This window comes from Devosia sp. Micro-HW1, assembly GCF_056341075.1.
The window spans coordinates 2,435,316-2,492,986 of record NZ_CP094375.1 but is presented as its reverse complement, the minus strand read 5'-3'; the positions used below and the strand labels follow the sequence as shown (position 1 = coordinate 2,492,986).

Here is a 57,671-nt window from a genome sequence, read left to right as displayed (position 1 = left end):
GCGGCATAGCCGATGCCGCGTCGGGCGACCATGACCCCATAGCCTGCCACCAGCAGAAAGGGCAGGAGTGCCGTGATGCTGGTCAGGTCAAGCATGAAACCGATCGCGTCATCGGACCAATAGGTCGAGACGACAAGGACCGAGACCACGATATTGGTCAACCAGAGGGCGTTGGCTGGCACGCCATTGCCATTCTGGGTGGCAAACAGCTTTGGCATATTCTTCGCTCTCGCCGCCGCATACAGAACCTCGGCGCAGATCAGTGACCAGGCGAGATAGGCGCCCAGGATGGACACCAGCACGGCGATGGAGACGAAGGCCGCGCCCCAGGGACCGACCGCCAGTTCCAGCGTTCCGGCCAGGGAAGGGGCGGACATCGAGGCGATGGTGGCGCGCGGGGCAATGGCATAGGGCAGGAGGGTCACTGCAACCATCAGGCCCGTCACGGCGACAAAGCCTAGGATCGTGGCCCGGCCGATGTCCTTGCGCCGCCTGGCAAAGCGCGAATAGACGCTTGCGCCTTCCACCCCGAGGAAGACGAAAACCGTGACGAGCATGGCGTCGCGTACCTGTTCGAACAGGGGTTTTTCGGGCATGCCGACACCCCCGAAAAAGTTTCGGGTGAACTGGTCGTAGTTGAAGAAAGCCGCCAGCAGCAGAACGGCCGCGATGATGAGGACGACCTTGGCGGCGGTGATCACCAGATTGACAAAGGTGGCCCGCCGGATGCCGCCAAGGATCATGGCGTGGAAGGCCCAGATACCGCAGAGCGACAGGGCAATGGCCGCCCATGTGCTGCCCTCGCCAAAAAGCTGCGGAAAAAAGTCGCCCAGGGTCGAGCCGATCAGCAACCAGTAGAAGACATTGCCCAGGCAAGCGCCCAGCCAGTATCCGAAGGCCGACAGGAAGCCCATATAGTCGCCAAAACCCGCCTTGGCATAGGCGAAGACGCCGGTGTCGAGGTCAGGCCGGGATCTGGCGAGGAACTGGAAAACCCGGGCCAGCATGTACATGCCGCTGCCGGCGATGGACCAGGCAATGATGGCCCCGAACGGGCCCGTAGCGGAAGCAAAGCGGGCGGGCAGATTGAAAATGCCGGCGCCGAGCATCGTCCCGACAACCATCGCTGTCATGGGCAACAGCGACAAACTAGCCTTGTCTGTTCCCGCCATGACGCCGGCCCTTCCGCAATCGGCGCCGGGGCGAAAACGCGTCCCCGGCCTGGGAGGATGCTAACGCTGCGGGCGACTGGCAGAGAATGGCGGAGCGTCCCCGGATTGGGCCCGGCGTCCCAAGTTGCGAGTGCACGCCGCAAGCCGTTCCGAAAGGGGAGCCTTTCGGGCGCGGCGGGAGCCGGCAGGGCGCTCAATGTCGGACCGCGATGTGGATCGGCCGACGCGCGACGCAACCGGATTGACCCATAGCTTTGGCGTTTTTGAGGCATCTGGAGCGGGCGTTGTGCCGCACGCAACCTTTTCCGCATCGCTGCGTTTGAGGTCCTTGAATCCACGCGGTCCGCCCCCGCGTCGCTTGCTGTCGAAAGCTTTCCAATAGCTCCACACTGAAGCCATCCCACGCGTCATGGGAGGAGGATAGTAAAGTGTATCATGCGTCCAAGATCCGGCCCCAGGAGTCGACCGGCGTACCCCTCGTCGCGCCAGAGGTCGTGGAGCCCAAGGGGCTTCAGCCCCTGACTTTTTCAACGCTTGACTATGCCCCTGCCGATCGTTTCGATGTGTGGCGTCAGACTTTTTCGCCGGCCTTCGACCTGACGCCAGAGGGGGCGAGTTCCTCGTTTGATGGTCGCTACCGGGCCTATGATCTGGGTGGGATGGCCTTCCAGATCATCGAGACGGATGGGTTGCGATTTGCCAGCCAGGCGCGCCAGGCGGGGCGCGATCCGTTGGATCACTGGGTCGTGTCGCTTTTCGTGACCTGTTCGGGCACGACGGTATCCGAACGGGCAATCCTGGAGAATGTGACAGGCATTCCGCAATTGGCGGCGCTCGTGGATCCGTTCCAGGGGCAATTGACCAAGGGACGGCTTCTCCTGCTCTACATACCGCGCGACATGTGCCGGGAATCGGCGCATTTGCTCGATGCTGCCTCGATCACCCTCATGCGCGATGGCATGGGGCGCATCTTTGCCGATTTCATGCTGAGCCTTGAAAATCGGGTGGCACAGCTGGAGCCGCATGATCTGCCCGAACTGGTGGTGGCGACGCGCGCGCTGCTTCTGGCGGCCATTGCGCCATCGCCGGAACGGATCGAACAGGCCCATAGCTTGATCAATGCCGCGCTCCTCGAGCGGGCCCGGCAATGTGTGCAGGACAACCTGCACAATCCCGAGCTCGACGTCCCGTTCCTGCTGAGCAGTCTGGGGGTTTCACGGTCGCGACTCTATCGGGCCTTCGAGGCGTCCGACGGGATTATGCATTACATTCAGAAGCGCCGGCTGATGGCGGCTCATGCCGCCCTGGCCGACCCCCATAGCAGCCAGCGCATTTTCGAAGTCGCCGAGGAATTCTGCTTCAATGATGCGGCTGAGTTCAGCCGGGCCTTCCGCCGGGAATTTGCCTATAGCCCGTCGGATGCCCGCGCTCTGGGTCGGCAATCGATGGCCGAGCGGGGCGTAGTCATGTCGCATGCGCAGGATCTGGGCGACCTCCTGCGTCACCTCTAGATTTTGCCGCACTTCATTGACAAAGGCCGCTGCTGCAGCCATGCCCGGGGCAAGACGTGTCCTTGTGCTTGTGGATGGGTGTATGGCCCGCCTGATCCTTTTCAATAAGCCCTTCGGGGTTCTGTCGCAGTTTACCGGCGGGGGGCCGGGCGAAACGCTGGCCGACTTCGTCAAGGTCGCGGGGGTCTATCCGGCGGGCCGTCTCGACAAGGACAGCGAGGGCCTGTTGCTGCTCACAGATGACGGGGCTCTGCAGGCGCGGATTTCCTCGCCGCGCTTCAACAAGGAAAAGACCTATCTGGTGCAGGTTGAGGGCGTGCCCTCCGACGACGCCCTGTCCCGGCTCGAAAAGGGGGTCACCCTCAGGGATGGACCGACACGGCCAGCCCGGGTCCGCCGCATCGATCCGCCAGACCTCTGGCCACGCAATCCGCCGGTGCGGTTCCGCAAGAGCGTGCCCGACAGCTGGATCGAGCTTTCCATCACCGAGGGCCGCAACCGGCAGGTGCGCCGCATGACGGCGGAAGTGGGCCTTCCCACTTTGCGCCTCGTGCGCTGGCGCATCGCCGACTGGGCGCTGGATGGCGTGGCGCCGGGCGAGTGGCGCGAGGTGCGCGCCGTCCTCGATCCCTCCCGCCGCTAGGCGCTGCCTGCATAGCACCAATGAAGGGCTGGCGCCGGGCGGGGCTTTGCCCTATCTCCCGCAGACAAGAGCCGGACCATGTCGGATCCGGCCGGGTTGGAGGACTTGTGATGTCGGCCCATACCCCGCGCAAGCGCATTACGACCCGCGATATCGCCGCCATGCGGCAGCGTGGCGAAGCCATTGCCATGCTGACCGCCTATGACGCCACCATGGCGGCATTGGTGGACATGGCAGGCGTCGACATGATCCTGGTCGGCGACAGTCTGGGCAATGTCGTGCTTGGCCACGAGACGACCCTGCCGGTGACGCTCGACGACATGATCCGCCATGCGGCAGCGGTCAAGCGCGGTTCGAGCCGGGCGCTGCTGGTCTGCGACATGCCCTTCGGGTCGGTGACCGATCCCGCCACCGCGCTGGCCAGCGCCGTGCGCGCCATGAAGGAAACCGGGGTCGAGGCGGTCAAGGTCGAAGGTGGCCTGGCCATGGTGCCCACGGTCCGGGCGCTCGTCGCGCATGGCATTGCCGTGGTGGCCCATATTGGCCTCACGCCGCAGCATGTGCACCAGATGGGCGGCTATTACATGCATGGCAAGGACGACGCCTCGGCCACGCGCCTCCGCGAGGAAGCCAGGGCGCTCGAGGCCGCCGGCGCCTTTGCCATTGTGCTCGAATGCGTCACCCCGGCGCTGGCCGCCGAGATAACCCATATGCTGGCCATTCCCACCATCGGCATCGGTTCGGGCAAGGATTGCGCGGGCCAGGTGCTTGTCATCAACGACCTCATCGGGCTCAACACCAGCCCGCCCCCAAGTTTTGCCAAGCCGCGGGCCGATGTCGCGTCGGTCATCCGCGCGGCCGTCGGTGAATATGTCGATGATACAAAGGCGTCGCGCGGGCCAATTCCCCTGCCGCGGCGCGCCGAGTAGTCCCATGGCCAATATTCTCATCGCCATTTCCGGCTCGATTTCGGCCTACAAGATCGCCGATGTTGTCTCCGAGCTGGGCAAGTCGGGACATCAGGTGCAGTGCATTCTGACGAGGAGCGCGACCGAGTTCGTGAGCCCGCTGGTGCTCGAGACCTTGAGTGGCCGCAAGGCGCCCTCGGAGCAGTTCGGACCAGGCGTGTCGGGGACCGAACATATTGATTTTGCACGCTTTGCTGATCTCATGGTGTTCGCGCCGGCCAGTGCTAACATGCTGGCACGCCTCGCTTTGGGGCTGGCGGATGATTTGCCCTCGACCGTGGCGCTGGCGACCGAGGCGCCGATCCTGATTGCGCCGGCGATGAATACGGTCATGTGGGAAAAACCCATTGTGCAGCAGCATGTTGCGACGCTGGTCGAGCGTGGTGCGACGGTGATTTCGCCGGCTTCGGGGCTGCTGGCCTGTGGCGAAGTGGGCATGGGCAAGCTCGCGCCGGTCGCCACCATCGTTGCCGCCATCGAGGCCGCGCTGCTCCCGGCCCAGGTCCAGGACCTCGCGGATGAACGGGTTCTGATCACCGCCGGGCCGACCACCACCGCGATCGATGCGGTGCGCTATATCACCAATCACTCGACCGGCCGCATGGGCGCCGCCATGGCCGAGGAAGCGCTCAAACGCGGTGCCGTGGTCGACTATGTGCTGGGCGTCGACAAGGGTGTCGTTCGCCCCGTTCCCCCGCGCGGCTCGGAAGCGCGCTTCAACCTTGTGGAAGTGCGCACGGCCGAGGAAATGGCCGCGGCGGCGCTTCAACTCTTGCCCAGGGCGACGGGCGTCGTCGCGACGGCGGCGGTGATGGATTATGCAGTGGCTGCGCCATCGGCCAGCAAATTGAAGCGCGCCTCGGATGCCATTGCGCTCGATCTCGTGCCCTCGACCGACGTGCTGGGCACGCTCAGGCAGGCGGCCAGCACCCAGTGGTTCCTCGGCTTTGCCGCTGAAACCGACAATGTCGAAGCGCATGGCGCGGGCAAGCTCAAGTCCAAGGGCCTCGATTTCCTCTTTGCCAATCAAGTCAGCAAGCTGGGCGCCAATGGTGCGACCGGCTTTGCCGTGGGCACCAATGCCGGCGTGCTGCTGTCGGCCAGGGGTGAACGCCATGAACTGGCGCTGGGCGAAAAGGCGCAGATTGCCCGGCAGATCTGGGACCTGATTGCATGACACTCATCCTTCGTGACAAGGCGAGCCTGCGCGCCTGGCGCAAGAGCCTGCCACGGGGCCAGCGTCTTGGCTTCGTGCCGACCATGGGGGCGCTGCATGAGGGCCATATCAGCCTGATGCACCAGGCGCGGGAAGCGGCCGATGTGGTCGTGGCCTCGATTTTCGTCAATCCGCTGCAATTCGGGCCCAACGAGGACCTCAGCCGCTATCCTCGTCCCATCGAGGCCGATATTGCCAAGCTCGAAGCGGCCGGGGTCGATGCGCTGTTCCTGCCCACAGTCGAAGACATGTATCCCCAGGGCGCCTCGACACTGGTCGAGGAGAGCATGGTCTCCGGGCCGCTTTGCGGCGCCATGCGGCCGGGGCATTTTACCGGCGTCACCACGGTAGTGCTGAAACTCTTCAACATGGTGCAGCCCGATGTGGCCATTTTCGGCCAGAAGGACGCGCAGCAATGCGCCGTCATCGAGCGCATGGTGCGCGACCTCGATGTGCCGGTGGAGATCCGGCGCGGGCCCATCGTGCGCGAGGCCGATGGCCTGGCGCTGAGCTCGCGCAACATCTACCTGTCCCCCGAAGACCGGGCGGCGGCGCCGCTGATCCACAAGAGCCTGCAAACGGTCGCGGCGGCCCATGCGGCGGGCGAGCATGATGCGGCCAGGCTGGCTGCGATCGGCACAGCCGTACTGGCGCAATCGGAACGCATCAAGACCCAGTATTGGGAAGTGCGTGACCCGGAAAGTCTCGGGGCGATTGCCACTGTGGGCGCGCGCGGTGCGCTGCTGGCGGTGGCGGCGCATCTGGGCACGACCCGGCTCATCGACAATCTGATGATCGGGGCCAAGGATTAGACCCCCACCCTAGCTGCGCCAGCGCCATTCGGCGCCGCTTCGCTACCCTCCCCACAAGGGGGAGGGAGTGATGAACCCTGACGCAGCGGTCTATTGCATCCCTCCCCCTGAGGGGGAGGGAATGAGGGTGGGGTGACGCTGGCTTTGAAGCCCGCCCATCCAATACCGACTCGTCCTCGGGCTTGACCCGAGGACCGCTCAATACGTGCACGATCTTTGTGGTGTGGCAGGTGGCCCTCGGGTCAAGCCCGAGGGCGGAACGGTGTTTGAGAATGCCCCTTGGGCAGGCTACTCCGCCGCCATGATCTGCGGGGCGCCGGCGAGCTTGTTGTCGCCGAAGAAGCGCAGGGGGCGGATCTCGTAGGAGCCGAGGCCGGGATTGGCCTTGGCGAGGTCCCGGGCGAAATCGAGGGCCTCGTCCATGTCGGCGCAGTCGGCGACATAAAAGCCCAGAAACTGTTCCTTGGTCTCGGCAAACGGACCATCGAAGACAACCGGGTCGCCGCTGGACTTTTTCAGCGTCTTGGCCTCGTCGGTATTCCACAGGCGCACGACCGGGCCGAGCTTGCCACGTTCGGCCATGCTTGATTGCACCTTCATCAGGCGTTCCATGCAGGCGGCGTCTTCCTCCTTGGTCCAGGAGGCGACGGCGTTTTCTTCGTTATAGCAGAGGATAGCGTAGAGCATCGAAACCCCTCGTTCCGCATTGAATAGCGCGTTTCCGAACCGCAAAACCGTTGCCACTTTTGCTGGAAACGCTTCGGCGAGGGCGGACTATGCTCCTGCTCGACGCCAATTCCAAGACGCTAGGTGGCCGAAGCTGCCTGCCCCTGCCGGGCAATGGTGAGGGTGGCGCCAACGGAGGCCAGCATGATGGCGGCCATGCCGACGAGCTGCACGGCGCCGATGGTTTCGTGGAGGATGATGAGGCCGGACAGGGCCGCCAAAGCCGGCTGACCACTCATCAGGATGCCGAAGAGGCGCGAGGGCATGTGCGGCAGCGCCACCATGTCGAGCGCATAGGGTATGGCGCTGGAGAGGAGCGCGACGGCGAGGCCCAGCGGCAGCAATGCGGGGGCGAGCAGTGCCGTCCCGGCCGTGGCGACGCCGAAGGGCAGGGCGATCAGGGCTGCCGTGCCGACGCCAAGGGCGGCAATGTGAGCGCCCCCACCGGTCCCGGCGCGCTGGCCGAAGACGATGTAGCCGGCCCAGCACGCGCCGGCGCACAGGGCGAGCACAATGCCAATCGGCGCGATCTCGCCCTCGGTCTGCGCCCAGGGCAGCAGCAGGGCAAAGCCGCCGACGGCGAGTACGATCCAGAAAAAGTCGAGCGGTTTTCGGGCGCCGAAGAGAGCGACCGCCAGGGGTCCGGTGAACTCGAGCGCCACGGCAATGCCGAGGGGAATGTGCTCGAGCGCGGCATAGAAGAAGAGGTTCATCGCCCCCATGGCGCCGCCATAGAGCAGCACGGAACGCCATTGCTGACGGTTCAGCCGATAGCGCCAGGGCCGGAAGACCGCGATCAGCACCAGCGCGGCAAGGGTGAGGCGAAGCGTTGTGGCGCCGGCCGCACCGACCATGGGGAACAGCATTTTGGCAAAGCTCGCCCCGGTCTGGGTGAAGACCATGCCGAGGGTCACGAGGAGGACCGGGATGAGAAGGGAGCTGGGCCGCAAGGAAGGGGCTTTCAAATGGCTTCAATGGCTCTAGCAGGGATTTTGAGCTCGGCCCACCCCCACCCTTGATCCCTCCCCACAAGGGCAGCACAACCTTCGCCTCCCTCCCCTTGATGGGGAGGGATTGAGGGTGGGGTGGCAGCTTCTGTGAGTGGGACGTCACTGAGCAATTGACCCCAAACCCGGCCCCCTTTAGTCCTGTTCATACCGGAACAAAGGAGGAATCCATGGAGTACCGCTATCTCGGACGATCGGGGCTGAAAGTGTCGGTCCTGACCATGGGGACGATGACCTTTGGCGGCAGCCAGAAGATCGGGCATACGGACCTGCACGCGGCAGCACGCCAGGTGGACCTCTGCCTCGATGCCGGGATCAATCTCTATGACACGGCCAATGTCTACAATGCCGGGGTTTCCGAGGAAATCCTTGGGCAGGTGCTGGCCGAGAACGGGCGGAGGCAAAGGGCGCTGGTGGCGACCAAGGTGCGCTTCAAGATGGGCGAAGGCCCCAATCAGGCCGGCCTTTCGCGCCACCATATCATCGAGCAGTGCAAGGCCAGCCTGAAACGCCTCAAGACCGATGTCATCGATCTTTATCAGGTGCATGAATGGGATGGCATGACGCCGGTCGAGGAGACGATGGAGGCGCTCGACACGCTCGTGCGTCACGGCCATGTCCGCTATATCGGCTGCTCGAACTATTCGGGCTGGCATATCATGAAGGCGCTGATGGCGGCCGACCGCCGGCAGAGCGAGCGCTTCATCTCACAGCAGATCCACTATTCGCTGCATAGCCGCGACGCCGAATATGAGCTGGTGCCGATTTCGCAGGACCAGGGCCTGGGCATGCTGATCTGGTCGCCACTGGCCGGGGGATTGCTGTCGGGAAAATATCGCCGCGACGGCGGGCCGGAAAGCGGGCGCCATGTCGGCGGTTTCCGCGAGCCGCCGGTTTATGACTGGGAAAAGCTCTACACTGTGATCGATGTCATCGTCGCTATTGCCGCCGAGCGCGGCGTATCGGGCGCGCAGGTGGCGCTGAGCTGGCTGCTCGGGCGGCCGGGCGTGACCTCGGTCATCATTGGCGGTCGCAACGAGGCGCAGTTTGCCGACAATATTGCGGCCGCGCACCTCACCCTCAGCAATGAGGAGCGGGCGCGGCTCGACAAGGCGAGCCAGCCGCCTTTGCTCTATCCCTATTGGCACCAATCCTTTACGGCACAGGATCGGCTGGGTCCTGTCGACCTTGACCTGATTGCCCCCTATGCCGAGGAGTTCAAGCGTGGCTGATCTGGTGTTTCCCGCCCCCGCGCCGGTGGTCGTTCCCGTGGAAGGTGGCGGCTATTTCCCGGTGCGGCGCATCTATTGCGTCGGGCGCAATTATGCCGAGCATATCAGGGAAATGGGCAATGACCTGCGGGATCCGCCCTTCTTCTTTGCCAAGCCCGCCGATGCCGTGGTGATCGATGGGGCGCCCATCGCCTATCCATCGCAGACCGAGGATTTCCATCACGAGATCGAGCTCGTCGTCGCCATCGGCAAGGATGGCGCCGGCATTGGCGAGCACGAGGCGCTCGACCACGTTTTCGGCTATGCCGCCGGGCTGGACATGACCCGCCGCGACCTGCAGGCTTTGGCCAAGAAAGCCGGGCGGCCGTGGGAAATGGCCAAGTCCTTCGACCAGTCGGCCCCGATCGGCACGATTGCGCCCGCCCGCAGCATCGGCCATCCGGCGCGCGGCGCGATCACCCTTTCGGTCAATGGCGCGGAGCGGCAGCGCGGGGACCTCAGCGAACAGATCTGGAGCGTGCCCGAAACCATCGCCTTTCTCAGCCGCCTCGTCAGTCTCAGGGCGGGGGACCTCATCATGACCGGCACACCTTCAGGGGTCGGCGCGGTGCGGCGGCGCGACGTGATCGAAGGACAGATCGAGGGCGTGGGCACGGTTTCGACGGTGATCAGCTGATGCCACCGGTCTGGTCGTCCCAGCAGGATGCGGCTCTGGTCGCCGTGTCCGCCTGGCTCAAGGACAGGAACGGGCCGCAGGTCTTCCGTCTGTTCGGCTGGGCCGGCACCGGCAAGTCGACGCTGGCCGTGCATCTGGCGCAGGACATCCGTTCGGTCAAATACGCCGCCTTTACCGGCAAGGCGGCCCTGGTGATGCGCAAGCGCGGCTGCAAGGGCGCGCAGACCATCCACAGCCTAATTTATACCCTGGTCAGTGAGGGCGACGGGGAGCCGCGCTTCGTGCTCGACCCCGAAAGCCCGGCCGCCGATGCCGATCTCATCGTCATCGACGAAGTCTCGATGGTGGACGAACAACTGGGCGCGGACCTGCTTTCGTTTGGCGTGAAAGTGCTGGTGCTGGGCGATCCGTTCCAGCTGCCGCCGGTGCAGGGGGCGGGTTTCTTCATCGCCAAGGAACCCGACATCATGCTGACCGAAATCCACCGGCAGGCGGCGGACAATCCGATCATCCAGCTGTCCATGGCGGTGCGCGAGGGCGGTTATCTCGAACATGGGCGCTATGGCGAAAGCGTGGTGGTGGGGCGCGACCAGGTCGACCGCGATGCGGTGCTCGAGGCCGATCAGGTGCTGGTGGGGCGCAACAAGACGCGCCTCACCTACAATGATCGCTTGCGCGAATTGAAGGGCCTGCCCTTTCACGAGCCGGTCGTGGGCGATCGCATGGTGTGTTTGAGGAACAATCCGCGAAAACGCCTGCTCAACGGACAGATCTGGATCGTCACCGAAGCTCTCCGGCGCTCCAATGGCAAGTGGAGCCTGATGCTGGCCGATGACGAGGGCAAGGGCGAGGCGAAGGTGCTGACCCACAAGGCGTTCTTTTCGGGCGAGGAAGACGCGATGGCCTGGCAGGAGCGGCGGCAGTTCGACGAGTTCACCTTCGGCTATTGCCTGACCGTGCACAAGGCGCAGGGCAGCCAGTGGGACAATGTCTATCTGTTCGACGAGAGTTTTGTGTTCCGCGAGGAGCGGGCACGCTGGCTCTATACCGGGATCACCCGGGCGGCCGAGAAGATCACCATTGTCAGCTGAGGCCGGGGCGTCAGGAAGCTGAAAGGGCTCCTGTTTCGTCACGGCCCAGCCATTCGAGCACAGCTCTCATGGCCTTCTCGGTTCGAAAGGCGCCACCGCAGTCTCTCCTCCTGCGGCGCACCTTCGAAGAGCCTCACTGCAGACATGATTACCGCTTCTATGGGCGGGCGCGCGCTCATCCGCCTTTCGTATGATCGCATTCTGCCGATGATCGCTTGCGCCTTGGGGATCGATACCCCATTGTGACTATAGAGTTTTATTCCAACGAAGCCGGAGGCGCCGATGCACCATGAAACCCCCCTGATCACAACGATCGTCGCGGGTCTGGTGCTGGCCTATATCTTCGGGATGATCGCCAACCGGTTCAGGATGCCCCCGCTGGTGGGGTATCTGTTCGCCGGCATTCTGGCAGGACCCTATACGCCGGGCTTCGTCGCCGACCAGGCGCTGGGGGCGGAACTGGCCGAACTTGGCGTCATCCTGCTGATGTTCGGCGTGGGCCTGCACTTCTCGCTCAAGGACCTGATGAGCGTGCGCGCCATCGCCATTCCGGGGGCCGTGGTGCAGATGGGCGTGGCGACGGCCCTGGGCGCGGGCCTCGGGCTGCTGCTGGGCTGGGACCTGTTCGGCGCGATCCTTTTCGGCCTTGCCCTGTCGGTGGCCTCCACCGTGGTGCTGCTCAAGGCGCTGCAGGACCGGCGCCTGATCGAAAGCGAGCGCGGCCGCATCGCCGTCGGCTGGCTGATCGTGGAAGATCTGGCCATGGTGCTGGCGCTGGTGCTGGTGCCGGCCATTGCCAGCCTCAATGGCACGAGCGAAGTGCACGATCCCTTCGTCTCCTTCGTCACCCGCATGCTGGGCATGGATATCGGCATCTGGGGCATTCTGGGCCTCACCGTGCTCAAGGTCGCGGCCTTTGTCGGCTTCATGCTGGTGGTGGGACGGCGGGTCATACCCTGGGCGCTGCATGCCACGGCCCATACCGGCAGCCGGGAACTCTTCCGGCTCGCCGTGCTGGCCATTGCGCTGGGCGTGGCGCTCGGCTCGGCCGTGCTGTTCGGCGTGTCGCTGGCGCTGGGTGCGTTCTTTGCCGGCATGATCCTTTCGGAAAGCGAGCTCAGCCATCGCGCCGCCAATGAGACGCTGCCACTGCGCGACGCCTTTGCCGTGTTGTTCTTCGTGTCGGTGGGCATGCTGTTCGACCCCTCGATCCTGGTCCAGCAGCCGCTCCTGGTGCTGGCCACGGTGTTCATCATCGTCATCGGCAAGTCGCTGGCTGCCTTCTGGATCGTCATCCTGTTCCGCCGGCCGGTGGGCACGGCGCTGACGATTTCCGCCTCGCTGGCGCAGATCGGCGAATTCTCCTTCATCCTCGCCAGCATGGGCGTGGCGCTGGCCATCATGCCGCCCGAGGGGCAGGACCTGATCCTGGCCGGTGCGCTGATTTCCATCGTGCTCAACCCGGTGGTGTTCTTCGTGCTCGATCTGGTGAAGCCGCATATCGAGGCGCGCTCGTCGCGGGGCAGGGCGGGAGAAGCGGCGGCTGCACCGGCACCGGTCAGCGAGCCGATCGAACCGAGCATGGCGGCCAAGGGCCCGGCTGTCACCGATGCGCCCAGCCAGGGCGCGGTGGATCGCGGTGCGCCTGGCGCGGATGATGATACGGGGGAACCGTCCCACGAAACCGGGCATACCGTGCTGGTCGGCTATGGCCAGGTCGGTCGGATCGTGGCCGCAGGCATCATGGCCGATGGCGGCAGGATCGTGGTCATCGAGGACTCCGACCATGACGTGGCGGCCGCCCGTGCGGAAGGGCTCGAAGTGGTGTTCGGCAATGCCGCCAGCGAGGACGTCCTGCGGCTGGCCAACCTGCCGGCGGCGCGCAGCCTGCTGGTCGCCATTTCCAACGGCTTTGAAGCAGGCTCGGTCTGCGAGAGCGGCCGCAAGCTCAATCCCGGTATTTCGATCGTTGCCCGGGCCTATTCGGAAGAGGAAGAGAGTTTCCTGCGCGGCTGTGGCGCCACCACGGTTATCCGCGGCGAGCGCGAAATCGGGCGTGGCATTCTCACTTATCTGCGCAGCCAGGAAGCGCTGGGCGCCGGCCAGCCGGAAGAGGCCAGGCTGCCGGTTGCTGAAAACATCCTGGCCAGGGCCGCCACTGGCGCCGCCATGGCCGAGGTCGCGCCGGGCGAGACCGGGCCGGAACCCCAAGTGAAGGCGGAGACGGAAACCGCGCCGGCAACGGCAATGGAAGCGTCTGAAGCGATCGAACCCGAAACGGTATCCACGCCGGCTGACGAGGCCGTGGTCGCAGAGGATGTCGCGGCCGTCGCCGATGAGGCCGACGACGCCGAGCCGGTTGTCCGTGCGGACGATGTGCCGGTAGAGGACGCAGCCGCCCCTCCGCCGGCGGTGGTGGAAGACGCTCCTGTGGACGCCGCAGCGGAAGTCGAAGTCACGGAACCCGCTGCGGTCGAGGCCGAAGTCCTGCCGCAGGCGGAGGTCGTGGTGATCGAAGCCACGTCCGCTCCTGACGCCGCCGCGGCAGAGGACATGGGGACCCCGGACAAAGACGACCCTGCCGCGCCGCTCGCCGTGGTGGAAGCCGTCCCTGTGAATACCGCTACAGAAGTGAAAAGCACCGAGCCCGCCATCGTCGAGGTCGAAGCCCTGCCGCATGCAGAGGTCGTGGTGATCGCGCCCAAGCCAGTTGCTGAAGAGGCGGCGGCAGAGGACGAGGTTGCGGTCGCCACCCCGCCTGACGATGATAAGGTGGAGACGGAAGACAAGATCGAATCGCCCGGATTGGTGCCGCCTGTGGTGCCCGAGCCGAAGGGCTGACAAGGGCAGGGGGAAGCGATGATCTCGCAAAAGGCCAAATATGCGCTGAGGGCCCTCGTGGCCCTGGCGCGCGCCGGGCGCGGTCAGAGCCGCATGATCGGCGAAATTTCGCAGGATCAGGCCATCCCGAAGAAATTCCTCGAGCAGATCCTCCTGGAACTCAAGCGCGCGGGCATCGTCAACTCCCGCCGCGGCCGCATGGGCGGCTATGAATTGCTGCGGGCGCCCGAAGAGATCACCTATGGCGAAGTGCTGCGGCTGATCGACGGGCCGCTGGCGCCGCTGCCCTGCCTTTCCAAGATCGCCTATCGCAAATGCAATGACTGCCAGGACGAGGCGAGCTGCGAAATCCGCCACGTCTTCGAGCGGGTAACGCTGGCTACCCGCGCGGTGTTGGACAAGACGACGCTGGCGGATTCGCTCAATCTGGAAGAGCTGGCGGTTTAGGGCTCTGGAAGTAGCGACCCCCACCTAGCTGTCGAAGCTATGAAGGTTGTTCATTCGGAGAAGGACTGAGAAGCTGGGGTTGCGAAACCAATCCATCTGTCTCGGAGCTCCCCGAATGAACGTGCACAAGAATGCGCGCCTGACGCCCTCAGGTCGAGTGCTTTTGGTCAACCGTATGCAAGCAGGCTGGCCAGCCAAACGTGCCGCCGAGGCCGCCGGTGTGTCGTCTCGAACGGCGCATCGCTGGCTGGCGCGGTATCGTTCTGGCGACCGGCAGTTGCGTGACCGCAGCTCGGCTCCCCGTTATTGTCCGCATCGCCTGGCTCAGGAGCATGTTGCCGCGATCGCACAGCTGCGCCACCAGCGTCAAACCGGTCCAATGATCGCCCAGGCCCTGGGGCTGGCCCGCTCAACGGTGGGGCTGGTTCTGCGTCGGCTTGGACTGAACCGCCTGGACCGGCTGGACCCCAAGCCAGTGGCCGTCCGCTACGAACGCGAGCGTCCCGGCGAGTTGGTGCATATTGATATCAAGACCCTGGGACGCTTCAAACGCACGGGGCACCGCATCACGGGCGCGCGGATCGAGCACAACAGGGGGCGAGGCATTGGCTGGGAACATCTGCATGTGGCAATCGATGATGCGAGCCGGCTGGCCTATACCGAGGTGCTGCCCAGCCTGGGCAAGGAGGACGCCACCGCCTTTCTCAACCGGGCTGTGCGCTGGTTCGAGCGGCTCGGCGTGACCGTCGAGCGCATCATGACCGACAATGGCTCGGCCTATAGCTCAAAGCTCTTTGCCAACGCCATCCAGGCTGCCGGCATCCGCCATATCCGCACCCGACCCTACCGTCCCCAAACCAATGGCAAGGCCGAGCGCTTCATCCAGACTTCTCTGAGGGAGTGGGCCTATGCACAGCCATACGAGACCTCAGAACATCGCAAACAGGCCATCGGCCCTTGGACCGACGACTACAATCTGAACAGACCTCACTCCGCCATCGGCGGAAAAACTCCGTTCCAAAGACTGAACAACCTACTTGGAAACGACACCTAGCCTCCCCCTGCAGAAGGGGGAGGGACGCACCGGGTTTGCCGCTATGGCAGGTACTTTCCACGAAGTCATTCCGGCCTGGGCCGGGATGACACTTGGGAGGGGAAGTCCCTGTGGCACAAAACCCCGCATTCATCGTCACCACCCGACTTGATCTTGTGGTCCATGGATTGCCCGATCAAGTCGGGCAATGACGAAGGGGCACGAATGCGGTGAAGCCCGCGGGCGTCTTTCTCGGGAAAGAGGACTACCCAAACACCACGGTCTTCTTGCCGTTGAGCATGACCCGGCTTTCGAGGTGCAGTTTCACCGCACGCGCCAGCACGCGGCTTTCGATGTCGCGGCCGGCGGCGACGAGGTCGTCCGGGCTCATGGCATGGGTGACGCGCGCCGTTTCCTGTTCGATGATCGGGCCTTCGTCGAGGTCCGGCGTCACGTAATGGGCGGTGGCGCCGATGATCTTGACGCCGCGCTCATGGGCCTGGTGATAGGGTTTTGCGCCCTTGAAGCTGGGCAGGAACGAGTGGTGGATGTTGATGACCTGGCCGAAAAGGCGGGTGGAGAGGTTGTCGCTCAGCACCTGCATGTAGCGGGCCAGCACGACGAGATCGGCGCCCGAGGATTTGACGATCTCCAGCACCTGGGCCTCCTGCGCGGCCTTGGTATCCTTGCTGACCGGCAGATAGTGGAAGGGGATCCCAGCATCCTCGGCGATTCTGCGCGCGTCCTCGTGATTGGAGACGACGGCGGCGACCTCGGCATCGAGCCAGCCGACGCGGATCTGGTAGAGCAGGTGCAGCAATGTGTGGTCGAATTTACTGACCATGATGACGACGCGCTTCTTGCGGCTTTCATCGGCCAGGGCGGTCTTCATGTCGAAGCGTTCGATCGGCGCCTTCAGCGCCTTCTCGATGGTCTCGCGGCTGACGCCCTCGGGTGCGGTAAAGGCCAGGCGCATGAAGAAACGACCGGTTTCGCGATCCCAGAACTGGTTGCTCTCGGCAATATTGGCCTTGAGTGCCGCGAGTTCCGTGGTCACGGCGGCCACGATGCCGGGGCGGTCGGTGCAGGACAGGGTCAGTACGAAATTGGCCGAGGACAATTCTGCCTCCAGAGGAATGTGGTGGGCAGCGGTATCAATGGCTTATCGTGCGCCGTCAAGTCACCGGGCGCGTTTGGGTAAAGGCGGGGGCCAACCGAAAAGGCCGCGGTCGGGAGCGGCCAACGGAAAAGGGCCGCCCCTGGGGACGGCCCTTCCCGAGCTTATCGGCCTCGAGGGCCGGGAGGCGCGTGCTTATCCGAGATCACTCCCAGTCAACACGCGAAAACCCAGACCTTCCTCGAGAGCCAAAACCTCATAAGACACTGGACCACCTCCTTTGCTTTGGTTGAACATGGGTGGACCTTGCGCCTGTTCGATGGACCTGTCTAGTCACGGAACGGTCACAAGTCTTGTGAGGCCTTCGATCCATCAGCCCTGTTGCCAAGGCGCTTCATCGGGCTTGACGCACGACCATTCGCAACCGGCACAGTCAGCATGTTGCAGCCTCGGGTCGAGCCCGAGGGCGGAGCGGTGGTGGTGGCAAGGCTGAGCGCTCCTCCCCCTTCTTCAGGGGGAGGTTGGGAGGGGGTGCCTCAGCCCTTTGCCTTCTTCGGCACCGAGCGCAATTGCAAAATCGTCGCCCCGAGGACGCCGAGGGCCACCATGCCGATGATGATGGTGGCGAGCGCGTTGACGTCGGGCGAGACGCCGAGGCGGACCTTTGAAAAGATCACCATGGGCAGGGTCGACGAACCGGGGCCCGAGACGAAGCTGGCAATGACCAGATCGTCGAGCGAGAGGGTAAAGCCCAGCAGCCACCCCGAGACCAGGGCCGGGGCAATGATGGGCAGGGTGATGTCGAAGAAGGTGCGCACCGGCGAGGCGCCCAGATCCATGGCCGCTTCCTCGAGGCTGCGGTCGAAGTCACTGAGGCGGGACTGCACCACGACGCAGACATAGGCGGTGCAGAAGGTGGCATGGGCAATGACGATGGTGACCATGCCGCGGCCCTGCGGCCAGCCCAGAAGGCCCTCCATGGCCACGAAGAGCAGCAGCAGCGACAGGCCGGTGATGACGTCGGGCATGACCAGCGGCGCCGAGACCATGCCCGAGAACAGGGTACGGCCGCGGAAGCGGCGGAAGCGCACCAGGGCGATGGCGGCCAGCGTGCCCAGCACCAGCGCGATGGAGGCAGCGAGCGCGGCAATCTGCAGGCTCAGCCAGGCGGCGCCGAGCAGTTGCGGGTCGCTGAACAGGGCGCCATACCACTTGGTCGAAAAGCCCGACCAGACGGTGACGAGGCTCGACTCGTTGAACGAGAAGATGACCAGCGAGACGATGGGCGCATAGAGGAATGCGAAGCCCAAAGATGCGGCGATGGGAAGGAACCAGCCTCTGCGCATCCTACTTCTCCACCACCGCGCCCTGGGCGCGTTGCAACAGCATGATCGGCACCACGACCACGACCAGCATGGCCACCGCGACAGCGGCGGCGCGCGGCCAGTTGGTGGCGGCAAAGAACTCGTCCCAGAGCACGCGGCCGATCATCAGGGTTTCAGGCCCGCCCAGGAGCGAGGGAATGACGAATTCGCCGATGGCCGGAATGAAGACCAGCATGGAGCCGGCAACGATGCCCGGCAGCGACAGCGGCAGGGTGACGAAAAGGAAGGTGTGGATGGGTCGCGCGCCCAGATCCGCCGAGGCCTCGAACAGCGAGGTGTCGAGTTTGACCAGCGTCGTATAGAGCGGCAGGATCATGAAGGGCAGGTAGGTGTAGACAATGCCCACATAGACCGCGAAATCGGTCTGCATCATCACGATGGGCGGAATGCCGAACAGCCCGAGGAACTGGTTGATGACGCCATTGCCGCGCATGAAGCCGGTCAGCGCATAGACGCGCAGCAGGAAGGACGTGAAGAAGGGCAGTACGACCAGCATCAGGAAAATGTTGCGCCAGCGATCGGGGGCGCGGGCAATGGCATAGGCCATGGGGTAGCCGATGAGCAGGGCCAGGACCGTCGAAATGGCGGCGATGCGGATCGAAGAGAGATAGGCCGCGACATAGAGATTGTCGGTGAAGAGGCGAATGTAGTTGTTGAGGTGCAGGGTGAGCTGCACCGTGCCGTCTTCAGTGGTCAGCAGCGGCGAATAGGGCGGGCGGCCGAACTGCTTGGTGGTCAGCGAGATGCCAAAGACCACGGCCAGGGGAATGAGGAAGAAGACAAGCAGCCACAGGAGCGGCGCCGCCAGCACCAGCATGCGGCCGGTAATGCCGACCTTGGCAAGGCCCCGCTCCACCGCATTCCACGGTTTCAGGCGCCGCGGCGGCGGAATGGTGGGGTCATGGGTGGCGGTCATGCGAATGATCCCCCAAGGCTAGCGGCAGACGCGATGCGCTCCTTCTCCCTGGGGGGAGAGGGTTGGGGTGAGGGGGCCTTCGGGCAGGTGCGGAGCAAGCGTAAGGCTCCCTCACCCGGCGCTGTGCGCCGACCTCTCCCCCAGAGGGAGAGGTGGCCTTCGGCCATGTTCGCGATCATGCTCATGACGTCAGCACCGAGCCGGCATGGTCGTCCCAGGAGACGTAGACCTTTTCCTCCCAGGTGATGGCGTCGGGGTTGCCGCGCACCGAATTGGTCTGGCTCAGGCGCAGGCGCTTGCCGCTTTCGAGCGCCACCTGATAGACCGAAATGTCGCCCAGATAGGCGATTTCCTCGACCACGCCCGATGTGACATTGGCGCCGAAATGGCCTTCGGGTTTTTCGCGGCTCAGCACCATCTTTTCGGGGCGGATGGCCCACCACAGGATCTGGTCGGGCGCACAGTCGACGCCGTGGCCGACATAGATGTCGCAGCCGAGCTCGGCCGAGCGGATGCGGACGTGATCGGGCTCGTCCTCGGTGACGATGCCTTCCACCATGTTCACCGAGCCGATGAAGCCGGCCACGAAGCGCGAATTGGGGAATTCGTAGATATCGGTGGGTTCGCCGATCATGGCGATTTCGCCCTGGTTCATCACCCCGATGCGCGTGGCCAGCGTCATCGCCTCTTCCTGGTCGTGGGTAACGACGATGAAGGTGACGCCGAGGCTTTCCTGGATTTTCACCAGCTCGAACTGGGTTTCCTCGCGCAGTTTTTTATCCAGCGCGCCCAGGGGCTCATCGAGAAGGAGGAGTTTGGGGCGCTTGGCGAGGGCGCGCGCGAGGGCGACGCGCTGGCGCTGGCCGCCGGAAAGCTGGTGCGGCTTGCGCTTGCCATAATCCTGGAGCTTGACCAGGGCCAGGAGCTCGGCGACGCGCGCCGTTATCTCTGCCTTGGGCAGGCCATCGCGTTTCAGACCATAGGCAATATTCTGCTCGACAGACATATGCGGGAACAGCGCATAGGACTGGAACATCATGTTGACCGGCCGGGCATAGGGCGGCACTTCGGTCATGTCCTGACCGTCGATCTCGATCGTGCCGGATGTGGGCGTCTCGAAGCCTGCCAGCATGCGCAGCAAAGTCGACTTGCCCGAACCTGATCCACCCAGAAGACAGAACAGCTCCGAGCGGTAGATGTCGAGCGACACGTCGTTGACCGCCAGCACGTCGCCAAACTTCTTGGAGACGTTGCGGATGCGCACGAAGGGCTTGTTATTGGCAGTGTCGCGCCAGGGGCGGGTGTCTATCGCAAGCTGCGGTTTCTTGGCCATGACGCTCTATAAATTCAACCCTGACGGCCACCTGCCGTCATCTTCAGTGCTGGGACGGGACGGCGCGCCAGGCGCCGCCCCGCAAGGGTGGTCTTACTGACCGGTCTTGATGCGAGTCCAGGTGCGGGTCAGGACTTCTTCGAATTCGGGCGAATGCGCCTTCATCACGAAGGCCTTGGCGATGGTCTCGGCCGGCGGGTAGATGCCCGGATTGGACTTGACGTCCTCATCGACGAATTCGAGCGCAGGCAGGTTGGGATTGGCGTAGAACACGTAGTTGGTGATCTCGGCAACCACTTCCGGACGCAGGATGTAGTCGATGAACTTGTGGGCATTTTCCGGATGCGGGGCATCGGCGGGAATGGCCAGGAAGTCGAACAGGGTCGCGGCGCCTTCCTCGGGGATCAGGTAGGTCACTTCATTGCCCTGACCGGCCGCGGCAGCGGCGTCGGCGGCGATGAAGATGTCGCCCGAATAGCCCAGGGCCAGGCAGATTTCGCCATTGCCCAGGTCGTCGATATACTGGCTCGAGTGGAAGTAGCGGATCGAGGGCTTGACCGAGTTCAGCAATTCCTCGGCCTTGGCCAGGTCTTCTTCGCTCTCGGAATTGGGGTCGAGGCCGAGATAGTGCAGGGCAATGCCCACGACTTCGGAGGGGCTGTCGAGCACGGCGACGCCGCAGCCGGCAAGCTTGGAAACGACATCCGGGTTGAACAGCAGGTCCCAGCTTTCGAGGTTCGCATCGGCGCCCAGTGCCTCGGTCACCTTGGCCACGTTATAGCCCAGGCCAATGGTGTTGATCATATAGGGCACGCCATGGGCATTGTCCGGATCCTGGCTGGCGGCTGTCGCCATCACGGCCGGATCGAGATTGCCCAGATTGGTGAGTTTGGACTTGTCGAGCGGCAGGATCAGGCCGGCCTGGATCTGGCGCTCGAGGAAATTGCCCGAGGGGACGACGATGTCGTAGCCCGAATTGCCTGCAAGCAGCTTGGCGTCGACGATTTCGTTATTGTCGTAGACGTCGTAATTGACCTTGATGCCGGTCTCCGCCTCGAAATTGGCGACGGTGTCTTCGGCAATGTAGTCCGACCAGTTGTAGATGTTGAGGACCGGCTCCTCCTGCGCAAAGGCAGGGCTCGCGGCCATCAGGGCGCCAAGAGCAATGGCAAGCGATTTTTTCATTTCTCTAGTCTCCTCGGGGGACCATTGTGGAGGCGATTGGCGTCCCGAATGGACGGCCGGTTGGACGCGACGGGCGCGCTTTTCCGCGGAAAGAGCCGCGGCTCAGCCCCGGGCTCTCATCTTCGAGAACCCGGAAAGGGTGACAGCAATGATTTTGGGTACGCCATGAGGGGACGCCCGAAGGCGCCGGAAAAAGTCGCTGCGATCAGCCCTGATCCGGGCGCGTATCGAGGCGCAAACCACGCGCCGTCAATGCTGGACCTGTTCAGCGAAGTGCCCTTTCCCTTCCATGCTGGAGGCAAATTATCGACAAACCCCAGGTCCGACAAGGCTCTGGACCCCAAGTTTTTGTGGGACTTGACCCCGTTCCGGCCGGGGCGCACAAGCACGGCCAAACCTGTCGCCCATGGGTGGCAAAAGCAGTGTCTGGAGTAAGAGAAAAATGAGCGCAAAGGCGTATCTCTCGGTCGCAAGCGAAGTGAAGGCGGCCCTCGCCGCCGGCAAGCCGGTGGTGGCGCTGGAATCCACGATCATCACCCATGGCATGCCCTATCCGCAGAACCTTGCCATGGCGCGGGACGTCGAGGATGTGGTGCGCGCCCATGGCGCGGTGCCCGCCACCATCGCCATCATGGATGGCCGCCTCTGCGTCGGCGTCTCCGGCGAAGACCTCGAACGACTGGCCGAGGAAGGCCATGCCGCCGCCAAGGCCAGCCGCCGTGACATGGCGAGCCTGCTCGCCAGCGGCGTCATGGCCGGAACGACCGTGGCGACGACCATGCAGATCGCTGATCTTGCCGGCATCCGCATCTTTGCCACGGGCGGCATTGGCGGCGTGCATCGCGGCGCCGAGGACAGCTTTGATATTTCGGCCGATCTTGAGGAACTGGGCCGCACGCCGGTGGCGGTGGTCTGCGCCGGGGCCAAGTCGATCCTCGACATCGCCAAGACATTGGAAGTGCTCGAGACCAATGGCGTGCCGGTGCTGGGTTTCGGTACCGAGGATTTCCCGGCCTTCTGGGCCCGCACCAGCGGTTTCAAGGTCGACCAGCGCTATGATACGCCGGCCGACGTGGCAAAAATGCTGGCCATCCAGGCCGACCTCCATATGGGCGGCGTGCTGATCGCCAATCCGATCCCCGAGGCCGACGCCTGGGAAGCGTCCGCCATCGAGGGCTTCATCGCCCAGGCGCTTGCCGATGCCGAGGCCAGGGGCATCAAGGGCAAGGCGACGACGCCGTTCCTCCTGCAGCGCATTTTCGAATTGACCGGCGGCAAGTCGCTGGAAAGCAATATTGCGCTGGTCAAGAACAACGCCAGGGTGGCGGCGCAGATCGCCGTGGCCCTGGCCGCACAGCTGGCTGCCCGCGCCGCATGAGCCAACGGGTCCTCGTCGTCGGCGACGTCATGACCGACATTATCGTCCGACCCGAGGGCCCGATCGTTCCGGGCTCCGACAGGCGGGCCGAAATCCGCAACCGCCCCGGCGGCTCGGGCGCCAACCAGGCCGTCTGGCTGGGGGCAGCCGGGGCCGATGTGCTGTTTGCGGCGCGCGTCGGGGCGAGCGATCGCCCGATGTATGAGAACTATTTCCGTGGCCTCAATGTCGTGCCGGTTCTGGCGGGAGATGCCAGCCTGCCTTCGGGCGTGCTGGTGACCATTCTCGACCCCGGGGGCGAGCGCAGCTTTCTCACCGATCGTGGCGCCAATCTCAATCTCACCTTTGACGACCTGCCGGAAGACCTGCTTGAGGGCGTGGGCCTCGTTCTCGTCTCGGGCTACAGTTTTTTCGCCTCGGGTCCGCGCCTTGCCGTGCAGGACCTGCTGCGGGCGGCGCGTCGCCGGGGTGTGCCCATCGCCATCGATCCGGCCTCGGTCGGGTTTCTCTATGAAGTGGGCCCCAAGGTGTTTCTCGACTGGGTCGGTCCGGCCGACTGGCTTTTCGCCAATGAAAGCGAGGCCGAGTTTTTGACCCAGGAGGCCGATTTCGACGCCCAGATGCGCCAGCTCGGCGAGCAGTTCACCCATGTGGTGATCAAGCGCGGCCAATTCGGCGCCGTGCTGGGTGGCCGGGATGGCGTCGTCCATTCCAAGGCTGCGCCGCTGGTCAAGGTCGTGGATACGACCGGGGCCGGTGATGCCTTTGCCGCCGGCTTTGTGGCGGCATTGCTGCGCGGCGAGAGCCACGCGGGGTGCCTCCTCGCCGGCATTGCCGGCGGGGCCAAGGCGGTGCAGGTCGTGGGCGGCCAGCCGCAATAGGACTGCGGTAGTGACGGCTTTCGACTCCTACGTCATTGCCGGGCTTGTCCCGGCAATTCATTCTTGCCCGGCATCGCGTGGACCACCCGGACAAGCCGGGTGGTGACGATGAACAATGTCATCTGTGCAAACGCAGCGAGCGCTCGCTCCCTCAGTGATCCTCGTGCGCGTCGGCGACGCCAAGGCGCCAGTAGCCGGCGGCCTTGACCCATTCATTGCTGAAGCCGCGCTCGTCGACCAGGAGGTCGCGCACGGCGCGGGCATTGGTCACTTCGCCGGCAATATAGGCATAGGCATCGCCCCGGGGCAGGGCGGCGGCGGCAACCGCGTCGCGCAGCAGGGTCGTGGTGCCGGCGGCCGCGCCATTGCGGTGCGCATAGATCAGGGTCAGGTCGGCGCGGGTCTCGAAGATCTGCTCTTCGGCCTTGTCAGCCACCTCGATGACGGCGACGACCTTGGCTCCCGCGGGAAGTTCCTCGATGCGGCGGCCGATGGCGGGCAGGGCGGTTTCGTCACCCGCCAGCAGGTACCAGTCAAAGGCTGCCGGCACGACCTGGGAACCGCGCGGTCCGCCGATGACGAGGGTCGAGCCGACCCTGGCCGCGGCCGCCCAACTCGCGGCCGGGCCATCGCCGTGCAGCACGAAGTCGAGGTCGATCCAGCCTTCTTCGACACTCCAGTAGCGCGGGGTATAGTCGCGCATTTCCGGACGCGTGCCGGGCTTGAACTCGGCGCCATTGGGGCCGATGGGCGGCAGCTCGGGCGTCACACCTTCAGGAAAGAAGAAGGCCTTGATGTGGTCGGCATGACCGAGCGAGGCAAAGCCCGCCATATCGCCTTCGAGCCGCACGCGTCGCATCAGCGGGGTGATGTCGGTGATCGCAGCGACCATGAGCAAGCGCAGCCTGGTGTCGTGGCGCACGCGCTGAATGGCGCGGGGATTGGCGTGTGTATCGGTCATTGAAATAATCCTGAACAGTTTGATCAGGATTTACCCGCTGCGGCGGGCATAGGCAAGCCGGGGGCTTGACCGGACCGCCAGCAGGCCTATCTCAGGCGCAGTTGTTTCAAGGAGTCTGGTCATGAAAAGCGCGGTCTACACACAGTTCGGCTCGCCCGAAAAGGTGCTTGCGAGTGAGGACCGGCCCAGGCCCGAGCCCGGTCCCGGACAGGTTCTGGTCAGGATGGTGCTCTCGCCGGTGCACAATCATGACCTGATGACCATTGCCGGCCAGTATGGCTTCAAGCCCGACCTCCCCGCCGTGCCGGGCACCGAGGCGGTCGGCGTGGTCGAGGCGCTCGGCGACGGCGTTTCTCATTTGCAGACAGGCCAGCGCGTGGCCGGCGGCGCCAACGCCACCTGGGCTGAATTCTATCTGGCTGACGCCAACCGGCTGGTGCCGGTGCCCGACAGCGTCAGCGACGAAACCGCCTGCCAGCTGGTGTCGATGCCACTCAGCGCCAAGATGCTGCTCGATACGCTGGACGTGAAGCCGGGCGACTGGATCGTGCAGAACGCCGCCAATGGCGCGGTGGGCAAGCTGATGGCCCAATATGGCGCCGAGCGCGGCATCAAGGTGCTGGGTCTGGTCCGCCGCAAGGAGGCCGTCGATGCGCTCAAGGCGCTGGGGATCGCAAACGTGGTCGCGACCGACGAGGACGGTTGGGTCGAGAAGGCCAAGGCCCTGACCGGCGGCGCGCCGGTGACAAGGGCGATCGACTCGCTGGGTGGCGACGGTCCGGCCCAGGTGCTGGCCGTGGCCTCGGACGGCGCCCAGCTTATCAGTTTTGGCGCCATGACGCAGCGGCCGCTCAAGATTTCCGCCGGCGACCTGCTGTTCCGCGGCATCACCGTCAAGGGTTTTTGGGGCGCCAAGCCGCCAGTAAAGCCCGAGCGGATCGGCGAACTGCTGGGCGAACTGGTCCGCGATGCGGCCCAGGGCAAGCTGGTGATGGACATCGAGAAGGCCTATCCGATCGAGCAGGTCGCCGAAGCCGCCCGCGCCAGCGGTGAACCGGGGCGCAAGGGCAAGGTGGCGATCCGGGGGAGCTGAGCGCTTCAGCATTTGAATGGGTGGGAGCACCCCCCTCACCCGTCTCGGGCTCCGCCCGATCCACCCTCTCCCCGAGGGGGAGAGGAATAAGAGGCGAGCAGCGAACCCATTCTTCTCCCCCTCGGGGAGAAGGTGGCGCGCAGCGCCGGATGAGGGGATTTATCCAGGAAACCCGAACTTGGGCGGTGGCACCAGGGAATTTGCTCCCCGCCTCAAGTCTCTCCACCGGAGAGATTTGCCTTTCAGGACGGTTGCCCGCCATTCGCGCGTAGCGCTCATGGCCTTCTCACCTCAAGTCTCTCCACCGGAGAGATTTGCCTTTCAGGACGGTTCGAAGCCCAGCATCCGATCCTGCTCCTGCCGCAGCGCAAAGAGCCGCGTCGAGACATCCGGCGTGGCATTGGCGCTGGTGATCAGCGCGCCCTTTTTTACCGGCGCGGTGACCTTGCCGCCTTCCAGCAGGCCCACCGGCCAGGCGCCGGCGGCGCGGGCGTCGGTCACGGTCATCGCATAGGAGCGGTAGCAGGTCTCGCCGATGGCATCGAGGGGGTCGCCGGGGCGAAGATCGCGCTTGGCGACGGCGCAGACTTCGGCCACCGGGCGGGGCAGCGGCACCATGTCGGGCCGGCCATACAGCATGATGCGGGCGCAGGTCAGCGGCACTTCCAGACTCGTCAGGTGATAGGGCCGGAAGAAGCCGTAATAAGGACCGTGGCCGATATGGAGGTCATCCATGCGCTCGATGATGCGCGGATGCTCGGCCTTGACGATGACGAAGACGCCCGGGGCAACGCCCTTGCCGATGGTGAAATCGACGACGCCGGAACGGTTGAGAATGCCACCATCCGCCTTGGGAATAAGAACCTTGGCCATGTCATCGCGATGGGTGGCGGGGCCATGCATGCCGGGCACGTCGGGGACGAGGCCAGTGGCATTGGCGATGGCGGTCATTTCCACCGCCGTCTTCGAGCCATCGACGAATTCCACAAGCATGCGCGGATTCATGTTCCGGCGGGTGGCTTCCTCGCGATAGTCGTCGGGCACGGCGTCGTGCTTCAATGGATTGTTCTTGCCCTTGCCGGCGGCGACGATCTCGAGGCCAAGGGCGGAGACGAATTCGATGAGCTCCATGCACGAAGACGGCTCGTCGCCCGCGCCCACCGAATAGACGACGCCCAGTTTGTCCGCCTGGGCCTTGAGGTAAGGCCCGATGGTAACGTCCGCCTCGACATTCATCATCACCAGGTGCTTGCCGTGCTCCATGGCCATGAGGTCATAGTCGGCAGCGACGCCGGGCTTGCCGGTCGCGTCGATGACCACGTCGATATTGGGGGTGGTCACCAGCGTTTCGGCCGAGGTGATGGCGATCTTGCCCTGCTCGATGGCGGCGGTGGCGGCACTGGGCGTATCGACCACCTTGCCGCGGCTGTCGTCGCCATAGGCAATCTTCATGGCGTCGAGCGCGGTATGCGGACGGCGCGTGGCCACGGCGGCCATTTCGATGCCGGTCATCAGGCTCATCTGGGTGACCAGATCGGTGCCCATTTCGCCCGAGCCGATGACGCCGACGCGGATGGTCTTGCCTTGTTCGGCGCGCTGGGCGAGGTCACGGGCAATGCCGGTCAGGGCGATTTTTGCGGGCATGGGGCGGTCCAGTTCTGGTGTTGGGGATGCGATAGCGCCGAGCGGGGGCGGGGGCAAGGATTGTGTTGCGCACCCCCACCCTTGGTCCCTCCCCACAAGGGGGAGGGAGACGATGAACACTAGCGGCTCGGTCTTTCGCCTCCCTCCCCTTGATGGGGAGGGAATGAGGGTGGGGTGATGCTGTGCAAAGGAAGCGGATCGCCCTGCGCTCTCTGGGCCTATGACGCTCCAACCGCGCCACTGGCGCGTTTGGCCCGAAGGGACGCGTCATAGTTAGCACTTCTTAAACCGTTCAAGTTGAATATGCCGCTTGGAGTAGACTCCGGGGGCATTCTTTTCGACATGGCCAAGCAATCCAAGCAGGTGGTCGCCTTGCCAGAGGTCATCGACCTCGATGCCATTGATGGCATTCGCGACGTGCTGATCGACGCACTTGAGGAGGGGCCGGTTACGGTTCGGGCCGGTGCGGTCGAACGGGTGAGCACCAATGCACTCTTGCTGCTGGTGAGCGCCGCCGAGACGGCCCGCAGGAACCAATTTGATTTCAGGATTGAAGCGCCGAGCGCGGCCATGAGCGCCGCCATCGAGCGCCTGGGCCTTGCAGCCCGGTTTTCAGGGATGATGACACCATGACGTTGCGCGTACTCACGGTAGACGATTCACGGACCATACTGGCCATGCTCCATCACACGCTGAGCAATGCCGGATTTGAAGTCCTGCAGGCAGAGGATGGCAAGCAGGGCCTCGACGTGCTCAGGGCCCAGACGGTGGATGTGGTCATCACCGACATCAACATGCCGGTAATGGATGGCATCGAGTTCATCAAGAATGTGCGCGCCACCGGCCAGCACAACTCGCTCCCCATCCTCATCCTCACCACCGAAACCAGCCAGGACAAGCGCGACCAGGGCAAGGCTGCCGGCGGCACCGGCTGGATCGTGAAACCCTTCGATCCGGAAAAGCTGATCTCGGTCATCCACCGCGTCGTGCACTGACTATTCTGACAAGCGGACCCAGAAGGGTTGGAAGCCTAAAGCATGAGTGATCTCGACGACTTCAAGGCCACCTATTTCGACGAGTGTTCCGAGCTTCTGACCGAGCTTGAAGAGCAGTTTGCCGTCATCGAGGAGGGCGAGCGCGGGGCCGACCGGCTCAACGCGGTGTTCCGTGCCATCCATTCCATCAAGGGCGGCGCCGGTGCCTTCGGCTTTTCCGCCCTGGTGGGCTTTGCCCATGCCTATGAAACCCTGCTCGACTATGTGCGCGACGGCCGTGTCGAGCTGACCGACGAGGTCGTCAGCCTCTGCATCCGCGCCAATGACATCGTCGCCGACCATGTCAATGCCGCCCAGTCGGGCGAGGACCTGCCGGCCGATTACGGCGCCGAGGAAAAGGCGCGCTTCGACGCCCTGGCGCGTGGCGAGACGGCGAGCGAAGACGACGACATGGGCGGCGAGATGGTCGAGGAATTCGACATCGACTTCACCCCCGTCATGGTCAATCTCGATGGCGCTGGCGGCAGCTTCGCTGCCGGGGAAGCGCCGGTCGAGGATGTGTTCGAGGCGCCGCCCATGGCCGCCGCCGAGGGCCAGTGGGAAATCCGCTTCACCCCGCATCGCGCGCTCTATGCCCGCGCCAATGATCCGCTGCTGCTGTTCCGCGAACTGGCGGCCCTGGGCACGATGAAGGTTCGCGCCATACTTGGCGACGTGCCCCCGCTCAGCGATTTCGAGCCTTTTGCCGTCTATTGCGCCTGGGAAATCACCCTGGTGGCGCCGGGCCTCGAAGAGGCTGCCATTCGCGAAGTGTTCGAATTCGTCGATGGCGATTGCGACATTGTCATCGCCCAGGCCGGCACCGTGCCGGGCCTGGCTGAAGCCGGTTTCGACCTCTCCGATTTCGATGAAGATCCGGTGGCGGACGAGACGCCCGAAATGGATCTCTCGAGCCTTCTGGCCCTCACCGAGGAAGAAGTTACCGACGCCAAGGATGCCATCGCGCCGCTCGCCGCCTTTGCGCCGGAGATCGCTGCCGAACCGGCCGGCGTGCAGGATCGGTTCGAAGAGGCCCCGGGCCTCAGCTTCGCCGATCTGGCCGCCGAGATCGCCCCACCCCCGCCACCGGCCCCCAAGGTCGAAGCAGCGCCGGTTGCGGTTGCCAAGGCACCAAGCGGCGACGGCGAGGAGGGTGGCGGACGCTCGGTCGGCGTGCAGTCGATCCGCGTCGACCTCGACAAGGTGGACCGCGTCGTCAACATGGTGGGCGAGCTGGTGATCACCCAGTCCATGCTGACCCAGCAGATGGATGAGACGCTGCGCGCCCGCTATACCGAGCTGGTGCGCGGGCTCGAAGTGCTGGCCCAGACCACGCGTGGACTGCAGGACTCGGTGATGGCCATCCGCGCCCAGCCGGTCAAATCGGTGTTCAGCCGGATGCCGCGCCTCGCGCGCGAACTGGCGACCAAGACCAACAAGAAGATCAAGCTCGAGACCATTGGCGAGAATACCGAAATCGACAAGACGGTGATCGAGCAGCTTTCCGATCCCCTGACCCACATGATCCGCAACTCGGCGGACCATGGCATCGAGAGTCCGGAACGGCGTCTTGCCGCCGGCAAGCCGGAAACGGGCACGATCCGCCTCTCGGCCGAGCAGGCGGGCGGCAATATCCTCATCATCGTCGAGGATGACGGCGCCGGCATCAACCGCGAAAAGGTGCTGCAGCTGGCCCGCAACAAGGGCATTGTCGCGGCCGAAATCACCCCGACCGACGAGCAGATCGACCAGCTGATCTTTGCCCCGGGCTTTTCGACGGCCGAGGCGGTCAGCGACATTTCCGGCCGCGGCGTGGGCATGGACGTGGTGCTCTCCAATATCAAGAAGATCGGCGGCTCGGTGCATGTGCGCAGCTGGACGGGCAAGGGCTGCCGCATGACGCTGCGGCTGCCGCTGACGCTGGCCGTGCTCGATGTCATGCTGGTCAAGGTTGGTGGCGGACCCTATGTCGTGCCGCTCTCCTCGATCGTGGAAACCATGCAATGCTCGCGCGCCAGCTTCGAGCGCGTGCCTTCGGGCGGTCGCGTGCTGCAGGTGCGGGGCGAATATGTGCAGGTCATCGATCTCGGGCAGCGCTTCGGCCTCACCACCCAGACCGCAGCGGACGACCAGTTCGTGGTGCTGTGCGAGACCGAGGGCAACCAGAAGGTGGCGCTGGTCGTGGACGATATCATCGGCCAGCAGCAGGTGGTCATCAAGAGCCTCGAAGAAAACTTCGAGCGCGTCGAAGGCATTGCCGGCGGCACGATCCTGGGCGACGGCAATGTGGCGCTGATCGTGGACGTGCAGGGCCTGCGCTCGACGCATCTGCACCAGAACGCGGCCTAGACGGGTCGGAGCAAGGCGCCGCGCGCCGTTAAGAGATTGGCGTCTATTGACGCAGTATAGTGAAGTAGATCGGCCCAGGACGGGCCAGGAGTAGAGGCGAGAAAAGATGGAAGCGCTGAGCCTTCGCGACGATGTGAGCGACAAGTCGGCCCTGGCTGGACAGAATACCCTGCAACTGATCGCCTTCTCGATCGGCGAGCAGACCTATGGCGTGGAAATCACCACGGTGCGCGAAATCCGCGCCTGGAACGGCGCGACCCCGCTGCCGAACACGCGTGAATTCGTCCGCGGCGTCATCAACCTGCGCGGCACGATCGTGCCGATCTTCGACCTGCGCGCCCGTTTTGGCGACGGCCAGACCTCGCCCACCAAGAACCATGTCGTGGTGGTGATGAGCGTCGGCGACAAGTGGGTCGGCATCCTGGTCGATGCCGTCAGCGACATCCTGACCGTCTCCAAGGACGACATCCACAATGTCCCCGAAGGCAATTCGATCGACACCGAACTGCTCAACGGCATCGTCACCCACGAAAGCCGCATGGTCGGGCTGATCGACCTCCACGCCGTGGTCAGCGGCGCGAAGATGGACGGCTAGTCCAACTCTTCTGGACCGAGAATTTGAAAAGGGGCGCCGCGAGGCGCCCTTTTGTTTTGGCTGCGATGGGGGGGAAAGCGGACGGTCTGCTTTGGTTTGCGGGTAGGAAAAGCAGACAGCAGTCTGCAATCAGGCTGCGTTCAATCAGAACGGCGAAACAACTGCCCAAACCTACTGCCAATATCCGGACCGCGACGTCGACTTGAAGTATCTATGCACGATTGAATAGTCAAAGCGCCAGCTAGACCGTGGAAAACCACCGCCTCTGACTTGCGACGCATTAGAACAAAATGAGATTTAGGGGAGTGACAGCATGTCGCAGTCACTCCCCGGCGATTCGGTACGCGTCTCGTCGAACGAAAAGCGTCACACCCTCTCCTGAACAGCTTGGGTGTAGCGCGGGCCGGGGCCAATCGACAAGACGCTTTGGAGCTACGCTAACAGATGCGTATTAACCGAACGCAGATCCGAAACCTGGACCGTTACCTAAACGTCCTGCCTCCCGGCAGCACCTTCAAGGTCATCAGCGAGGTCGATGACCACCTGCTGGAAAGAACGGGCTTTGAACTACCGGTGCCCCCCGGCGCCACCACATTGCCTGCCGCAGTTGGCCGTACCACCCGCTACAACGCTGAGGGAAAATGGCTTGTCCGCCGCGACTTGCCCAAAGAACTTCGCTTCGTCGGAAGCCGGTCGTGGGTGCGTAAAGAATGGCGCGGCCGCGATGAGACGGAAGAGGTCGAGGACACGATCTACATTCATCGATGGGCTTATCCTCGCGATCTGATCGAGCCGCCGTCTGTCGAATTGACGTATGTGGAGCACGAAGGTCAACGGTTAGTCGTTTCGCAAGCGCTGACATTCCAACCGGCGGATGCAGAGACAAATAAGCACGTCATCAACATGATGCTCGAGCTTTTTCAGGGTTGCGAGATTGTGCCGCATGATCTCGCCCGGTTGGCTCCGCCGGTTGAGTTGCGGGCAAACTGGGTGATGCTGCCGCCCGGCGAACATCCTTGGGATCGCATTGAAGCGCACATCAAAAAGGTGTTCGCTGGAAAAGCACCCTCGGTTGCGAAAGCAGTGCTACAGCGCCAAGACGTCATCCTTGCACACAAGCCATCGGTGACCTGGCGTGGCCTTGGTGGCTTTAGCGACTACGTGGCATATATCTTTGAGGATCGCGGTATCGTGGTCTTAGAAAGCGTGCACTACGGAAATGCACTGTATGTGCTCGGTAAAGACTGGGAAGAGCTGTCAAAACTGACAAAGGCTCAGATCATCCGGCATCAGCTGGCCGAGCACCGGATCATCCACACCAAGGATTGGATCCAGCACCTCAACGAGGTTTTGCTGCCCAAGGCGGCAGAATAGAAAACTTTGGTTCAGCCGTGGAGTAACGCCCGCGGCTGAAACTGACGACAGCTTTTAGACACTTGTTGCCAAAATCTGAACGACCACAATGGGGTCGGTTGCGGACATTCAGTGACTCGCCGCTAAACTAATCCCCGCGCCCCCCGCTCGCCCTATCCTCTCCTGTCCGCCTCGCGCCCAGGAGAGTTTCATGCCCCTCAAATCCCACCCCCAGATTCCGCGCCGCGTGGCCGAGCGGCAGGAGGCTTTGTTCGCCAGATTGCAGTCCCTGGCGCGGGAGGTGCAGGCGCTGGCGCGGCAGCGGCCCCGAGGCGGCGTGCCGGATCGGGTTCTGGTGGCGGCGGAAATGCTGTTGTTCGAGGCGCAGGCGTTTCGACCGGACTATGCCAAAGCCGGCCTGCCGGCACCGGCGCCGCATTGCGGGGCCCTCGCCGCGCAGCTGGCAGAAGCGCTCGGCATGCTCATGGCCTATGAGGCGCGCCACACGCATTGGGATGCGGTGGAAGGGGAAACGCTCTGGGCGGTGCCGGGCGCCAAAATGCCGGTCCGGCGGCTCCTGCCGCGCGCCGGCAGCAAGGCGGCGGCGCGGGTCGAGGCAAAAGCGCGCCAGGCAGCGGCGCTCCGCGCAGCAAGCATGGTCGAGCTCCGCACAAAACTGGTGAAACGTCTGGACCAGTATCGCCAGCGCGAGCCGGCCGCGGGCCTCGACCCGCGGTGAGCGAAGGTCAGACCTAACCGGAGGGCCCTGCATTGCTCGGACCATGGACCACCCGATCAAGCCGGGTGGTGACGGGCGCGGATGTATCGCGTTCACGCCTCACCCTCCACGGCGTCATTGCCCGGCTTGACCGGGCAATCCACCTTGCCACGCAGGCGATCTTTCAAAGTTATCCACGGCCTCCAAATCTCCCCCATACTCCCTTCATCAGCCGGGTGGAGATGGGGTTGCAACGATCAACCGTCCGGCGACCGTCGGGAGGGTTCTGAATCGTTACGGAGCCTGGGTCCGGGGATGGGAAATTCCGGCGCAAGCCGGCCCTGGCGAAACCCCCTGCCAGAAATCCCGACGCCCGGAGGTGGCTTTCGCCTCGTTCTTTACATCTCAGAGGCGGATGCCGCCTCCGGGCTCCATCACCTAACTGTCCCTGCGACGCTTTCGGGCCGGGCAGTGCATCCGGCTGGGAGAAAGGGTCAGGTCAAAAAACGCAAAAAGGCGCCCGGGGCGCCAGCGTTGAGGGATCAAAAGCGGGGAGGACTAAAAGAGTTCGGCGTCACCGTGGGCGCCGTGGGCGGCGATGCCTGAGAGGGCCGGGACGCGCAGCTCGTCGAGGGTGAGGCTGGCCCAGATCTCGTCATAGACCGAATCGGGGGCGGTCGGGGGCAGGAGGGCGAACTGGCGCACGGCCAGCGCCATGTTGTGGCAGCGCTGTTCGATACGGTCCTGGCCCTGCAGCGCGGTGATGATCAGCTGCACGGCTTCATTGACCGTCTTGTCCTTGCCCAGGCCCTTTTCGGCGAGCAGTTCGAGCGCCTCGGTGATGCCTTCGAGCATGGAGGCGGTCTGCCGAGCCGTCTCGTCCAGTTCTCGCGCGAGTTTCTGCAGTGACATAGATGCGTATTCCTAGCCCCGTTCCTCGCACCCTATAGCGCTATTTCTAAAGCTCTCCTTGCCGAATTCCGGGCCCACAGCGAACTCGTATGTCGTGGTTAGCAATTGGCTAACGACTTAATCCTACCATCGGAAGCAATTCGCCCGCAGAGGTAGATGACGACCAAATGGCCCTTACGCATACCCTGCCACCCGAGTTCGATCGTGGGGTGGTGACAACCGTCCACCAGGGCGACTGTCATGTTTCCAATGCCGCAGACATTACTTTTTCGACCGTGCTCGGGTCCTGCGTCTCCGCCTGCGTCCGCGACAGGGTGGCGCTGGTGGGGGGCATGAACCATTTCCTCCTGGCCGAGCAGTCCGGTTCGGCCAAGGATCGCTACGGCGCCTCGGCCCGCTATGGCGCCTTCGCCATGGAGCAGCTGATCAACAAGGTCCTGAGCCAGGGGACCGGCAAGAAGGCCAATCTCGAGATAAAAATCTTCGGGGGCGGCAAGATAAACTCGGCGCTCGACGATGTCGGGGCCAAGAATATCGACTTTGTCAGGCAGTTCCTGGCCGATGAAGGCTATATAGCCACATCGGAGGATCTGGGGGGCTCGTTTGCACGGCGCGTGCTGTTCAAGCCGCATTCGGGACGGGCTTTCGTCAAGCGGCTCGACAGCGATGCCGGCGCCAATGTGGCGCAGGAAGAACTGGCGCTCGCCCGCCGCCGCGTGGTTGTACCGGCCCCGGTGGACGATATCGAGCTGTTCTAGTCTTCAGGAGCGCGGTTTCTACTTTCCGAAGTCTTACCGCGCTTCGATGTCTTATAGATTTGGTTAACCATTGTGCGGTTAGGGTCCCGGTATGTCGGACCGCGCCGCCTTCGCTGTTGATTCGCGTCCTCCTCACCGGGGATTGCGCCTGATGCTGGCCGCCGCCGGGCTCTGCGTTTTCTTCGGTGCCGTGGCGGGCGGGCTGTTGCTGGCCATGGGTCCCGGGCCGACCTGGTTCGTGGCCGCGGGGGCGCTGGCGGGCCTGGCCGTTGCCAGTTGCGCCCTTCTCGGCGCCATTGCCGACCGGCGCGACGCCGCCCGGCTGGCCGCGGTGGCGCGGGCCGCCGGCCTTTCCGATCGTCCCGGGGAAGATCTCTCGATTGCCAGCATCGTTGCGCGGCTGGGCAACCGGCTGGAGCGTGCGCATCACTTCCGCGCCGCCATCGGGGCATTCGAGGCGCCCCTGATGGTGGTGGACGAGCATGGTGTGATCCTGGCCGCCAGCCGTGGCATGGAACGTCTGGCGCCCCAGGCCCGCGAAGGGGCAACCCTCGATGGCCTGTTCGGCGCCGGCTATCTCGATGGGGGAGGCGGCGCGCCGGAAGAGGCGCTGGTCATGCTGCGGGGGCAGCGGCTGGTGGCCCAGCGCCGTCCGCTTCCCTCCAGTCGCTATGCGCTGGAGCTGTCGCCGGCCGGACATTTCATCGAAGATGACAATCTCGAATCCGCGCTGGGCGCGCTGCGCCTGGGGCAGACGGGCTTCCGCTTCGACAGCGACGATGTGGGCATCCATCCGGTTCTGGGGCAATTCAACGATACGTTCGAGACCCTCGATGCCGGCCTGGCGCAGTTGCGCACGGTCATGACCGGCGAGCCGCTCGGCGATGCCACCCTGCCGCTGGCCGATGAAGCGCAGATGGTCATCGACCTTTTCGCGGGGCTGGACGAGCAGCAGCGCGACGAGGCGCAGGTGCGTCTGGGGCTCGAAACCCGGCTCGGTTCGGTCAAGACGCTGCTGGCGCAGTTCGAAGCGCGCGCCGCCGACCTCGAGCAGACGGCCGAAACCGGGCGTCAGGCACTGGCTGCGGGCGTGACGAAGATGGCCGGGCTCGAGGCCGAGCTCGCCGCCGCCCGCCGGCGCAATGACGAGGCCGAGACCCTGGCCCTGCAGGTGGAAAAGGCCGCCGAGCGGACGCGTACGCTGGTCAGCGAGATTGCCCGCATGGCGCAGGAAATCGACACCATGACCGCAGGCATCGAGGATGTCTCGTTCCGCACCAATCTCCTGGCGCTCAATGCGGCTGTCGAGGCGGCGCGCGCGGGCGAAAAGGGCGCCGGCTTTGCCGTAGTGGCCGACGAAGTACGTCAATTGGCCCAGGTGACCAACCGCTCCGCCAAGGATATCCGTGTCATCGCCGACAAGGGACGGGCGCAGGCCCGCATCGGTCTGGACGAGGCCGACGGCCTGCAAAAAATAACCGGCGCGCTGCGGGAGAATTTACGCAATCTAAGCAATGAGCCGGCCAGTATCGCCCCGATTGCAGGGACTGTGGCGCGCCTCGAGGCGCCAACACGTCCGGCAAGGCCGGTGGTTGAAGGGCTGGGTCAGAAGACCGGTATCGACCAGCGCGCCGCCAGCTAGATCCGGGAGAACCCGGCATATAAGGGGTGGTTTGCATGGAACAGGGGGAATTTTCCCTCAGCGAGCGGGAGTTCGCTCGCATCAAGGCCCGGGTCTATTCCGTGGCCGGCATATCGCTCAGCGATGCCAAGCGAACCCTTGTGGTGTCTCGTCTCTCCAAGATCGTGCGGGCCCTGCGGCTGCCCAGTTTCGACGCCTATGTCGATTATCTTGAGCGCGGCGGCACCAGCCAGGACGGGCAGGACTTCGTCAATGCGCTGACCACCAATCTCACCCGCTTCTATCGGGAAGACCATCATTTCGATCATCTGCGCAGCCATGTGGCGGCGCTGATGGCCGAGCGGCCGCGCGGCACCCGGCTGCGCATCTGGTCGGCGGGCTGCTCGACGGGCCAGGAACCCTATACGATTGGCCTGGACCTCCTGTCCGCCTTCCCCGATCTCAAGCGCTGGGATTTCAAAATCCTGGCGACCGACATCGATACGGCCGTGCTCGCCAAGGCGGCCGGTGGCGTCTATCCGGAAAACGAGCTGACCGGGCTTTCGGCCGAGCGCGCCCGCCCCTTCGAGCGCGGCGGCGACGGCACGATCCGCATCCCGGCCACCGTGCGCGAGCTGGTATCGTTCAAGCCCCTCAACCTCATCGGTCCCTGGCCGATGAAGGGGCCATTTGACGCCGTGTTCTGCCGCAATGTGGCGATTTATTTCGACAAGCCCACCCAGGGTGAAGTGTTCGGCCGTTTCGCCAAGATGATGGCCCCGGAGGGCTTCCTCTATATCGGCCACTCGGAAAATCTGGGGTCGGGCGGGGACGGGTTCCGGCTGGTGGGCAAGACGATCTACCAGTCGAAGGAAAAACTGAACAGAAGAGCTGCATGATGAGCATCAAGGTTCTGGTCGTCGACGACTCGGCGCTAATCCGCGAAGTTCTCGGTCGCATGCTGACACGTGATGGCGACATTGACGTGGTCGGCACTGCCGTTGACCCGATCGATGCGCGCGAGAAGATCAAGCTGCTCGACCCCGATGTCGTGACGCTCGATATCGAAATGCCCAATATGAACGGGCTGGCTTTCCTCGAAAAACTGATGCGGCTGCGGCCGACCCCGGTCGTGATGGTGTCGACCCTGACCAAGAAGGGGGCCAGCGAAACGCTGCTGGCGCTCGAACTGGGCGCCGTCGATTTCGTGGCCAAGCCGAGCGCCGAATTTGCCGGCGGGCTCGATGCCTTCGGCGTTGGTCTGCGGGACAAGATCCGCGCTGCCGCCAAGTCCGATGTGCGCGGGCGCTCGGCCAGTCGTGCGGAGCCGGCCAAGGCCCGGGTGCCGCTCAAGACCGCGGCCGCCCCCGAAGGGGCGCTGATCGCCCTTGGTGCCTCGACCGGCGGGGTCGAGGCCATTCGCGCCGTGCTGAGCGAATTGCCGGCCGATTGTCCGCCCGTGGTCATTGCCCAGCATATGCCGGCCGGCTTTACCGGACGCTTTGCCGCGCGCCTGGATGAGCTCTGCGCCCTCAAGGTGGTCGAGGCCGAGGATCGCATGCCTCTGTTGGCCGGCCATGCCTATGTGGCGCGGGGCGACTATCACCTGCGCGTCGAGCGCTCCTCGGGCCAGCTCAAATGCAGGCTTGGCCAGGATGGTCTGGAAAGCGGGCATCGCCCCAGCGTCGACGTGCTGTTCGAGTCGGTCGCCAGGACGGTGGGGCCCATGGCCGTGGGCGCCATTCTGACCGGCATGGGCCGGGACGGAGCGCGGGGCCTCAAGCTCATGCGCGATGCCGGCGCCTATACGGTGGGCCAGAGCCAGGCGTCGGCACTGGTCTATGGCATGCCGCGCGTGGCCTTCGAAGAGGGTGCCGTTGTGGAACAGGCGCCGGTCGAACATATCGCGGCCAAGCTGGCTAATGCATTGGTGAAGCTCAAATCCGCGGCGTAAACCGGGCCGCGAGAATGCCAATGTGCCGATTGAGAGAATTGTAACGCTTGCCCCATAGAGTTGGGCATTGAGTACGGCCCGAAGGCCGAAGGCGCGTAGAGGTAAGAACAACCATGCCAAAAGCAAGCGCTGTCAGCGTCCTGATCGTTGATGACCAGCAGTCCATGCGGGGTATCTGTAAGTATATTCTGACCCAGCTGGGCTTCAAGGACATCATCGAGGCCAAGTCGGGGCGCGATGCACTGGGCAAGCTCGAAAAGTCCAATGTCGACCTGATCATCTCCGACTGGAACATGGAAGACATTGACGGGCTGACCCTGCTCAAGGTGATCCGCAAGCATCCGCGTACCCAGGCCATGCCGTTCATCATGGCCACCGGCCGTTCCGACAAGGAGCAGGTCAAGGAAGCAATTTCCTTTGGCGTCAACAACTACATCATCAAGCCGTTCGACGCCTCCACGATGAAGAAGCGGATCGAAGCGGTGATCGGCGCGCTGACCTGAACTGTGCGCCTGCCGGACCCTTCAAATGCCCTCGCCCAGCGAGGGCATTTTCATTTTGGGCCGGAGCAGCAGGATTTGCCGCTTTTTTGGGCGCTTGGTATTTATCCGTAAGGAGTGGTTAAGCCCAAGACTATATCGTTTCCAGAGACGGTGCGCTGCGGCGCGCCCCGGTTGCCCGCGTCGTGACTGTTCGGTCCGGGGGAGCGCGGGAGGGAGCAACCGACTTTGGGGAGACGAGATTTCATGAAATTTATTCCGCAGCTGAAAATCGCCCAGAAATTGCCCCTGGCTCTGGTGGGTTCGGCGCTGGTGGTCAGCGCCGGCGTGGGCATTGCCAGCTATCTCATCGGCCTCGGTACGGTGCAGGAACAGCGCGAGCAGTCGATGCAGGCCTCGTTGACCACTGCCAGTTCGATGGTGAGCGACTATTATGCAAGCGCCGAAGTCGACCTCAGGCTGTTCGTGCAGCGCTCCGATACCGTAACGGCCATGAAGAACCTGACGCGCGCGCTCGATGAATTGCGCATGGGTCTCAAGGAACGCGCCGCGCCGCAATTGCAGGCCGCCTATGGCAGCGAAAGCCCGGACCCGGAAAACCGCGCCTCGGTGGACAGTGTGGGTGCAAAGGGCGCGACCTATGACGCGCCGCACAAGCGGTTCCATCCCGGCTTCCGCACGCTGATGCAGGAGCGCGACTATTCCGACGTACTGATGATCAGCGCCGCCGGCGACGTGGTCTACTCGGTGGCCAAGAATACCGACTTCGTCACCAATGTGCTGACCGACAGCACGGCCGCCGCCTCCGGGCTGGGCCTCGCTTTCGCCGCCGCCAAGGATCTGGCGGACGGGCAGGCTGCCTTTGTCGATTTCTCGCTCTACGCGCCGACCGGCACGCCCGAGAGCTTCATGGCCATGCCTGTCTATGACAAGGACGAGAATACCGGCGTCATGGTCCTGGCCATTTCGCCCGAGGCCCTGAGCGCGCGCGTGTCGGGCCTGTCGGGCCTCGGGCTCACCGGCGAAGTCGTGGTGGTGGGCGCCGACGGTCTGCTGCGCAGCGAATCCCCGCGCACCGAGGCCGCCGACGTGCTGGCGACGACGCTGACCTCGCCGGTCATCGCTGCCGCCTTTGCCGGCGAAACCGGGGAGGGCATCAGCACCGACTATCGCGGCGCGCCCATGGTGGTGCGGGCCCAGCCGGTCAGCGTCCATGGCGTGACCTGGGCGGTGGCGGCCGTGCAGCCCGAGGACGAGGCCTATGCGGCCGTCGTCGAAATGCGCAACATGACCATCCTGGTCGGCGGCATCCTTCTGGCCATTGCCGCGGTCGTCGGTTTCTTCTTTGCGCGCTCGATCAGCAAGCCGATCAGCCGCCTGACCGGGACCATGGAAGCCCTGGCCGATGGCGACCTCACGGTCGATGTCAAGGGTGGCCGCCGCGCCGATGAAATCGGCGCCATGGCGCGGGCCGTCGAAGTGTTCCGCGAGAATGCGCTCAAGGTCAATGAAATGACCGAGGCGGAAGCCGCCCGCATCATCGCCAATCAGGCCGAACGCGCGGCCATGATGCAGGACCTGCAGCGCGCCTTCGGCCAGGTCGTGGATGCCGCCATTGCCGGCGACTTCACGCAGCGTGTGACAGCCGAATTCCCCGATGACGAACTCAACACGCTCGCCCGCTCGGTCAATGGCCTCGTGGAAACCGTGGACCGGGGCCTGGGCGAAACCGGCGAAGTGCTGGCGGCGCTGGCCAATACCGATCTGACCCATCGCATGCAGGGCGACTATCAGGGGGCCTTTGCCCGCCTCAAGGCCGACACCAATGCCGTGGCCGACAAGCTGACCGACATTGTGGGCCAGTTGCGCGACACGTCGCGCACGCTCAAGACCGCGACGGGGGAAATCCTCTCGGGCGCCAACGACCTTTCCGAGCGGACCACCAAGCAGGCGGCCACGATCGAGGAAACCTCGGCGGCCATGGAGCAGCTGGCCTCCACGGTTCTGGCCAATGCCGAACGCGCCAAGGAAGCCTCGAGCGTGGCAACGGGCGTGACCCAGACCGCCGAAGAGGGCGGCCAGGTCATGGGCAAGGCGACCGAAGCCATGGAGCGGATCACCCAGTCCTCGGCCAAGATCTCCAACATCATCGGGCTGATCGACGACATCGCCTTCCAGACCAACCTCCTGGCGCTCAATGCGTCGGTGGAAGCGGCGCGCGCCGGGGAGGCCGGCAAGGGCTTCGCCGTGGTCGCGGTAGAAGTGCGGCGCCTTGCCCAGAGCGCGGCGCAGGCCTCCAGCGACGTCAAGGCGCTGATCGAGCAGAGCGCCAACGAGGTGAAGGGGGGCTCCCGCCTCGTGGCAGACGCCGCCGGGCGACTGGAGCAGATCCTGACCTCGGCCCGCTCCTCGAGCGAGCTGATGAACAATATTGCCCGCGAGAGCCGCGAGCAGGCTTCGGCCATTGACGAGGTCAATACGGCCGTCCGCACCATGGACGAAATGACCCAGCACAATGCAGCCCTGGTCGAGGAAATGAATGCCTCGATCGAGCAGACCGAGGCGCAGGCCACCCAGCTGGACCGGGTTGTCGATATTTTTGCGCTCGAACAGCGGGCACAGGCTCAGGCCAGAACGGCGAGGCCGCTTGCTGCGCCGGGACCGGTGCAGGCCATCGCCCAGGGGGCTCGTGGCCTTCAGGCCAAGCTCAGCACCGCAGCCAAGTCCTATCTCACCAAGGGCAATGCGGCCGTCGATACCGACTGGAGCGAATTCTGATCCACTGCTGAAGGGCGCTTCCGGGCGCCCTTTTGCAGGTCTTTCTGACTACCATACAAGATCAACCTGGCGTTAAGCGGTACACCGCTAGCGTGACGGGGTCGGGATTGAGGAGTCCCGGCGCCATGCTGGAGGGGACACATGAAGTTATTTTCGGGCCTGCGTCACATACGCATGACCACTGCCATCGCCGCGCTGATGCTGACCAGCATTGGCATTACCATCGTGGCCTATTCGGTGAGTACCTATCTTAGCCTCAGGGGACAGGCCATCAATCAGGCAGTGGCCCAGCAGGATGCCGACCTCAAGACCGCCGCGACAGTCTATGAGAAGCGCCTCTCTGGCTCCGTGCTCACCTGGTCGGAGGAGGATGGCAGCATTGTCAGCTTCACCACCTATTCGATCCCCAATTTCTACGACACCGGCGCAGTGGATTCGGTGACCCGCGTCACCGGCGGCGAGACGGTGATCTTCAGCCGCGACGCAGCGGGCCAGTTCATCGCCAAGTCGACAAGCTTTGTCGCCGGGGACGGCGAGCGCGTGGTTGACTTCCTGCTCGATCCGGCAAGCCCGATCGGCGCCGCATTGGCCGAGGGCCAGCCCTTTCAGGGCGAGATGACCCTTGATGGCAGTACGTTCAACGCCGCTGCCTATCCCATCTACAAGCTCGACGGCACGCTGCTCGGCGCCTTCTGGGTGGGCAAGGACGCCGCCCTTGCCGATGCCGCCGCAAGAGAGGCCCTGCCGGGGCTTGCCGCCATGGCCGGCATTCTGCTGCTGGTCATGGGGGGCATTGGCCTTGTCATGTCGCGCATCCTGACCCGGCCGATCCCGAAACTGGCCGGCGCGATGGATGCCATTGCCGCGGGCGACTATGATGTCAGCGTGCCCTTTGTCGATCGCGGCAACGAGATAGGCGCCATGGCAAGGGCGGTGGAAGTGTTCCGCGAAAACGGTCAGCGCGTCAGCCAGATGACCGAAGCCGAAGCGGCCCGCATCATTGCCGATGGGCAGGCGCGACAGCGCATGATGAGCGAATTGCAGGATGCCTTCGGCGCCGTGGTCGATGCCGCTGTATCCGGCGATTTCGGCCGAAGGGTGATGGTGGAATTCCCCGATCCCGAACTCAATGCGCTTTCGAGCAGCATCAACAACCTGGTGTCGACGGTCGATCGCGGCATTACCGAAGTTGGCTCAGTGCTGGGGGCATTGGCCAATACCGACCTCACGCGCCGCATGGAGGGTGACTATGACGGGGCGCTGGCCCAGCTCAAATCCGATACCAATGCGGTGGCCGACAAGCTGAGCGAGGTGGTGGGTGACCTGCGCGCCACCTCGGGCACGATCAAGACCGCCACCAGCGAAATCCTCTCGGGCGCCAATGATCTCAGTGAACGCACCACGCGCCAGGCCGCGACCATCGAGGAAACCTCGGCGACCATGGAACAGCTCGCCTCGACCGTCCTCACCACTGCCGAACGTGCCCAGGAGGCCAGCGTCAGCGCGGGCGTCGTGACGCGCGCGGCGGAGGAAGGCGGGCAGGTGATGGATGCGGCCACCGGGGCCATGGAAAAGATCACCGCCTCCTCGGGCAAGATTTCCAACATTATCGGGCTGATCGACGATATTGCCTTCCAGACCAATCTCCTGGCGCTCAACGCGTCGGTGGAAGCGGCGCGCGCCGGAGAGGCGGGCAAGGGCTTTGCCGTCGTCGCGGTGGAAGTGCGACGTCTCGCGCAGTCGGCGGCGCAGGCCTCGGCCGATGTGAAGCTCTTGATCGAACAGAGCGCCGAGGAGGTCAGGGGCGGGTCGCGTCTGGTTGCCGATGCGGCGGTCAAGCTCGGCGCCATTCTCGAAGCGGCGCGTGCCTCCAACAGCCTGATGCATTCCATTGCCGCCGACAGCCGCGAACAGGCCTCGTCCATCGAGGAGGTCAATACGGCGGTGCGCACCATGGATGAAATGACCCAGCACAATGCGGCGCTGGTCGAGGAGATGAACGCGGCCATCGAGCAGACCGAGGCGCAGGCCACCAAACTCGACGGCATTGTCGACATTTTCCGCATCGAGGACGCCCCTGCGGCCGCCCGCGCGGCTGTCGCCCCCGCCACGCTGCCGCGGCCACAGTCCCGCGAGCGAGTCCAGTCGGCCAGCCGGGCCTATCTCAGCCAGGGCAATGCCGCCCTCAATGCCGACTGGAGCGAATTCTAGCCCCGGCACGCCCGGCCGCTTGATGCCCGTTTCCAGGGGCTTTTCGGGATTGGGGTGTCGAAATGTGAATAGTCCTGTTTGCGTGGCGTTTCCGGGGTTGAATTTACAGTCCTGGCCCTGGAAATGAAAATGCACGCGAACTAAACCATTGTAATGGTTGATTAAATTTCGAGCTTCTATCCTGCCCCCGATTGCAATGCTTGGGGGACGGGCATGTTTGGTTTGGTTTCGAAGTTCTTTGGTCGCCTCAGCCTCAGGCTGCAGATCTCCGGCCTCGTCATGGCGGCCATCATGGTGTCCATCGGCGTAGTCGTCTTTGGCATTTATCTCAGCTTTTCCTCGACCATGATGCAGCAGGGGCGGGACCGGCAGGAAACCAACCTCAAGACCGCCGCGACCATCTTTGCCGCCGCCACCAACAACAAGGGCGGCACGGTGGTGGAGTGGGCCGAGGATGGCGCCATGAGCCAGGTTAAGGGCTGGGCATTGCTGCCCTTCTTCGACACCGAACTGGTCGACGGCATTACACGCGTCATCGGCGCCGAGACGGCGATCTACATCACCGACAAGGACACTGGCGCACTGGTCAACAATACGACCACGCTTGTCACCGATGGCGGGGAGAGCCTCAAGGATAGCGTCATTGACCCCGAAGGTCCGGTTGTGGCCGCCCTGAGCGCCGGTGAGGGCTGGTTCGGCGAGGAAGAGCTGGCCGGGCGCAACTATTATTCGGCCTATTTCCCGGTGCTGCGGGAAGATGGCGCGCTGGCGGGCGCCCTGTTCGTGGGGGAGCCGGTCGAGCGCATCGAGCAGTCGGTCAACCAGACCATGGTGCTGCTGCTGGCCATTGCCCTGGGCACGACGCTGGTGCTGGCAGTGATCGGCTATCTCATCAGCCTGGCCATTACCAAGCCCATTCCGCGCATCGCCTCGGCCATGAATGCCATTGCCGAGGGGGAATATGATACCGACGTGCCCTATCGCGGGCTGGACAATGAAGTGGGCGGCATGGCCCGTGCCGTCGAAGTGTTCCGCGAGAATGGCCTGCGGGTCAGCGCCATGACCGAGGCGGAGGCCGCGCGCATCGTGGCCGACGAGGAGCGCCGCCGCGCCATGATGCGCGACCTGCAGGGCGCCTTCGGTGAAGTGGTCGATGCCGCCGTAGCCGGCGATTTCGGTCACCGCGTCGCCACCCAGTTCCCGGATGAGGAACTCAACGCGCTGGCCTCCAGTGTCAACAATCTGGTCTCCACCGTCGATCGTGGCGTCACCGAGGTGGGTTCGGTGCTGGGGGCATTGGCCAATACCGACCTCACCCGCCGCATGGAAGGCGAGTATGAGGGGGCGCTGGCCCGCCTCAAGGACGATACCAATGCGGTGGCCGACAAGCTCAACGAGGTCGTGGGCCAGCTGCGCCAGACCTCGGGCACGCTCAAGACCGCGACCAGTGAAATCCTTTCGGGCGCCAATGACCTGTCCGAGCGCACCACCAAACAGGCGGCCACGATCGAGGAAACCTCGGCGGCGATGGAGCAACTGGCCGCGACCGTCCTCACCAATGCAACGCGCGCCCAGGAGGCCAGTTCGAGCGCGGGTTTGGTGACCCGGACCGCCGAAGAAGGCGGGCAGGTCATGGCCAATGCAACCGAGGCGATGGAGCGGATCACCACCTCGTCGGGCAAGATTTCCAACATTATCGGCATGATCGACGACATCGCCTTCCAGACCAACCTTCTGGCGCTCAATGCCTCGGTGGAAGCGGCGCGGGCGGGGGAGGCTGGCAAGGGCTTTGCCGTGGTGGCGGTGGAAGTGCGGCGCCTCGCCCAGAGCGCGGCGCAGGCCTCCTCGGATGTGAAGACGCTGATCGAGCAGAGCGCCGCAGAGGTAAAGGGGGGTTCGCGCCTCGTCGCCGATGCCGCCGCCAAGCTTTCGGCCATTCTCGACGCGGCGCGGACCTCCAATGGGCTGATGCATTCGATCGCCCAGGAAAGCCGGCAGCAGGCCTCTTCGATCGAGGAGGTCAATACGGCGGTGCGCACCATGGACGAGATGACCCAGCACAATGCGGCTTTGGTCGAGGAAATGAACGCGGCCATCGAGCAGACCGAGGCCCAGGCCACCCAGCTGGACTGGATCGTGGACGTCTTTACCGTGGAAGCGCGGGAAACCGAGCCCGGGCCCGCCATGGCAAGAGCTTCGGCACCAGATCGTTCCCCGGCGTCCCGTATGCCGGCGCCCGACCGGGTCAAGACCGCCGGCCGGGCCTATCTCAGCCGGGGCAATGCCGCCGTGGATGCGGACTGGAACGAATTCTAGCCTGTTTGGCGTGGACGGATGCCCGACAGCGTCCGGGCACCAGGGCATTGCGGGCGGAAAAATCATCGAAATGGGCGGTTGTCTGGGCCGGTCGCTCATTTTTCACGGTAAATGAGCGATGAAATCGATTGCGGATAAATCCGTACAGTTTTCAGTAAATAATATTCCATAGCATTTGCCCCGATTCAGCCGGTTCGGAGGCGTCCCCGACGCTTTCCGGATCCGCACGGGGGAGAAAACGCTATGAAACTGATTGCGCGCACCTTGGGAAATGTGCGCATGACGACCAGCATCCTTATGCTCGTCATGTTGTCCATTATCGGCTCGATCGCCGCCGTATCCGGCGCGATCTATCTGAACCTTTACAGCCAGTCCATGGCCGATAGCCGGGTGCAGCAGCAGACCAATCTGGGCGTCGCGGCGACCATTCTGGAACGCCGCATTTCCGGCTCCGTGCTGACCTGGAGCGAGGACGGCGCCATCGCCGCCTTCCAGAGCTGGGCCATTCCGCCCTTCTACGACACCGAAGTCATCGACTCGGTGACCCGCGTCACCAGGCAGGATGCGGCCATCTACGTGACCGACCCGGCGACCGGCGACATGGCGGCCAAGACCACGAGCCTGGTTCTGCCCGACGGCACCCGCGCCACCGGCGGGCTGATCAAGGCCGATAGCGACATCGTCGCCCAGCTCAATGCCGGGCAGATGGTGCTGGGCGAGGTCTCGTTTGACGGCGTCTCCTACTATGCAGCGCTGCAACCGATCACCAAGACCAGCGGCGAGGTGATGGGCGCCATCATGGCCGGCACGCCCATGGCCAATGTCGAGGCCCAGGCCAACGGCGTTCTGGGGCTGATCGCCATGGTTGGCGGCGGCGCCATTGTCGGGTTCGGCCTGCTCGGCTTTGCCGCTTCCCGGCTCATTACCCGCCCGATCCCCAGGCTGGCCCGCACCATGGAGCAGGTTGCCCAGGGCGACTATGCGGTCGACGTGCCGTTTACCGGCCAGGGCAATGAAGTGGGCGCCATGGCCCGCGCCGTGGAAGTGTTCCGCGAAAACGGCTTGCGCGTCAGCCAGATGACCGAGGCGGAAGCCGCCCGCATCATCTCCGACCAGCAGGCCCGCCAGGCAATGATGAGCGAGTTGCAGCTGGCCTTTGGCGAGGTGGTGGACGCCGCCGTCTCGGGGGATTTCTCCAAGCGCGTCAATGCCAGCTTCCCCGATACCGAACTGAACAGCCTTGCCTCGAGCGTCAACAACCTGGTCGGCACCTTTGACCGCAGCGTGGCCGAAGTGGGTGAAGTGCTCGGCGCCATGGCCGATACGGACCTCACCCGCCGCATGACCGGCGAGTATGAAGGCGCCTTTGCCCGCCTCAAGTCGGATATCAACGCCGTGGGCGACAAGCTGACCGATGTGGTCATGCAACTTCGCCACACGTCGGGTTCGCTCAAGACCGCTACCGGCGAGCTGCTCTCGGGCGCCAATGACCTCAGCGAGCGCACCACCCGCCAGGCCGCAACGATCGAAGAGACTTCTGCGGCAATGGAACAGCTGGCTTCGACCGTGCTGGCCAATGCCGAGCGCGCCAAGAATGCCAGTGCCAGCGCCTCCCGGGTGACCCATACCGCCGAGGAAGGCGGCAAGGTCATGGATGCGGCCAATGAGGCGATGGAGCGGATCACCGCCTCTTCGGCCAAGATCTCCAACATCATCGGCATGATCGACGACATCGCCTTCCAGACCAACCTCCTGGCGCTCAACGCGTCGGTGGAAGCGGCGCGTGCCGGCGATGCCGGCAAGGGCTTTGCGGTGGTGGCCGTGGAAGTGCGGCGCCTGGCCCAGAGCGCGGCCAGCGCCTCGGCCGACGTCAAGGTGCTGATCGAGCAGTCGAGCGGCGAGGTCACCACCGGCTCCAAGCTGGTGGGCGAAGCGGCCGGCAAGCTCGCCAGCATGCTCGAAGCGATCCGCGAAAATACGCTGTCGCTCGAAGCCATTGCCCGCGACAGCGCCGAACAGGCCACCTCGATCGAGGAGGTCAGCTCGGCCGTGCGCACCATGGACGAGATGACCCAGCACAATGCGGCCCTGGTGGAACAGACCAATGCGGCGATCGAACAGACGGAGGCCCAGGCCACCGAGCTCGATCGGATCGTCGACATTTTCGCCATCGAGCAGACCGCTGCCGAACCGGCGCCGGTGGTCCGTCGCGAGGCGCCGGCCAAGGCGGCCAAGCCGGCCACGCGACCGACCGCCCAGCCCGCCCGGGCCTATCTCAGCCAGGGCAATGCAGCGATCTCGGCCGATTGGGATGAATTCTGATCCCAGCGCAGATTGAGACAAGTCTTGAAGGGGGCGCTGGGCGTCCCCTTTTGCTTTTGGGGCCGCAGAACAGGGGTTTACCGGGCCTTAACGCTGATGTGCTTTAGTGAATACGGACGCAGACTCGGAATTCACGCATACCGGCAACGATGCCGGTAGCAACAACGGGCGTCATTCCCCCGTATTTTGTCTTTCGCTTCGCCCTTCCGGGCGGACCGTTCACGCGCACGGCCAGCGCGAGGCTTCATGCCGTCCAGAAGGGCGGCGGATATGGAAACTAGAGCAAGATGAAACTGAGCGATCTGTCCATCCAACTCAAGCTGGTGCTTGGGGCGGGCATTGTGTTCCTGCTGGCCACCGGCGGCCTGATCGCTGGCGGGCTTTATCTCATGTACCAGACGGCGGGCGCCGAGGCCGAGGAACGGGCCCGCGCCCTGCTCGGCCAGTATAGCCACCTCGCCACCGGGCAGCTGGGCAATGTGATCGCGCATACCCAGGCCACCGCAGCCGCCGTGGAAGGCCTCGTCGCCACCAATAGCAGCCGCGACACTGTTGCCGAAACGGTCACAAGGGCGCTGCAGTCGCGGCCATCCGTGGTCGGCATGACCGTGGCGCTGGAGCCCAACGTTCTGGGCAGCGACGCCGCCCATCTGGGCAAGCCCCATTCCGACCCCCAGGGGCGGTTCGTGCCCTATTTCACCCAGGCGGCGGGCAAGGTGTCGCTCGAAGCGCTGGACATGTCGGTGCCGGCCAATGACGAGAACTGGTATCACCTGCCGATGCGCGAGGATCGCGGCGTCCTGACCGCACCCTATGCCTATGCGGTTGAGGGCAAGGATACGCTGCTGACCAGTATTGCCGTGGTCGTGCACAAGGATGGCAAGCCGGCCGGCATCGTCACTTCCGACCTTACGCTTGACGTGATCGGCGGGGTGATCGGGCAGTTGCGGCCCTTTGAGGTGGGCTCGGTGCTGCTGGTCAGCAATGCCGATACCTGGATCGCCAACCCCGATCCGGCCCTGGTGGGCCAGACCCTTTCCCCCGAGATTTCCGGAGCCCTGCTCAACAAGGCGCTCATGGAAACCGGCATGACTTATGTCAACGAGCTGGGGGTCAACACCTTTGTGGTCACCGCGCCCCTGACCTTTGCCGGGGTCGCCGACCAATGGACGATGGTGATGACCGTGCCGACCGCGACGATTTATGCGGGGGTCGACACCATGCGCAACATGGCACTGGTTGCCTCGGCCGTGCTGCTGGTCGTGGTGCTGGGCCTGGTCTGGTTCGGCGCCGGCATCATTGCCGGACCGATCCGCCGCATGACCGACCTGATGGGCGTGCTGTCGCAGGGCCGTTATGACGTCGACGTGCCGGGGCTTGAGCGCAATGACGAAATCGGCGGCATGGCGCGCGCCGTTGAGGTGTTCCGCGAAAACGGCCTCCGGATCAGCCAGATGACCGAGGCCGAGGCTGCCCGCATCATTTCCGACCAGCAGGCCCGCCAGGCGATGATGAGCGAATTGCAGCTCGCCTTCGGCGAAGTGGTGGATGCTGCCATCTCTGGCGACTTTTCCAAGCGCGTCAATGCCAGCTTCCCCGATGCCGAGCTCAACAGCCTCGCCGGCTCGGTCAATTCGCTGGTCGAGACCGTCGATCAGGGCGTCACCGAAACCGGCAAGGTGCTCGAGGCCCTGGCCCGCACCGACCTGACGCTGCGCATGGAGGGCACCTACCAGGGCAGCTTTGCTCAGCTCCAGACCAGCACCAATACCGTGGCCGAGACCCTCTCCAACGTCGTCAACGGCCTCAAGACGACCTCGCGCCAGCTCAAGACGGCGACGGGCGAAATCCTCGAAGGCACGAACGATCTTTCCGAGCGCACCACCAAGCAGGCCGCCACCATCGAGGAAACCTCGGCGGCCATGGAGCAGCTGGCCACGACCGTGCTGCAGAATGCCGATCGTGCCCGCGATGCCAATGCCATCGCCCAGACCGTGAGCGACACGGCCGAAGAGGGTGGCGTGGTCATGGGCAAGGCGACCGAGGCCATGGAGCGCATCACCTCCTCCTCGGCCAAGATCTCCAACATCATCGGCCTCATCGACGACATTGCCTTCCAGACCAATCTTCTCGCCCTCAACGCTTCGGTGGAAGCCGCGCGGGCCGGTGATGCCGGCAAGGGCTTTGCGGTGGTGGCCGTGGAAGTGCGGCGCCTCGCGCAAAGCGCGGCCAGCGCCTCGGCCGACGTCAAGGCGCTGATCGAGACCTCCAGTGGCGAAGTGGGTGCGGGGACGCGTCTCGTCGCCGAAGCTGCCGCCAAGCTCGCTGCCATGCTGGACGCGGCCAAGTCCAATTCAAGCCTGATGGAGGGCATTGCCCGCGACAGCCGCGAACAGGCCTCGGCCATCGAGGAAGTCACTGTCGCCGTGCGCCAGATGGACGAGATGACCCAGCACAATGCGGCTCTGGTGGAACAGACCAATGCCGCCATCGAGCAGACCGAGGCGCAGGCCAGCGAACTCGACCGGATCGTCGCCGTGTTCCGCACCGATGCCGCCGAGACCCGGCAGGCAGTCGAGCCGGTCCGGGCCGCCGCGCCGCGTCCGGTGCAGCAACTGCGCCAGGCGGCGAGCGCCTATCTCAGCCACGGCAATGCGGCCATCTCGACCGACTGGAACGAATTCTAGCCGGCACCGACGAGAAATCGGCCGGCACAGACCAGGTGCCGGCCGCCGAAGTCCCACTTTGAGACAAGTCTTGCCGAGGTCGCGGCGAGCTACGTAGTTTGACGTATCTCCTTGTAAATTCATCATATAACCGGCAGCAACCGCGAAAACCTTTCTAATATTCCCGGCGCATACGGCAAATATTTACCGACCCGGTCAGGAGTTCGTTAACCCCGGCGGCGCAGCCTAGACCATGTGCGGATGAACAGGCTTGCTGGGGGTTTGAATGGGCGGTTTCGGCTTCGGTGCCACGCGGCGCGACAATCAGGCAAAGGTGGACGCGATCGCGCGCAGTCAGGCGGTGATCGAGTTCGCACTCGATGGCACGATCATTACCGCCAACGAGAATTTCCTCGCCGCCATGGGCTATGGGCTCGAGGAGGTGCAGGGGCGGCATCACGCCATGTTCTGTGATCCGGACTATGCGGCCAGCAGCGCCTACAAGGCCTTCTGGGCCGAGTTGCGACAGGGCAAGTTCCAGTCCGCAGCCTTTCAGCGCTTTGCCAAGGGCGGGCGCGAGATCTGGATCCAGGCCAGCTACAACCCGGTCCTCGACCGGGCAGGCAAACCCGTCAAGGTCATCAAGTTCGCTACCGACATCACGGCGCAGATGCAGCAGGCAGCCGATCACGCGGCCCAGATCACCACCATTTCCCGCGCCCAGGCGGTCATCGCCTTCAATCTCGATGGCACGATCATCACCGCCAACGAGAATTTCCTCGCCACGGTCGGCTATGGTCTCAATGACATCGTGGGCAAGCACCATTCCATGTTCTGCGAGCCCGGCTATGCCCGCTCGGCCGAATACCAGCAATTCTGGGAGCGGCTGCGCGGCGGCCATTACGAGGCCGCCGAGTTCCAGCGTTTCGGCAAGGGCGGACGGGAAATCTGGATCCAGGCCAGCTACAACCCGATCTTCGATGCGGCGGGCAAGCCGATCAAGGTGATCAAGTTCGCTACCGACATTACCGAGCGCAAGCGCTGCGAAGGCATTCTCAAGGATCTGACCCATAGCCTGGCCCGCATGTCGGAGGGCGATCTGGGCGGGCGGATCGACACAGCCTTTACCGGTCAGTACGAAGCGCTGCGCCAGGCCTTCAACCAGACGCTCGACAAGCTCGACGCCATCGTCCACGGCCTGACCGGCGCTTCGGGGACCCTGCGCACGGCGACGGCAGAAATCCTGTCGGGCGCCAATGATCTTTCGAGCCGCACCACGCGGCGGCGGCAACGATCGAAGAAACCTCGGCCGCGGTCGAACAGCTCTCGAGCGCCGTGGCCGGCAATGCCAGGCGTGCCGCCACGGCCAGCAGCAAGGCGCGGCTGGTGTCCAAGAATGCCACGGACAGCGGCGGGGTGATGACCCAGGCGACGACGGCCATGTCGGCCATCGAAGCCTCGTCGGGCAAGATCTCCAACATCATCGGCATGATCGATGACATCGCCTTCCAGACCAACCTTTTGGCGCTCAATGCCTCGGTGGAAGCAGCGCGGGCCGGCGATGCGGGCAAGGGCTTTGCCGTGGTCGCGGTGGAGGTGCGACGGCTGGCGCAGAGCGCGGCCAGTGCCTCAGCCGACGTCAAGGCGCTGATCGAGGCCAGTGCCGGGGAAGTGCGGACCGGCGCGCAGCTGGTCGGCAAGGCGGCCGAGGGCCTGCACGATATTCTGGCCGGCGCCGAGGAAAGCGCGGTGCTGATCGACGAGATCGCGCGGGAGAACCTGCAGCAATCGGGTGCCCTCGAAGAGGTGGCGGCGGCCGTGCGGCAGATGGATGAGATGACCCAGCACAATGCGGCCCTGGTGGAACAGACCAATGCCGCCATCGAACAGACCGAGGCGCAGGCGGGCGAACTCGACCGGATCGTGGCGGTGTTCCGCAAGGGGCAGGCGGCTGCGGAGGCACCGATCCCGGCGGCGCGCCCGCGTCTCGTCGCCCGCAGCGGCGGCGGTAATACCGCGCTTGCCAGCGACTGGGAGGCCTTTTGAGGCCTGCTGACGCGGTTTGACGCATCGGGCGCCCAGGAAGGGGGCGGGCCAGCATGCCGGCCCGTTGGGGACCCCGCTCATGCAGCAAACCGATCTTGAACCATTGCTCCATGGACTGCCCGAAGCCAGCGGGCAGCTATGTCGTGTTCTGGTTGCTCTCGTCGGTGCAGATCCATCGCTGTCGGGACGCGTCAAGCTGGGCTGGAAGTCGGTCAATTTCCGCCACGCCCGCGCCGGGCATGTCTGCGCCATCTTTCCCTATCCCGACAGGGTGTCGATCTATTTCGAGCATGGACGGCTGCTCGAGGACCCGGATGGCCTGCTGCAGGGCGACGGCCTCAGAAAGGGGCGTTTCCTGCGCCTCACTCCCGGCGATCCCATTCCCGAGGCGGCCATCGCCCTACTCATCGCCGAGGCGATTGCGCTGCGCGCCTGAGGCCTACGTAGAATTCGGTAAGATCCCATTAACCATGCTGTTTACCGCGCGGCGTTCTCATCACCCCCAGTGATGGGTGATTTGCTTGGAGGCACTATGCAGGACGCGGTTCAGCAAAGGCTCGACTTCATCGGCCTGGGTGCGGATGTCGGGGACCGGCTGGCGCCGATCCAGGAGAGTGCCAGGCGGCAGCTTGACCTGGCCTTGCAGCGCTTTGCCGCGCAGGCCTCCAGCACGCCCAGCGCGGCGCGCTTCCTCTATGGACGGGACCAAATTTCGGGGGAGGGCGGCGGGCCGGTCGCCCATTGGCAGGCACTGCTGGATGGCCGGCTCGACCGCGGATTTGCCGAGGCCGCTTTGCGCATGGGGCAACGGCAGGCCCGCATTGGCGTCGATCCGCGCTGGCAGGCGGGCAGCCACGCCAACATCGTCCAGGCCATGGTCAGCGGGGTGATCCGGGACAGCATTGCCAGCATGATGAAACCGCGTCGCGGCCCGCTGGGTCTGCTGGGGGCGCCCGATGCCAGTGTCGTCAATGACGCGGCGGATGGCTTGGCGCGCGGGATAGCCACCCTTGTTGGTGCGGCCATGCTGGACCTCGACCTCGTTATGGCCGGCTATGTCGACCGTCTGCGGCTCGATGCAGTTCGGCCACGTGCTCTACCGCTATTTCGATATCGACATTGACCGGCCCAGCTTGCCCGGTCTGGCGCGCTATTATGCGACGCTGACCCAACGCCCAGCCTTTGCCGAGCACGTCATGGTCTCCTATGAACCGTTGCGCGTGAGGGACTAGATGGATCTGCCCCTTGGCCACATCCTGATCCTTTCGGGCCATCCCGGCTCGGGCAAGACCACCACCGCCGAGGCGCTGGCGCACCTGCCAGGCGGACCCAAGGTGCATCTGCATTCCGATGACTTCTGGGGCTATATCAAGACCGGCCATATCGATCCCTGGCTGCCGGAATCGCACAGGCAGAACCAGATGGTCATGGAGATTGCGGCGGGCGTCGCCGGCACCTATGCGCGCAACGGCTATTTCGTGGCCCTCGACGGCGTCATCCGCCCCTGGGCGCTGCCGGCCTTCCAGCAGCTCGGCCTGCCCCTGCACTATGTGGTGCTGCGCACGTCGGTCGAGGAGGCCGTGGCCCGCTGCACGGCCAGGGGCGGCGACAGCCTGACCGACCCGCAGGTGGTTGCCGCGCTGCATGCCGAGTTCACCGATCTGGGCGCCTATGAACATCACGCGCTGCGCCTCGATCGGCTGACGCCGGATGAGGCGCGTGCCGCGGTCATTGCAGCCATTGCCGGCGGCGCCTATCGTCTGGCCGGAAACCGGTGGAGGCGGCAATGAAGCAATGCAAGGTGGTGCGCGGCGGCGCCGCATTTCACGGCAAGCAGGGCATGGACTATTTCGCCGGCATTTCGGCCCAGAGTACTGGCTCGGAGGGCATCTGCATGCATATGCTGGTCCTGCCGCCGGGCGGCAAGGCCAAGCCGCATTTTCACGAGAGCCACGAGACCGCGATCTTCCAGCTCGAGGGGTCGACCTCCTTCTACCACGGGCCCAATCTCGAATTCCTCGATGAGGTGCGCGAGGGGGACTACGTCTATATTCCTGCGGGCGTGCCGCATCAGCCTTTCAACCCGACCAATGCAGTGGCGCGCGCCCTGATCGCCCGCACCGATCCCAATGAGCAGGAAAGCGTCGTGCTGCTGCCGGAGACGATGGGCCGGCTGTAGGCATGCTGAGCACCTCCACCTTAGCCTCCCCCTGGAGCAGGGGTGACCGATCGAGTTCGTTGGACTTCGGTGAAACCCCTCTGCTCCTCCCCCTTCTTCAGGGGGAGGCCGGGTGGGGGTGGCCGCCACTGCACAAACAAAAAAGGCCGGTGTTACCACCGGCCTTTTCGCATTCATGTCGCACAGGAAGCTTACGCAGCTTCCTCGTCGCTTTCGGCGTCGGCCGCATCGGCCTTGGTGCGCTTCGGGCTCTTGGCGAGCTGCTTTTCGATGAGCTGAACGGCTTCGGTCAGCGTCAGCTTGCGCACCGCGCCGATCTCGCGGCTCATGCGGTCCATGGCCTGTTCGAACAACTGGCGTTCCGAATAGGACTGCTCGGGCTGCTCTTCAGAGCGGTAGAGATCACGGACCACTTCGGAAATGGCGATCAGGTCGCCCGAATTGATCTTGGCTTCATATTCCTGGGCGCGGCGCGACCACATGGTGCGCTTGACGCGGGCACGGCCGGTGACGGTGTCGAGAGCCTTGTTGACTTCGTCTTCTTCGGCCAGCTTGCGCATGCCGACAGACTTGACCTTGGCAACGGGTACGCGAAGGGTCAGCTTGTCCTGCTCGAAGCTGATGACGAACAGCTCCAAGGTCAGGCCGGCGACTTCCTGTTCTTCGATGGAGACGATCATACCGACGCCATGGGCGGGGTACACCACGTGTTCACCCGTCTTGAACCCGAGCCGCTGCTGCTGCTTCTTGGCTACCATATCCTGGAACTCCTTGTTGACGCCCCAATTGGCCGATTCCCTGCGGCAAGGACCGGCCCATCCTACTTGTTTGGCGTCCGACCCGGACGCAAAGCGCAATCAAAACCCATGTCGTCCCGGATCCGCTTTTTCCGGAACGCCACGCATCCATTTCTGTCTGATGTCAAAAAAATCGTGCCTTGCGGCACGGGCTGGGTGATGGGCTCAACTGCATATGGTGGGACCATAGCACAATTTTTCAGCAGAATCAAAAAGAACGAATCAAGCCAGCGCCAAGGGGCCGCCCGAGAGGCGACCGCATGTGTCAAAAACGTGACAAGCCCTTGTCACGCCTGTGATTTCTCGCTCGTTGGCGAACTCAGTCGCCTTCGCCGGCTTCTTCCGAGAAGTACTTTTCGAGCTTGCCCGTCTCGCCGTCACGTTCTTTTGCGTCCGGCAGGGGATCGCGGCGTTCGGTCAGATTGGGCCAGGCGGAAGCAAATTTGCGGTTGAGCTCGAGCCATTCATCCAGACCGCTTTCGGTATCGGGCTTGATGGCTTCGGCGGGGCATTCGGGCTCGCACACACCGCAGTCGATACACTCGTCCGGATGGATCACCAGCATGTTCTCGCCCTCGTAGAAGCAGTCCACCGGACACACTTCCACACAGTCGGTATATTTGCAGGCGATACAATTGTCGGTGACGATATAGGTCATCTAGGAGGCGATCCCGTCTAGTTGCGGCCTGACCCTTGGGGCAGGTCAGCCCGCCTGTCTCAACGGGATCGGTGCTAAACCGTTTTCTTGGCGCCCGCAAGGCTGTCCGAGGGGACGGTTTGGCGCAGGCGGCCCTCAGGAGGGAATGACTGTCTAATCATCGTCCTTGCCAAGCAGGTGATCGGTCTCCCGACGCTCCTTCTTGGTCGGCCTTCCGGCGCCCAGGCCCCGTTCGGCGATCGCGGCCTCGAACGGCGACTGCTCGGGGCGCGGCACCGGCGGCGGCGAGATATCCTCGTAAAGGGTCTGGGCTTCACTCGCCGGTCCACGGCGCGTGCCCGGATCGCGGATGCGCCAGACCACGATGCGATTGTGCAGCGACATGGTCAGCACATCGCCCGCGCCCACCTTGTGGTCGGTGCGTTCGGTGCGCTCGGAATTGACCCGGACAGCACCGCTCTCGATGATCTTCTGGGCAAGGGTGCGCGACTTGACGGCGCGCGAGAAGAACAGGAACCGGTCGAGCCGCTCCTTGCGGAGCGGCATGTCGTCCGGCCCGGCCAACCCTATTGTCCGTTGGGCGACTTGAGCGCCATCAGCTTGGCGAATGGGCTGTCCGGATCGAACGCCTTCTCC

At 64.2% G+C, this 57,671-nt stretch carries 50 protein-coding genes and 1 pseudogene (2 of these 51 cut by a window edge); 36 read left to right on the top strand and 15 right to left on the bottom strand.

The features are described from left to right. Positions 1-1,172, bottom strand: the 5' portion of a protein-coding gene (locus tag MQW79_RS11855) for a basic amino acid/polyamine antiporter (protein WP_476584683.1). Its footprint begins 265 nt before the window's first position; 1,172 of the gene's 1,437 nt are visible here — the first part of the coding sequence; it begins with the start codon at positions 1,170-1,172; the stop codon falls past the left edge of the window. A gap of 428 nt (positions 1,173-1,600) precedes the next feature. Between MQW79_RS11855 and MQW79_RS11850 the strand changes: the two genes are divergently transcribed. The 5 genes from MQW79_RS11850 to panC all read left to right on the top strand — a co-directional run bounded on the left by MQW79_RS11850 (position 1,601) and on the right by panC (position 6,322). Beyond that, a complete protein-coding gene (locus tag MQW79_RS11850; RefSeq protein WP_476584682.1) occupies positions 1,601-2,683 on the top strand; it encodes a helix-turn-helix domain-containing protein in 1,083 nt (360 codons plus the stop codon). Between the two features lie 82 nt (positions 2,684-2,765). Continuing rightward, the gene (locus MQW79_RS11845; RefSeq protein ID WP_476584681.1) at positions 2,766-3,326 is read left to right on the top strand and encodes a pseudouridine synthase; all 561 of its coding nucleotides are present in this window, start codon (positions 2,766-2,768) and stop codon (positions 3,324-3,326) included. Between the two features lie 110 nt (positions 3,327-3,436). After that, positions 3,437-4,255 (top strand): 3-methyl-2-oxobutanoate hydroxymethyltransferase, encoded by an 819-nt coding sequence (gene panB / locus MQW79_RS11840; RefSeq protein WP_476584680.1) that lies wholly within the window; start codon positions 3,437-3,439, stop codon positions 4,253-4,255. 4 nt (positions 4,256-4,259) lie between these two features. Beyond that, a complete protein-coding gene (coaBC, locus tag MQW79_RS11835; protein ID WP_476584679.1) occupies positions 4,260-5,471 on the top strand; it encodes a bifunctional phosphopantothenoylcysteine decarboxylase/phosphopantothenate--cysteine ligase CoaBC in 1,212 nt (403 codons plus the stop codon). Continuing rightward, on the top strand, positions 5,468-6,322 hold the full coding sequence (panC, locus tag MQW79_RS11830; RefSeq protein WP_476584678.1) for a pantoate--beta-alanine ligase: 855 nt from the start codon (positions 5,468-5,470) through the stop codon (positions 6,320-6,322). The genes coaBC and panC overlap by 4 nt, the downstream gene beginning before the upstream one ends. A gap of 288 nt (positions 6,323-6,610) precedes the next feature. On the opposite strand, the gene MQW79_RS11825 is transcribed toward panC, so the two are convergent. Next, positions 6,611-7,009 carry a YciI family protein gene (locus MQW79_RS11825; RefSeq protein WP_476584677.1) on the bottom strand — a complete coding sequence of 133 codons (399 nt, stop codon included), beginning with the start codon at positions 7,007-7,009 and terminating at the stop codon, positions 6,611-6,613. Positions 7,010-7,128: 119 nt separating this feature from the next. After that, the gene (locus tag MQW79_RS11820) at positions 7,129-7,998 is read right to left on the bottom strand and encodes an EamA family transporter (RefSeq protein WP_476584676.1); all 870 of its coding nucleotides are present in this window, start codon (positions 7,996-7,998) and stop codon (positions 7,129-7,131) included. 227 nt (positions 7,999-8,225) lie between these two features. Between MQW79_RS11820 and MQW79_RS11815 the strand changes: the two genes are divergently transcribed. The 6 genes and pseudogenes from MQW79_RS11815 (at position 8,226) to MQW79_RS11790 (ending at position 15,396) form a co-directional block, all read left to right on the top strand. Continuing rightward, complete coding sequence (locus tag MQW79_RS11815; protein ID WP_476584675.1) at positions 8,226-9,287, top strand: aldo/keto reductase; 1,062 nt, start codon at positions 8,226-8,228, stop codon at positions 9,285-9,287. Continuing rightward, positions 9,262-9,963, top strand: coding sequence for a fumarylacetoacetate hydrolase family protein (locus MQW79_RS11810; protein WP_476584674.1), 702 nt, complete (start codon positions 9,262-9,264; stop codon positions 9,961-9,963). The genes MQW79_RS11815 and MQW79_RS11810 overlap by 26 nt, the downstream gene beginning before the upstream one ends. Beyond that, a complete protein-coding gene (locus MQW79_RS11805; RefSeq protein ID WP_476584673.1) occupies positions 9,963-11,054 on the top strand; it encodes an ATP-dependent DNA helicase in 1,092 nt (363 codons plus the stop codon). The genes MQW79_RS11810 and MQW79_RS11805 overlap by 1 nt, the downstream gene beginning before the upstream one ends. Before the next feature lie 282 nt (positions 11,055-11,336). After that, positions 11,337-13,130, top strand: a pseudogene (locus MQW79_RS11800) (cation:proton antiporter domain-containing protein); the annotation flags it as partial. A 783-nt stretch (positions 13,131-13,913) separates the two neighbouring features. Further along, a complete protein-coding gene (locus MQW79_RS11795; protein ID WP_476584672.1) occupies positions 13,914-14,342 on the top strand; it encodes an RrF2 family transcriptional regulator in 429 nt (142 codons plus the stop codon). Positions 14,343-14,457: 115 nt separating this feature from the next. Continuing rightward, positions 14,458-15,396: an IS481 family transposase gene (locus MQW79_RS11790; RefSeq protein WP_476584485.1), complete on the top strand. Its 939-nt coding sequence runs from the start codon at positions 14,458-14,460 to the stop codon at positions 15,394-15,396. Positions 15,397-15,640: 244 nt separating this feature from the next. Here MQW79_RS11790 and purU read toward each other — a convergent pair whose 3' ends face one another. The 5 genes from purU to MQW79_RS11765 form a co-directional block, all read right to left on the bottom strand. Continuing rightward, positions 15,641-16,495 (bottom strand): formyltetrahydrofolate deformylase, encoded by an 855-nt coding sequence (purU, locus tag MQW79_RS11785; protein ID WP_476584671.1) that lies wholly within the window; start codon positions 16,493-16,495, stop codon positions 15,641-15,643. A gap of 533 nt (positions 16,496-17,028) precedes the next feature. Continuing rightward, positions 17,029-17,838, bottom strand: coding sequence for an ABC transporter permease subunit (locus MQW79_RS11780; protein ID WP_476584670.1), 810 nt, complete (start codon positions 17,836-17,838; stop codon positions 17,029-17,031). Position 17,839: 1 nt separating this feature from the next. Continuing rightward, complete coding sequence (locus MQW79_RS11775; RefSeq protein WP_476584669.1) at positions 17,840-18,793, bottom strand: ABC transporter permease subunit; 954 nt, start codon at positions 18,791-18,793, stop codon at positions 17,840-17,842. A gap of 181 nt (positions 18,794-18,974) precedes the next feature. Beyond that, positions 18,975-20,126, bottom strand: a complete 1,152-nt coding sequence (locus tag MQW79_RS11770) for an ABC transporter ATP-binding protein (RefSeq protein WP_476584668.1) — start codon at positions 20,124-20,126, stop codon at positions 18,975-18,977. Between the two features lie 93 nt (positions 20,127-20,219). Beyond that, entirely contained in the window at positions 20,220-21,311 is a 1,092-nt protein-coding gene (locus MQW79_RS11765) for a polyamine ABC transporter substrate-binding protein (RefSeq protein WP_476584667.1), read from the bottom strand. 442 nt (positions 21,312-21,753) lie between these two features. Between MQW79_RS11765 and MQW79_RS11760 the strand changes: the two genes are divergently transcribed. Next, positions 21,754-22,689, top strand: coding sequence for a pseudouridine-5'-phosphate glycosidase (locus MQW79_RS11760; RefSeq protein ID WP_476584666.1), 936 nt, complete (start codon positions 21,754-21,756; stop codon positions 22,687-22,689). Beyond that, positions 22,686-23,570, top strand: a complete 885-nt coding sequence (locus tag MQW79_RS11755; protein ID WP_476584665.1) for a carbohydrate kinase family protein — start codon at positions 22,686-22,688, stop codon at positions 23,568-23,570. Before MQW79_RS11760 ends, MQW79_RS11755 begins: the two co-directional genes overlap by 4 nt. A 151-nt stretch (positions 23,571-23,721) precedes the next feature. Here the strand turns inward: MQW79_RS11755 and MQW79_RS11750 are convergent, their stop codons facing one another. Next, positions 23,722-24,531, bottom strand: coding sequence for a siderophore-interacting protein (locus tag MQW79_RS11750; RefSeq protein WP_476584664.1), 810 nt, complete (start codon positions 24,529-24,531; stop codon positions 23,722-23,724). A 121-nt stretch (positions 24,532-24,652) separates the two neighbouring features. On the opposite strand from MQW79_RS11750, the gene MQW79_RS11745 reads away from it, so the two are divergent. Then, a complete protein-coding gene (locus MQW79_RS11745) occupies positions 24,653-25,624 on the top strand; it encodes a zinc-binding dehydrogenase (RefSeq protein WP_476584663.1) in 972 nt (323 codons plus the stop codon). Positions 25,625-25,945: 321 nt separating this feature from the next. On the opposite strand, the gene MQW79_RS11740 is transcribed toward MQW79_RS11745, so the two are convergent. After that, positions 25,946-27,268: an NAD(P)H-dependent oxidoreductase gene (locus tag MQW79_RS11740; RefSeq protein ID WP_476584662.1), complete on the bottom strand. Its 1,323-nt coding sequence runs from the start codon at positions 27,266-27,268 to the stop codon at positions 25,946-25,948. A 342-nt stretch (positions 27,269-27,610) separates the two neighbouring features. Here MQW79_RS11740 and MQW79_RS11735 point away from each other — a divergent pair, with 342 nt between their 5' ends. The 6 genes from MQW79_RS11735 to MQW79_RS11710 all read left to right on the top strand — a co-directional run bounded on the left by MQW79_RS11735 (position 27,611) and on the right by MQW79_RS11710 (position 33,338). Beyond that, positions 27,611-27,901, top strand: a complete 291-nt coding sequence (locus MQW79_RS11735; protein WP_476584661.1) for an STAS domain-containing protein — start codon at positions 27,611-27,613, stop codon at positions 27,899-27,901. Further along, positions 27,898-28,263 (top strand): response regulator, encoded by a 366-nt coding sequence (locus tag MQW79_RS11730; RefSeq protein WP_476584660.1) that lies wholly within the window; start codon positions 27,898-27,900, stop codon positions 28,261-28,263. The genes MQW79_RS11735 and MQW79_RS11730 overlap by 4 nt, the downstream gene beginning before the upstream one ends. A gap of 42 nt (positions 28,264-28,305) precedes the next feature. Further along, a complete protein-coding gene (locus MQW79_RS11725) occupies positions 28,306-30,651 on the top strand; it encodes a chemotaxis protein CheA (protein ID WP_476584659.1) in 2,346 nt (781 codons plus the stop codon). A gap of 106 nt (positions 30,652-30,757) precedes the next feature. Beyond that, positions 30,758-31,246: a chemotaxis protein CheW gene (locus tag MQW79_RS11720; RefSeq protein ID WP_198877507.1), complete on the top strand. Its 489-nt coding sequence runs from the start codon at positions 30,758-30,760 to the stop codon at positions 31,244-31,246. A gap of 444 nt (positions 31,247-31,690) precedes the next feature. Further along, positions 31,691-32,620 carry a hypothetical protein gene (locus MQW79_RS11715; protein ID WP_476584658.1) on the top strand — a complete coding sequence of 310 codons (930 nt, stop codon included), beginning with the start codon at positions 31,691-31,693 and terminating at the stop codon, positions 32,618-32,620. A 190-nt stretch (positions 32,621-32,810) separates the two neighbouring features. Continuing rightward, entirely contained in the window at positions 32,811-33,338 is a 528-nt protein-coding gene (locus MQW79_RS11710) for a hypothetical protein (RefSeq protein WP_476584657.1), read from the top strand. Positions 33,339-33,875: 537 nt separating this feature from the next. On the opposite strand, the gene MQW79_RS11705 is transcribed toward MQW79_RS11710, so the two are convergent. Next, entirely contained in the window at positions 33,876-34,229 is a 354-nt protein-coding gene (locus tag MQW79_RS11705; RefSeq protein ID WP_476584656.1) for a hypothetical protein, read from the bottom strand. 167 nt (positions 34,230-34,396) lie between these two features. Between MQW79_RS11705 and MQW79_RS11700 the strand changes: the two genes are divergently transcribed. The 16 genes from MQW79_RS11700 (at position 34,397) to MQW79_RS11625 (ending at position 55,580) form a co-directional block, all read left to right on the top strand. Beyond that, the gene (locus MQW79_RS11700; RefSeq protein WP_476584655.1) at positions 34,397-34,987 is read left to right on the top strand and encodes a chemotaxis protein CheD; all 591 of its coding nucleotides are present in this window, start codon (positions 34,397-34,399) and stop codon (positions 34,985-34,987) included. 151 nt (positions 34,988-35,138) lie between these two features. After that, on the top strand, positions 35,139-36,629 hold the full coding sequence (locus tag MQW79_RS11695; RefSeq protein WP_476584654.1) for a methyl-accepting chemotaxis protein: 1,491 nt from the start codon (positions 35,139-35,141) through the stop codon (positions 36,627-36,629). 35 nt (positions 36,630-36,664) lie between these two features. After that, entirely contained in the window at positions 36,665-37,507 is an 843-nt protein-coding gene (locus tag MQW79_RS11690) for a CheR family methyltransferase (RefSeq protein ID WP_476584653.1), read from the top strand. Beyond that, positions 37,504-38,562: a protein-glutamate methylesterase/protein-glutamine glutaminase gene (locus tag MQW79_RS11685; RefSeq protein WP_476584652.1), complete on the top strand. Its 1,059-nt coding sequence runs from the start codon at positions 37,504-37,506 to the stop codon at positions 38,560-38,562. The genes MQW79_RS11690 and MQW79_RS11685 overlap by 4 nt, the downstream gene beginning before the upstream one ends. A gap of 113 nt (positions 38,563-38,675) precedes the next feature. After that, entirely contained in the window at positions 38,676-39,065 is a 390-nt protein-coding gene (locus tag MQW79_RS11680) for a response regulator (protein ID WP_104892861.1), read from the top strand. Between the two features lie 243 nt (positions 39,066-39,308). After that, the gene (locus MQW79_RS11675; protein ID WP_476584651.1) at positions 39,309-41,840 is read left to right on the top strand and encodes a methyl-accepting chemotaxis protein; all 2,532 of its coding nucleotides are present in this window, start codon (positions 39,309-39,311) and stop codon (positions 41,838-41,840) included. A 141-nt stretch (positions 41,841-41,981) separates the two neighbouring features. Continuing rightward, positions 41,982-44,051: a methyl-accepting chemotaxis protein gene (locus tag MQW79_RS11670; RefSeq protein WP_476584650.1), complete on the top strand. Its 2,070-nt coding sequence runs from the start codon at positions 41,982-41,984 to the stop codon at positions 44,049-44,051. Between the two features lie 213 nt (positions 44,052-44,264). After that, positions 44,265-46,367: a methyl-accepting chemotaxis protein gene (locus MQW79_RS11665; protein ID WP_476584649.1), complete on the top strand. Its 2,103-nt coding sequence runs from the start codon at positions 44,265-44,267 to the stop codon at positions 46,365-46,367. Between the two features lie 243 nt (positions 46,368-46,610). Further along, entirely contained in the window at positions 46,611-48,689 is a 2,079-nt protein-coding gene (locus MQW79_RS11660; RefSeq protein ID WP_476584648.1) for a methyl-accepting chemotaxis protein, read from the top strand. Between the two features lie 287 nt (positions 48,690-48,976). Beyond that, positions 48,977-51,376, top strand: coding sequence for a methyl-accepting chemotaxis protein (locus MQW79_RS11655; protein ID WP_476584647.1), 2,400 nt, complete (start codon positions 48,977-48,979; stop codon positions 51,374-51,376). Between the two features lie 265 nt (positions 51,377-51,641). Continuing rightward, the gene (locus MQW79_RS11650; protein WP_476584646.1) at positions 51,642-52,775 is read left to right on the top strand and encodes a PAS domain S-box protein; all 1,134 of its coding nucleotides are present in this window, start codon (positions 51,642-51,644) and stop codon (positions 52,773-52,775) included. Then, positions 52,742-53,401, top strand: coding sequence for a methyl-accepting chemotaxis protein (locus tag MQW79_RS11645; protein ID WP_476584645.1), 660 nt, complete (start codon positions 52,742-52,744; stop codon positions 53,399-53,401). Before MQW79_RS11650 ends, MQW79_RS11645 begins: the two co-directional genes overlap by 34 nt. A gap of 79 nt (positions 53,402-53,480) precedes the next feature. Further along, complete coding sequence (locus MQW79_RS11640) at positions 53,481-53,837, top strand: DUF1801 domain-containing protein (protein WP_476584644.1); 357 nt, start codon at positions 53,481-53,483, stop codon at positions 53,835-53,837. A 96-nt stretch (positions 53,838-53,933) separates the two neighbouring features. Further along, the gene (locus MQW79_RS11635; RefSeq protein WP_476584643.1) at positions 53,934-54,524 is read left to right on the top strand and encodes a protoglobin domain-containing protein; all 591 of its coding nucleotides are present in this window, start codon (positions 53,934-53,936) and stop codon (positions 54,522-54,524) included. 109 nt (positions 54,525-54,633) lie between these two features. Continuing rightward, positions 54,634-55,191 (top strand): AAA family ATPase, encoded by a 558-nt coding sequence (locus MQW79_RS11630; protein ID WP_476584642.1) that lies wholly within the window; start codon positions 54,634-54,636, stop codon positions 55,189-55,191. Next, positions 55,188-55,580 carry a cupin domain-containing protein gene (locus MQW79_RS11625; protein WP_476584641.1) on the top strand — a complete coding sequence of 131 codons (393 nt, stop codon included), beginning with the start codon at positions 55,188-55,190 and terminating at the stop codon, positions 55,578-55,580. The genes MQW79_RS11630 and MQW79_RS11625 overlap by 4 nt, the downstream gene beginning before the upstream one ends. A gap of 191 nt (positions 55,581-55,771) precedes the next feature. Here MQW79_RS11625 and MQW79_RS11620 read toward each other — a convergent pair whose 3' ends face one another. The 4 genes from MQW79_RS11620 to MQW79_RS11605 all read right to left on the bottom strand — a co-directional run. Further along, positions 55,772-56,338 (bottom strand): CarD family transcriptional regulator, encoded by a 567-nt coding sequence (locus MQW79_RS11620; protein WP_476584640.1) that lies wholly within the window; start codon positions 56,336-56,338, stop codon positions 55,772-55,774. Positions 56,339-56,696: 358 nt separating this feature from the next. Next, positions 56,697-57,035, bottom strand: coding sequence for a ferredoxin FdxA (gene fdxA / locus MQW79_RS11615; protein ID WP_476584639.1), 339 nt, complete (start codon positions 57,033-57,035; stop codon positions 56,697-56,699). Positions 57,036-57,188: 153 nt separating this feature from the next. Continuing rightward, the gene (locus MQW79_RS11610; RefSeq protein ID WP_476584638.1) at positions 57,189-57,581 is read right to left on the bottom strand and encodes an RNA-binding S4 domain-containing protein; all 393 of its coding nucleotides are present in this window, start codon (positions 57,579-57,581) and stop codon (positions 57,189-57,191) included. A 20-nt stretch (positions 57,582-57,601) separates the two neighbouring features. Then, positions 57,602-57,671, bottom strand: the 3' portion of a protein-coding gene (locus tag MQW79_RS11605; protein WP_476584637.1) for a helicase-related protein. 2,918 nt of this gene lie beyond the right edge of the window; 70 of the gene's 2,988 nt are visible here — the last part of the coding sequence; its start codon lies beyond the right edge, outside the window — the gene reads right to left on this strand; its stop codon occupies positions 57,602-57,604.

Bases quoted from the DNA above. Each gene is read 5' to 3' on its own strand.
- MQW79_RS11845 (WP_476584681.1), top strand. From the start codon at position 2,766: ATGGCCCGCCTGATCCTTTTCAATAAGCCCTTCGGGGTTCTGTCGCAG.
- panB (WP_476584680.1), top strand. From the start codon at position 3,437: ATGTCGGCCCATACCCCGCGCAAGCGCATTACGACCCGCGATATCGCC.
- coaBC (WP_476584679.1), top strand. From the start codon at position 4,260: ATGGCCAATATTCTCATCGCCATTTCCGGCTCGATTTCGGCCTACAAG.
- panC (WP_476584678.1), top strand. From the start codon at position 5,468: ATGACACTCATCCTTCGTGACAAGGCGAGCCTGCGCGCCTGGCGCAAG.
- MQW79_RS11825 (WP_476584677.1), bottom strand. From the start codon at position 7,009: ATGCTCTACGCTATCCTCTGCTATAACGAAGAAAACGCCGTCGCCTCC.
- MQW79_RS11815 (WP_476584675.1), top strand. From the start codon at position 8,226: ATGGAGTACCGCTATCTCGGACGATCGGGGCTGAAAGTGTCGGTCCTG.
- MQW79_RS11810 (WP_476584674.1), top strand. From the start codon at position 9,262: ATGCCGAGGAGTTCAAGCGTGGCTGATCTGGTGTTTCCCGCCCCCGCG.
- MQW79_RS11805 (WP_476584673.1), top strand. From the start codon at position 9,963: ATGCCACCGGTCTGGTCGTCCCAGCAGGATGCGGCTCTGGTCGCCGTG.
- MQW79_RS11795 (WP_476584672.1), top strand. From the start codon at position 13,914: ATGATCTCGCAAAAGGCCAAATATGCGCTGAGGGCCCTCGTGGCCCTG.
- MQW79_RS11790 (WP_476584485.1), top strand. From the start codon at position 14,458: ATGAACGTGCACAAGAATGCGCGCCTGACGCCCTCAGGTCGAGTGCTT.
- MQW79_RS11780 (WP_476584670.1), bottom strand. From the start codon at position 17,838: ATGCGCAGAGGCTGGTTCCTTCCCATCGCCGCATCTTTGGGCTTCGCA.
- MQW79_RS11775 (WP_476584669.1), bottom strand. From the start codon at position 18,793: ATGACCGCCACCCATGACCCCACCATTCCGCCGCCGCGGCGCCTGAAA.
- MQW79_RS11770 (WP_476584668.1), bottom strand. From the start codon at position 20,126: ATGGCCAAGAAACCGCAGCTTGCGATAGACACCCGCCCCTGGCGCGAC.
- MQW79_RS11765 (WP_476584667.1), bottom strand. From the start codon at position 21,311: ATGAAAAAATCGCTTGCCATTGCTCTTGGCGCCCTGATGGCCGCGAGC.
- MQW79_RS11760 (WP_476584666.1), top strand. From the start codon at position 21,754: ATGAGCGCAAAGGCGTATCTCTCGGTCGCAAGCGAAGTGAAGGCGGCC.
- MQW79_RS11755 (WP_476584665.1), top strand. From the start codon at position 22,686: ATGAGCCAACGGGTCCTCGTCGTCGGCGACGTCATGACCGACATTATC.
- MQW79_RS11750 (WP_476584664.1), bottom strand. From the start codon at position 24,531: ATGACCGATACACACGCCAATCCCCGCGCCATTCAGCGCGTGCGCCAC.
- MQW79_RS11745 (WP_476584663.1), top strand. From the start codon at position 24,653: ATGAAAAGCGCGGTCTACACACAGTTCGGCTCGCCCGAAAAGGTGCTT.
- MQW79_RS11740 (WP_476584662.1), bottom strand. From the start codon at position 27,268: ATGCCCGCAAAAATCGCCCTGACCGGCATTGCCCGTGACCTCGCCCAG.
- MQW79_RS11735 (WP_476584661.1), top strand. From the start codon at position 27,611: ATGGCCAAGCAATCCAAGCAGGTGGTCGCCTTGCCAGAGGTCATCGAC.
- MQW79_RS11730 (WP_476584660.1), top strand. From the start codon at position 27,898: ATGACGTTGCGCGTACTCACGGTAGACGATTCACGGACCATACTGGCC.
- MQW79_RS11725 (WP_476584659.1), top strand. From the start codon at position 28,306: ATGAGTGATCTCGACGACTTCAAGGCCACCTATTTCGACGAGTGTTCC.
- MQW79_RS11720 (WP_198877507.1), top strand. From the start codon at position 30,758: ATGGAAGCGCTGAGCCTTCGCGACGATGTGAGCGACAAGTCGGCCCTG.
- MQW79_RS11715 (WP_476584658.1), top strand. From the start codon at position 31,691: ATGCGTATTAACCGAACGCAGATCCGAAACCTGGACCGTTACCTAAAC.
- MQW79_RS11710 (WP_476584657.1), top strand. From the start codon at position 32,811: ATGCCCCTCAAATCCCACCCCCAGATTCCGCGCCGCGTGGCCGAGCGG.
- MQW79_RS11705 (WP_476584656.1), bottom strand. From the start codon at position 34,229: ATGTCACTGCAGAAACTCGCGCGAGAACTGGACGAGACGGCTCGGCAG.
- MQW79_RS11700 (WP_476584655.1), top strand. From the start codon at position 34,397: ATGGCCCTTACGCATACCCTGCCACCCGAGTTCGATCGTGGGGTGGTG.
- MQW79_RS11695 (WP_476584654.1), top strand. From the start codon at position 35,139: ATGCTGGCCGCCGCCGGGCTCTGCGTTTTCTTCGGTGCCGTGGCGGGC.
- MQW79_RS11690 (WP_476584653.1), top strand. From the start codon at position 36,665: ATGGAACAGGGGGAATTTTCCCTCAGCGAGCGGGAGTTCGCTCGCATC.
- MQW79_RS11685 (WP_476584652.1), top strand. From the start codon at position 37,504: ATGATGAGCATCAAGGTTCTGGTCGTCGACGACTCGGCGCTAATCCGC.
- MQW79_RS11680 (WP_104892861.1), top strand. From the start codon at position 38,676: ATGCCAAAAGCAAGCGCTGTCAGCGTCCTGATCGTTGATGACCAGCAG.
- MQW79_RS11675 (WP_476584651.1), top strand. From the start codon at position 39,309: ATGAAATTTATTCCGCAGCTGAAAATCGCCCAGAAATTGCCCCTGGCT.
- MQW79_RS11670 (WP_476584650.1), top strand. From the start codon at position 41,982: ATGAAGTTATTTTCGGGCCTGCGTCACATACGCATGACCACTGCCATC.
- MQW79_RS11665 (WP_476584649.1), top strand. From the start codon at position 44,265: ATGTTTGGTTTGGTTTCGAAGTTCTTTGGTCGCCTCAGCCTCAGGCTG.
- MQW79_RS11660 (WP_476584648.1), top strand. From the start codon at position 46,611: ATGAAACTGATTGCGCGCACCTTGGGAAATGTGCGCATGACGACCAGC.
- MQW79_RS11655 (WP_476584647.1), top strand. From the start codon at position 48,977: ATGAAACTGAGCGATCTGTCCATCCAACTCAAGCTGGTGCTTGGGGCG.
- MQW79_RS11650 (WP_476584646.1), top strand. From the start codon at position 51,642: ATGGGCGGTTTCGGCTTCGGTGCCACGCGGCGCGACAATCAGGCAAAG.
- MQW79_RS11640 (WP_476584644.1), top strand. From the start codon at position 53,481: ATGCAGCAAACCGATCTTGAACCATTGCTCCATGGACTGCCCGAAGCC.
- MQW79_RS11635 (WP_476584643.1), top strand. From the start codon at position 53,934: ATGCAGGACGCGGTTCAGCAAAGGCTCGACTTCATCGGCCTGGGTGCG.
- MQW79_RS11630 (WP_476584642.1), top strand. From the start codon at position 54,634: ATGGATCTGCCCCTTGGCCACATCCTGATCCTTTCGGGCCATCCCGGC.
- MQW79_RS11625 (WP_476584641.1), top strand. From the start codon at position 55,188: ATGAAGCAATGCAAGGTGGTGCGCGGCGGCGCCGCATTTCACGGCAAG.
- MQW79_RS11620 (WP_476584640.1), bottom strand. From the start codon at position 56,338: ATGGTAGCCAAGAAGCAGCAGCAGCGGCTCGGGTTCAAGACGGGTGAA.
- fdxA (WP_476584639.1), bottom strand. From the start codon at position 57,035: ATGACCTATATCGTCACCGACAATTGTATCGCCTGCAAATATACCGAC.
- MQW79_RS11610 (WP_476584638.1), bottom strand. From the start codon at position 57,581: ATGCCGCTCCGCAAGGAGCGGCTCGACCGGTTCCTGTTCTTCTCGCGC.